We start from the raw sequence: 55,463 nt of genomic DNA on the forward strand, positions 1-55,463 counted from the left end.
AGCAGGAGTACGGACATGGCCGACCCGGTGCCGAAGTTCCAGGTGACGAACGACGCCTGATAGATGTGGACCGAGATGAGGTCCGCGGCCTCGGGAGCCGTCTTGCCGAACAGGACGTACGGCGTGTTGAAGTCGTTGAACGTCCATAGGAACAGCACGAGGATCAGCACCTGGTTGACCGGGCGCAGCGACGGCAGGGTGATTCGGCGGATCCGCTGCCACACGCCGGCCCCGTCGAGGGCGGCCGCCTCGTACAGCTCGCCCGGGATGTTCTGCAGTCCGGCCATGACGATGAGGAAGGCGAACGGCCAGCCCTTCCACACGGAGACCGTGAGCAGCGCGTAGAAGCTGTTGTCGCCGATCAGCCAGAAGGACGGTTTGTCGCTGAGGTGCAGCTGGTCGTGCAGGACATGGTTCACCAGGCCGTTGTCGTGCTGGAACATGAACACCCAGGTGATGACGGCCGCGTACACGGGCAGCGCGTACGGAACCAGGAACAGGGCGCGCAGCAGGCCCCGGCCGCGGAAGGTGTCCTGCATGTAGATCGCGGCCGCCGTGCCGATCAGCCAGCACAGCCCGACCGACAGCAGGGTGAAGCCGACGGTGACGAGGAACGAGTGGAGCAACGCCTCGCCGACGGGCGCGTCGAAGTCCACCGACACCTTGTAGTTGTCGAGCCCGGACCAGGGCGCGGTGCCCCAGTCGCGGATGTAGAACTGCGTGAGCTCCTTGAAGCTCATCACGATGCCGATCACCATCGGCACCAGGTGGACCAGGAGTTCGAGGACCAGAGCGGGCAGAAGCAGCAGGTAGGGCAGTCCGATGCGTTTGATCCGCCCGGTGCGGCGCGGTCCACGCGCCGCACCGGGGGAGTCCTTGCGCACCGTCCGCTCGCCGGATTCGGCGGTGGCGGTCGTGGTGGTCATGTCGGTGCTCGCGCTCACTTCTTCGGCATCTGCTGCTGGGCCTTCTCGAGCTTGGCCTTCACCGACGCCGCGGTCACCGCGCGTCCGGCGGCCGCGTCGGCGAACAGGTCCTTGACTGCCGTACCGACCGCCGTCTCGAACTGGGACTCGTCGGCGACCTGCGGAAGCGCGGCAGCGCTCTGGGCGAGGGTGTCCTTCAGGACCGCGTTCGCCGAGGTGTTGAACGTGGTGTCCGACTGAGCGGCCTTGACCGGCGGGATCGAGCTGTACGCCGTGTTGAGGATCTTCTGCTCGCCGTCGCTGGTCATGAACTTCACGAACTTCGTGGCACCGTCGAGGTTGTCACTGTTCTTGAAGACCGCCAGGTTGATGCCCGCGACCATCGAGTTGACGTTGGTGCCCGTCCCCGGGGTGCCGGACTGCACGGGCACCGGGGCGATGCCGTACGCGTCCTCGCTCATGCCCTGCGACTTGAGGTTGGCGGACGCGGACTGCCACAGCAGCATCGCGTTCTTGCCCTTGGCGAAGTCGCTCACGGACTGGTTCTGCGCGTACTCGGCGTTGCCCGGGGCGATGATCTTGTCCTTCGCCATCAGGTCGACGTACTGCTTGACCGCGGCGACGACGCCGTCATTGGTGAAGTCGGCCTTGCCGTCCGCGGTGAAGAAGTCGGCCCCGTGCTGCTTGGCGAAGACGAAGGCGTGGTGGATGTTCTCGGACGGGTTCGAGCCCTCGGCGCCCAGGCCCCACTTGCCGCCCTTGGAGAGCTTCTTGCCGTCGGCGATCAGTTCGTCCCAGGTGGCCGGCGGCTTTGGGATGCCCGCGTCGGCGAACATCTTCTTGTTGTAGTAGAGCGCGTACGCCATCGAGTACAGCGGCACCGCGGCCGGGTCCTTGCCCTCGGCGCCCGTCGAGCCGAGCGCGGAGTCGACGAAGCGGTCCTTGCCCCCGATCTTGTCGAAGTTCTTCGCGTCCCACGGCAGCAGCGCCCCGGTGGCCTGCAGGGAGGCGCTCCAGGTGTTGCCGATGTTCAGGACGTCGGGGCCCTGGCCCGAGGTGGTGGCCGTGAGGATCCGGTTGAGCAGATCCGACCACGGCACGACCTCCAGCTTCACCTTGATCCCGGTCTGCTTCTCGAACTTGTCGAGTTCGGGCTGGAGGACCTTCTTGTCGACCTCGATACTGGCGCCCTGGTTCGAGGCCCAGTACGTGAGCGTCTTCGGTGAGTCGTTGGACCCGCCCCCCGTCGACGAGCCGCCACCACAGGCGGTCACGGCGGTCAGCATGGAGACAGTGACCGCACCGGCGGCCGCGGCTCGGATTCTGCGCATGGCTCAGGCGTCCCTTTCCAGAGGAGAGCCGCACCGGAGTGTGTTCACTTCCCGAACGACCCTCATGGCTTAATTTAGGACGTGAGTTAAGACCCGGAAGAAAGTCGCGTCAAGGGATCGCGCAGGGGTATCTTGCAGGTCGGGCAGGCCGGAAGGGAATCTCATGGCGGGGCGGAACGGGCGGACAGTGCGTGACCTGCGGCGGGGCAATCGCACCGCCGTACTGCAACGGTTGTATTTCGACGGGCCGATGAGCCGCTACGAACTGGGCCCGGCCACCGGACTGAGTTCCGGTTCCATCAGCAACGTGGTCGCCGAACTCGTCGCCGACGGACTCGTCGAGGAGGCCGGCAGCGTCGACTCCGACGGCGGCCGCCCGCGCACCCTGCTGCGCGTCGCACCCGGCAGCGGCCACATGATCGGCGTCGACGTCGGCGAAACCCGCGTCCGCGTCGAGCTCTTCGACCTCACCCTCACCGAACTCGCCCGCACCGAACGGCCGTTGGCGCGCCAGGGGTTCGAGGCCGACCGACCGCTGAAGCGCCAGGAATACGACGTCGAGGTCATCGTCGGCCACATCCGCGACGGCATCGCGGAGGTCCTCGCCGAGGCGGAGATCGCCCCGGAACAGCTCCTCGGCGTCGGCATCGGCGTCCCCGGCATCGTCGCCCGCACCCCCGAGCGCGGCGCGGTGGTGCACGGCCAGACGATCGGCTGGGACGCGGTCCCGCTCGAATCCCTGCTCCGCTCCACCTGCGAACTGCCCGACACCGTCCCGTACTTCGCGGACAACGGCGCCCGGACCCTCGGCCAGGCCGAGATGTGGTTCGGCGCGGGACGCGGCGCCCGCAACGCGGTCGTCGTCCTCTTCGGCTCCGGCGTCGGCGCCTGCCTCGTCACGGAGGAGGTGGAGAACGGCCGGTCCGTGGAATGGGGGCATCTGACCGTACGGGTCAGGGGGCGCCGCTGCCGCTGCGGCGCCCTGGGCTGCCTGGAGGCATACGCGGGCGCCGAGGCGCTCCTGGACCGCTGGCGCGAGGAGGGCGGACACCCCCCGCAGGGCACCGACGAGGAGACCGCGCTCACCGCGATGCTCGCCGCGGCCTACCCCGCCGGCGACGAGGAGCCCGACCCGGTGGCGCTCGCCGTCCTGGAGGAGACCGCCGAGTACCTGGGCGCGGGCCTGTCCGACCTGATCAACCTCTTCCAGCCCGAGCGGATCCTCATCGGCGGCTGGGCGGGCCTCCAGCTGGGCACCCGCTTCCTGCCCGCGGTACGCCGGTACGCGACCTCGTACGCCCTGCGCTATCCCGCCGAGCGCGTCTCCATCGACCTCGGCAAGCTCGGCCCGGACGCCGTCACGGTCGGCGCCGCGATCCTTCCCCTCGCCGACTTCTTCGCGCGGGGCGGCCGGCGCGCCGAGCCCGTCCAGGAGGGCCGGTCACCCGCCTGGCGTACGGCCCTGGAGGAGCGCGCCCCGCACTGATCCCGGGGCGGGTGGTTTCGCCGGACACCGCTGAGGTACTCGCGCCGGGCCGGAGACGGCCCGGCCATCGTGTGCGGGCCGCGCCCACCTGCTGAAGAATGGAGTGCGCCGTGACCGAACACCGGCAGGAGGGTCCCGGCGAGAACGGTGATCCGATCCCGCGGGACATGCCGGACCAACAGGCGTACGAGGGCGAGGACCCCTGGGACGCGCGCCCCGCACCGGGAGGTGCCGACGAGGGCGAGCCCGCCACGGACGTCCCCGACACGGACGAGGCGGGCACGGGCCGACAGGGCGCCCCGCGCTCGGACACCGTCCACCCCGAGCACCCGGATCCGGAAGAGTCCTCCGCCTGACCCGGGCAAGTCCTCCTCCTGACCGGAGAGGGAGACCCCAGGGAGACCTCATGGGCATGACCGACCGGTTGCGCAGCTGGCCCGTCTACCGTCAGCTCACCGGCGAGGACCGCCTGGGCCGGGGTGCCGCCGCGAAGTCCCGGCACACCGAGCAGCTCCGGCCGCGCATCGACACCGCCGAACGGGTGACGCAGTCCGTCTGCCCGTACTGCGCGGTCGGCTGCGGTCAACAGGTGTACGTCAAGGACGACAAGGTCGTCCAGATCGAGGGCGACCCGGACTCACCGGTCAGCCGGGGCCGCCTCTGTCCGAAGGGATCCGCGACCCTTCAGCTCACCACCGGCCCGGCCCGCCGCCACCAGGTGCTGTACCGGCGCCCCTACGGCACGGACTGGGAGCCCCTCGACCTGGAGACGGCCATGGACATGGTCGCCGACCGGGTGATCCGGACCCGGCGCGAGACCTGGGAGTGGGAGTGCGACGGCGTCCGCACCGCCCGCACGATGGGTATCGCCAGCCTGGGCGGGGCGACCCTCGACAACGAGGAGAACTACCTCATCAAGAAGCTGCTGACCGGCCTCGGCGTGGTCCAGGTGGAGAACCAGGCCCGGGTCTGCCACAGCTCCACCGTCGCCGGACTCGGCACCTCCTTCGGCCGCGGCGGCGCCACCACGTTCATGCAGGACCTGCAGCACTCCGACTGCATCGTCATCCAGGGCTCCAACTACGCGGAGGCCCACCCGGTCGGCTTCCAGTGGGTGATGGAGGCCAAGGCCCGCGGCGCCCGCATCATCCACGTCGACCCGCGCTACACCCGCACCAGCGCGCTGGCCGATCTGTACGTCCCGATCCGCGCCGGCAGCGACATCGCCTTCCTCGGCGGGATCATCAACCACGTCCTCACCGACGAGAAGGACTTTCGCGAATACGTCCTCAACTACACCAACGCCGCCACCCTGGTGAGCGAGGACTTCCGCGACACCGAGGACCTCGACGGTGTCTTCTCGGGATTCGACGAGGACGAACGCCACTACGACCCGCACAGCTGGCAGTACGAGGGCGTGGAGGTGCAGCAGCCGACGGGCGCGGTCGACGAACAGTACGAGGACCGGGTCCGCTCGGCCGCCGGGCCGGAGGCGCACGGCTCGGGCGGTGCCCGCACCGGCCGGCACGCGCCCACCGACCCCACCCTCCAGCACCCGCGCTGCGTCTACCAGGTCCTCAAGCGGCACTTCGCCCGCTACACCCCCGAGATGGTCGAGGAGGTCTGCGGCGTACCCCGCGAGACCTTCCTGCGCGTCTGCGACGAGCTGACGTCCAACTCGGGCCGCGAGCGCACCAGTGCCTTCGCGTACGCGGTCGGCTGGACCCAGCACTCGGTCGGCTCCCAGTACATCCGCGCCGCGAGCATCCTCCAGCTCCTGCTCGGCAACATCGGCCGCCCGGGCGGCGGCATCCAGGCCCTGCGCGGCCACGCCTCCATCCAAGGCTCCAGCGACATCCCGACCCTCTTCAACCTGCTTCCCGGCTATCTGCCCATGCCGCACGCCCACGTGCACATGGACCTCGACGCGTTCGTCTCCGCGAGCCGCACCGAGAAGGGCTTCTGGGCGAACATGCGGGCCTACTTCGTCAGCCTGCTGAAGGCCTACTACGGCGACGCGGCCACCCCCGACAACGACTTCTGCTTCGACCACCTCCCGCGCCTGACCGGCTCCCACTCCACGTACGAGACGGTCATGGCCCAGCTCGACGGCGTCTGCAAGGGCTACTTCCTGATGGGCGAGAACCCGGCTGTCGGGTCCGCGAACACACGCCTGCAGCGCCTCGGCATGGCCAACCTCGACTGGCTGGTCGTGCGCGACTTCTCACTCATCGAGTCCGCGACCTGGTGGCAGGACGGTCCCGAGATCGAGAGCGGCGAGCTGCGCACGCAGGACATCGGCACGGAGGTCTTCTTCTTCCCGGCCGCCGCCCACACCGAGAAGTCCGGCTCCTTCACCAACACCAACCGCTGGGTGCAGTGGCACTACGCGGCCGTCGAGCCCGAGGGCGACGCGCGCAGCGACCTGTGGTTCATGTACCACCTCGGCCGCCGCATCAAGGAGAAGCTGGCCGGTTCGACGGACCCGATGGACCGGCCGATCCTCGACCTGACCTGGAAATATCCGGTGAGCGGACCGCTGCAGGAGCCCGTCGCCGACGCCGTGCTCGCCGAGATCAACGGCCATGGCCCGGACGGGAGTCCGCTGAGCGCCTACACCGAGCTGAAGGACGACGGTTCGACGCGCTGCGGCTGCTGGATCTACTGCGGGGTGTACGCCGACGGCGTCAACCAGGCGGCCCGCAAGAAGCCCGGGTCCGAACAGGACTGGGTGGCCGCGGAATGGGCCTGGGCCTGGCCCGCCAACCGGCGCATCCTCTACAACCGAGCCTCCGCCGCCCCCGACGGCACGCCGTGGAGCGAACGCAAGGCGTACGTCTGGTGGGACCAGGACGCCGGGAAGTGGACCGGCCACGACATCCCCGACTTCGTACCCGACCGCGCCCCCGACTTCGTACCGGACGAGGACGCGAAGGGACCCGACGCGTTGCGCGGCGACGACCCGTTCATCATGCAGGCCGACGGCAAGGGCTGGCTGTACGCGCCCGCGGGCCTGGAGGACGGCCCGATGCCCACCCACTACGAGCCGCAGGACTCGCCGTTCACCAACGCGCTGCACCCCTCGACGCCGCGCTCTCCGGTTCGCGAACTGCTGCCGCGCGAGGGCAACCGCTATCACCCCAGCGGCGACGAACCGGGCGCGGAGGTCTTTCCGTACGTCGTGACGACGCACCGCCTCACCGAGCACTTCACCGCGGGTGGGATGAGCCGCTGGTCGCCCTATCTGTCCGAGCTGCAACCGGAGTTCTTCTGCGAGGTGTCCCCGCAACTGGCCGCCGAGCGAGGGCTGGAGCACGGCGGCTGGGCGACCGTCATCACCGCCCGCAACGCCATCGAGGCGCGCGTCATGGTGACCGAGCGGATCCGGCCCCTGACGGTGCACGGCCGCACCGTCCACCAGATCGGCCTGCCCTTCCACTGGGGCCCCAACGGCGTGTCCACCGGCGACGCGGTCAACGAACTGGTCGCCATCGCGCTCGACCCCGACGCCCACATCCAGGAGGACAAGGCGCTGACCGCCGACATTCGCCCCGGCCGTCGGCCGCGCGGGCCCGATCTGCCGCGCCTGGTGGCCGAGTACCGCCGCCGCGCCGGCATCACCGAAACCACCGGAACGGAGGCCCGCACATGAGCGAGGAACGGGTCGGCTTCTTCACCGACACGTCCGTGTGCATCGGCTGCAAGGCGTGCGAGGTGGCCTGCAAGGAGTGGAACGCGATCCCGGAGGACGGCCTCTCGCTCACGGGCATGTCGTACGACAACACGGAGGCGCTCGGCGCGTCCACCTGGCGGCACGTGGCGTTCATCGAGCAGCCGAGACCGGAGGGACGTACCCAACTCCCGCTGGCGGAGGGGGCTTCCGGGGTGGACGGCGGCATGCGCTGGCTGATGTCCTCCGACGTGTGCAAGCACTGCACGCACGCCGCCTGCCTGGACGTGTGCCCCACCGGTTCGTTGTTCCGCACCGAATTCGGCACCGTCGTCGTCCAGGAGGACATCTGCAACGGCTGCGGCTACTGCGTACCCGCCTGCCCGTACGGCGTCATCGAGCAACGCCCCGCCGACGGACGGGCGTTCAAGTGCACCATGTGCTACGACCGGCTCGGTGTCGGCCAGGAACCGGCCTGCGCCAAGGCGTGCCCGACGGAGTCCATCCAGTTCGGCCCGCTGGACGAGCTGCGCGAACGGGCCGCGCTCCGCGTCGACCAGCTCCACGAGGCCGGAGTCACCGAGGCCCACCTCTACGGGCACGACCCCGAGGACGGGGTGGGCGGCGACGGCGCCTTCTTCCTGCTCCTCGACAAGCCGGAGGTGTACGGGCTGCCCCCGGATCCCGTCGTCACCACCCGTGACCTGCCCACCATGTGGAAGCACGCTGGCGCGGCCGCCCTGTCCCTGCTGGGCGGTGTGGCGCTGTCGTTCGTCCTGGCCGGGAAGGGGCGCCGATGACCAGCTCCAGGAGCGCGAGCCCGCAGGAGCCCCGGCGACGCGGGCGGGGTCGCGGACGTCGCGGAGAACAACTCATGGTCCCGCGGACCGAGTTCGAGTCGTACTACGGCCGGCCCGTCATCAAGGCGCCCGCCTGGGCCGCCCGGGACATCGCCGGATACTTCTTCCTCGGAGGGCTCGCGGGCGCGGGGTCGGTGCTCGCGGCGGGCGCCCACGTGAGCGGTCGTACGACCACCGCGACCGCGATGAAGGTGTCCTCGCTCGCGGCCGTCTCGCTCTCCGCCGCCGCGCTCATCAACGACCTGGGACGGCCGGACCGCTTCGCGAACATGCTGCGGGTCTTCAAGCCCACCTCGCCGATGAGCGTCGGATCCTGGCTGCTGTCCCTGTACGGGCCCGCGGCGGGCGCGGCCGCGGCCACCGCGGTGACGGGCCGGCTGCCGCGCGTCGGGGCCACCGCGACCGGCGCCGCCGCGCTCCTCGGACCGGCCGTCGCGGCCTACACCGGAGTGCTGGCGGCGGACACGGCGGTGCCCGCGTGGCACGGCGCCCACCGTGAACTGCCCCACCTCTTCGCCGCGTCCGCGACGGCCGCCGCCGCGGGGATGGCCCTGGTGGTCGGCCCGACCTCCGAGAACGCCCCCGCCCGCTGGGCCGGCGCTCTGGCCGCGCTCGCCGAGACCGCGGTCACCGAGGCCGCGGAACGGCGCCTCGGGCTCGTTGCGGAGACCTACCGGGAGGGCAGGGCGGGCACGCTGATGCGCGCCGCCCGGGCGCTCACCGTGGCGGGCGCCCTCGGCGGGGCCCTCCTCGGCGGCCGGTGCCGTACCGCCGCGGCCCTGTCCGGCCTCGCCCTGCTCACGGGCTCCGCCTGCACCCGCTTCGGCGTCTTCGCCGCCGGGATCGCCTCGGCCGAGGACCCGAAGTACACGGTGGTTCCCCAGCGTGAGCGGGTGGAACACAGGCAGCAGGGTGCCGGAGCGGGAGGTGCATGACCTGTGAGGTAATCGACGCGGCTACGGCCTCCCGGAACCATGAAGGGCGTACCCGATCGACACGCCCGTCACCGGATTCCGGGAGGTTTCCCATGCCGTACTTCGAGAGCCCCGTCGATGGCGCCCGGCTGCACTTCGTCGACTACGGTCCCGCTGCCGGACAGGTGGTCGTGTTCGTCAACAGCTCCTACTTCGGCACGGAGATGTGGGAGTTCCAGATGCTGCCGCTCGCCGAGGCCGGGTACCGGTGTGTCGGGCTCGACCGGCGCGGGCACGGCCGGTCCGACGACGTGTGGGGCGGGTTCGACCTCGACAGCCTCGCCGACGATCTGGACGGGCTGCTCCGGCACCTCGACCTGCGCGAGGTGACGCTGGTCGGGCACTCCCTGGGCACCGCCGAAGTCGTGCGCTGCCTGACCCGGCACGGTGTCGAGCGGGTGGCCGGGGTGGCGCTGGTCGCGGGCATGGTGCCGGGGCCCGCGCGGTCCGCGGACCACCCCGCAGGCGTCGACCCGGCGCTCATCGAGGCCGGCAACGAGACGTTCCGCCGCGACCGGGCCGCGTTCTTCGCGGACGGCGCCCGCGCGTTCTTCGCCCTCGACCTCCCCGGGAACGACCTCTCCGAGGCGTATGTGCAGTCCATGGTCAACCGCTGCCACGGAGCGACCGCACGGGCCGGGGCAGCCCTGGGCGACCTCGTGGTCACCCTGAACGTCGCCCCCGAGCTGGCCAAGCTCGACCTGCCGGTCCTCGTCGTCCACGGCACGCACGACGCGTCGGCGCCCTTGGACCTGACCGGCCGTCGGGCGGCGGAGCTGCTGCCCGACAGCACGCTCAAGGTCTACGAGAACGCCGGTCACGGCCTGTTCGCCACGCATGCCGAGCAACTCACCGCGGATCTGCGCGAGTTCATGGCCCGCGCCTGAGGCCCCGCGAACGCCAGGCCTGAGGTCGTGTGAACGCCAGGCCTGAGTTCCCGTGAACGCCAGGCCTGAGTTCCCGTGAAGGTCAGGCCTGGCGTCCCGCGAAGGTCACGCGAACGCGTTCACCCCGGTCAGCTCCGCCGACAGCTCCCACAGACGCGCGGCCTGCTCCGGGTCGACCGCGTAGTCCTTTACGCCGAACCGCATCTCTTCGTCCTCGGGAGCGGGCTCGGCGATGTCGCAGTCCTCGCAGTACACCCCGCCCATGCCGGCCAGCTGCGGCGAGGTCGCGGCCCACACCTGGGTGGCCGCGCCCTGCTCGGGTGTCTTGAAGATCTCGGGGTGCAGCAGGTTGCCGTTCTCGTCGATCCAGCCGCGCTCGACCATCTCCTCCTTGGGGAGGTGCCGCTGCAGCGGAGTGAGGATGCCGCCGGGGTGGAGCGAGAAGGCCCGTACGCCGGACTCGCGGCCGAGCTTGTCGAGGTGCACGGCGAACAGCACGTTCGCGGTCTTCGCCTGCCCGTACGCCTCCCACTTGTCGTAGCCGTGCCGCCAGTGCACGTCGTCCCAGCGGATGCCGGAGGCGTGGTGACCGGTGGACGACACGGACACGACCCGAGCTCCGCCCGGCTCGATCGCGGGCCAGAGCCGGTTGACGAGCGCGTAGTGCCCGAGGTGGTTGGTCGCGAACTGGGCCTCCCAGCCGGGCCCGACCCGCGTCTCCGGGCACGCCATGATCCCGGCGTTGTTGATCACGAAGTCGACGACACGGCCCGAGGCGAGGAACCGCTCGGCGAAGGCACGCACGCTCTCCAGGTCGCCGAGGTCGAGCTCGTCGGTCTCGACCCCCTGGATGCCGTCCAGCGCCTCCCGGGCAACGGCCGGGCGCCGTGCGGGGACGACGACTCGGGCGCCCGCCTTGGCGAGCGAGCGCGTGGTCTCCAGGCCGAGGCCCGAGTAGCCGCCCGTGACGATCGCGAGCTTTCCGGAGAGGTCGATTCCCTGAAGGACGTCGTCGGCGGTGCTCCGGGCACCGAAGCCCGAGCCGATCTTGTGCTGTGCAGTGGTCATGCGTCGCACGCTACGAATTGGAGCGGACTCGAAGTCAAGCGGACGCCGCCGTCCCGGTGACCGGCACTTCGGCGGCAGACCCGGTGAGCGGCCTGAGGGCAAGGGAAAGGCCCCGACCGTGACGGGGGAATCTCGGTCGGGGCCGTCTGTGGTGGGCACGGATGGCGGTCGCCTCTCGGCGAAAGGCTCCACAGGGCTTCAGCCGAACGATCGTCCCTGTGGGCAAAAGGTGAGGCCCGGGGACACTGTCCCATCCGCACCCACGGATCGTTCAACGGGTAACTACCGGGGAGTGTTCCTTGGGTGCGGCGGCTTCCGTGGTGATGTGCGTCACGGCCTCGCAGGGACAGGGCGACGCCGGGACTCCGCGCCCCCGACAGACCCCGTCGGTCAGGGTTTCCTGGCCACCGCGCCGAACTGCGGAACGGCGGCGGGGGAGCCGGGCTCGGCACGCCATCGCGAGCACGAGACGATCCCCGGCGCGACCGGCTCCAGGCCGTCGAAGAAGGCCGTGATCTCCGCGCGGCTGCGGGCGGTGATCGGCGGGGTGGCGTTCTCGTTCCAGAACTTCATGGCCTCGATGTTGCCCTCGCCGCCGAGGTCGGGGTCGGTGGTGGGGTGGGTGAGAGCGAGATAGCTGCCGGAGGGCACGGCGGCCATGATCCGGCGCACGATGTCGTGCGCCTGCCCGGTGTCGAGAACGAAGTTGAGGATGCCCAGCATCATGACCGCGACGGGTTGGCCGAGGTCGAGGGTGGCGGTGGCACCCTCGACGATGCCGGCCGGGTGGTGGACATCGGCGTCGATGTAGTCGGTCGTTCCCTCTGGTGTGCTGGTCAGCAGGCTGCGGGCGTGGACGAGCACGATGGGGTCGTTGTCGACGTAGACGATCCTCGACTCGGGCGCGATCCGCTGGGCGATCTCATGGGTGTTGTCCAAGGTCGGCAGACCGGTGCCGATGTCCAGGAACTGCCGCACCCCGCAGTCGGCGGCCAGATACCGGACCGCGCGGCCCAGGAAGTCGCGGTCGGCGCGGGCCACGTCCCGGATCACCGGAAACATCGCCGCGACCTGGTCACCCACGGCCTGGTCGACCTGGTAGTTGTCCTTGCCGCCGATCCAGTAGTTCCAGACCCGGGCGTTGTGCGCCACGCCGGTATTGACCCTCGACGAACTGTCCACCGGGCGCTGGCCCTCACTCACGGCTTCCCCTCTCCACGTACCCACCGGTTGTCCTGGGCCGAATAAATCAGATCCGGCGGGACCACGTCAGGGGGTTGTCACACGTGCCGGAGTCTCCCGGTCCGCGGCCCAGGTCAGGAGCTCCTCCGCGGTCCATGCGGTGATCACGCGCTCGGCGGGCACCCCGCACTCCTCGGCCCGGGCGCAGCCGTGGATCTGCCAGTCGAGCTGGCCGGGGGCGTGCGCGTCGGTGTCGACGGAGAAGAGCACGCCCGCGTCGACCGCCCGGCGCAGCAGCCGGCGCGGCGGGTCGAGGCGCTCGGGACGGCTGTTGATCTCCACGGCCGTGCCGGACTCCGCGCAGGCCGCGAAGACGGCGTCCGCGTCGAACTCCGACTCGGGCCGGCCGCGCTCGCCGACCAGGCGACCGGTGCAGTGCCCGAGGACGTCGGCCAGCGGATTGCGTACGGCGGCGATCATGCGGCGCGTCATCGGCCTCGCGTCCATGCGCAGCTTGGAGTGCACGGACACGACGACGACGTCCAGCCGGTCCAGCAACTCCGGCTCCTGGTCGAGCGATCCGTCGTCGAGGATGTCGCACTCGATGCCGGTGAGCAGGCGGAAGGGCGCCCACTGCTCGTTGAGTTCCGCCACCACGGCCAGTTGCTCGCGCAGGCGCTCGGGGGAGAGCCCGCGCGCCACGGTCAGCCGCGGCGAGTGGTCCGTGAGCACCGCCCACTCGTGGCCGAGCCGCGCCGCGGTGCGGCCCATGTCCTGGATCGGGCTGCCGCCGTCCGACCAGTCGGAGTGCACATGGCAGTCGCCCCGCAGCAGCGCCCGCAGCCGCTCGCCTCCACGGACGAGCGGCGCCGTGTTCTCGCGCTCCAGCTTCTCCAGATACCCGGGCACCCCACCGGCCAGCGCCTCGCGCACGACCTGCGCCGTCTTCGGTCCGATGCCCTTGAGCGACTCCAGTGACCCGCCGGCGGCGCGCTCCGCCATCTCGCCGACGGGCAGCGCGGCCAGTACGGCCTCGGCGGTGCGGAAGGCACGTACGCGATACGTGGGGGCCTGGGCCCGCTCCAGCAGGAACGCGATCCGGTCCAGGGCCTCGACGGGGTCCATCGGCGCCTCCTCGCTCCGGCTGACTCCAGCGTTGCCCAGGCCTCGTGGGCGCGCACGGCGGAGGGACCGCGGGCCCTGCGGCCGGGGCGCCCCCCGGCCGCTCACCCGGCTGGGCGAACAGACCGATTCCGGCCCTCCGGCCGCACGTGGGGCCGCTGGGGCGGGGGTGCCGGAACCGCTCCACGGGCGACCCGGGGTAACCGCTCTACGCTCTATTTATGACCGAAATCGCGAGCCCCCACATCTCCCACCCACGGATCATGGTGCTCGGGGTGCAGCCGGGTACGCCGCCGTTCCGGATCATGGAGATCGACGGCGAAGTGGTCGGTGAGGCCAAGGCCATCACCGATGTCCTGGAGACCGCCGCGGCCTACGGCATCACCGTCCACGACCTCGACGACCCGGAGGTCGTCCGCTGGGTGGGCGGCGACAAGCTCACCTGGACGCCGCACCGACACTGACACCGGGCAGGGCCCGGACAGGCCGGGGAGCGCCGGGCAGGGGCCCAGGACATCCGGCCGTGACGTGACAGCGCACGGCCGTGCCACGCGAGCCTCCAGAGGTGGCTCGGCATCCAGCCGTGGCTCGGGGAGCGCGCGGACCTGCGGGTTACGCGCCGGTGTGAGCCGCGCGGGGACGTGAGCCCCGCACCCCGGCAAAGATCATCAATCGGCGGGAACCGCGCATGCGCCCGCTCCCGCCAGGGCACGGTGATCTCGCCGAGTGATCACGACCGCCCCCGGCGTCCCCTTTCCCACCGGGAGTCGTCATGTTCCGTGGCTTCGTCGTGCCCGCAGCCGCCCGCGCCCTGGCCGCCACCACCCTCCTGGGCGCCGTCCCGGCTACTGCGGCCGGCGCGCCGTCGGCCTGTCGACCGATCAGCACGGAGGGTCCGGCCGGGGCAACCCCGCCGGACCCTCCGCTCGCCCGCCCGAGCGGTCTTTTCAGCCCACGGTCCACTTCTGGTTGGCTGCGCCGGTGCACGTCCAGATCTGCAGCCGTGTGCCGTTGGCCGAGTTGTTGCCCGTGACGTCCAGGCACTTGTTGGCCTGGGGGTTCACGATGTCGTGGGCCGAGCTGACGGCCCACTTCTGGTTGGGTCCGCCCGTGCAGTCCCACAGTTGGACGGTCGAGCCGTCCGCCGTGCCGTTGCCGGTGACGTCCAGGCACTTGCCCAGTGCTCGGATGGTGCCGTCCGAGGACACCGTCCAGTTCTGGGCGGCGGTGCCGTTGCAGTCGTAGAGCTGTACGGGGGTGCCGTTCGCGGAGTTCGCCCCGGCCACGTCCACGCACTTGCCCGCGAGGCCCTTGATCGGGGCGCCGGTGCCGCCCGAGCCGTCGCTCGTCGTCACCGTCACCGAGTCCACGACGAGTTGCTGCGGGAAGGAGGTGGAACTGTCGGGGTCGCCCGGCCAGTAGCCGCCGACCGCGAGGTTGAGGATCAGGAAGAACGGCTTGTTGAACACCCATGTGTTGCCGCCCAGATCGGCGGGCGTGCGCCGCTGGTAGACCGTGCCGTCCACCGACCAGGTGATCGCGTCGGGAGCCCAGTCCACCGCGAAGGTGTGGAAGGCGTCCGCGAAGGCCTGGCCGTTCGGCAGGGAGTACGCGGCACCGATGCCGCCCGAGCCGGAGTACCCGGGACCGTGGATCGTGCCGTGAACGGTCGACGGCTCGTAGCCGACGTTCTCCATGACGTCGATCTCACCGGAGTTCGGCCAGCCGACCTGCCCGATGTCGTTGCCGAGCATCCAGAACGCGGGCCACATGCCCTGCCCGCGCGGAATCTTCATCCGGGCCTCGACATGGCCGTACGTCGTGGTGAACTTCCCGGAGGTGTTCAGCCGGGCCGAGGTGTACTGGCAAGTGCCGTACCAGCACTGGTAGTTGGCCGGGTTCTCCTTGCGGGCGGTGATCACCAGATGGCCCTGGCCGTCCAGGGCCGCGTTCTTGCTGCCGGACGTGTAGTACTGCCGCTCGTGGTTGTTGACGTTGTCGCCGGTCTCGATCTGCCACTTGGACGAGTCGACGGCCGACCCGGCGGCGCCGTCGAAGTTGTCCTGGAACGTCACGGCCGCGGCAGCCGCGGCCGGTGCGGGGCCCGCGTGGACGGGAGCGACGGCGGCGGACGCCACGAGCACGGCGGACAGCGCGGCGAAGAGACATCTTCGGAGCAGGCGTGGGGAGTCCATGACTCTCCCTTCCGTACGGCGACCCTGGGGACGGGTGGGCCGACTGAGGTGGGGGGTGCATGCTTCGCCTCTTGATTTAAGAAGTGAGGTAAGGGGGTGTCAAGAGTTTGGTACGGACCAACTCTGCAGTGTGCTGGGGCGAGTTCGTCGAGAACGCGTGCGAGGGACGGCGACGACGTGCGTCAGGCCTTCGCGTCGCCGCGGCGGGTGCGGCGGGTGCGGCGGGTGCGACGACGGTCGCGCGGGTGTATCGCCCGGCCGAGCCGGCGCCCGAGCAGCAGATAACCCACCAGGGCCCCGGCCGTGTTGAGGATGACGTCGTCGATGTCGAAGGCGCGCCCGGTGATGAGCGCGCCCTGGACCAGCTCGACGAGCAGCATGACCGCGGCGGTGAGCGCGAGAACGCGCAGGATTCCCCGGGCCCTTGGGGCCAGCACGGGCAGCAGCACCCCGAAGGGCACCCCGAGCAGCAGGTTCCCGCCGATCTGCTTGACGGCGTCGCGCAGCTCCGGCTGGGAGAGGTAGGCGTGCAGTGACCGACCCGGGTGGAAATTGCTGTGGACCAGCGCCTGTGACGCCGGGGACGGCTCCAGCGTCAGCCGGGCCAGCGCGGCGGCGAAGGCCACCATGGCCGCGAAGGCGATCAGCATGGCCAACAGCCGTACGGGGAGGGGCAGTGCCCTCGACTCCCGCGGGGACGCCGACGTCCGACGCCCGGATTTCGCGGCACGCGTGCGTAACGCCGTACGGACCATGCGATCCTCCCGGTTTCAACTGCCCTCTGGATAAGGGTGATTACCCCCGATGGAGGCTTCGATGCCGAGCGGCACGGCCGGTGGGGGCGTTGATTCGGGATCGCGGTGGTGGGACGTGGTGGACCGGGGCGGCGGCTGTCGGGTCAGCCGGTGGTGAGCACCATGCGGAAGCGGGCGGCGCCGGACATCATCTTCCGGTACGCCTCATCGGCCTGGTCCAGCGGCACGGTCTCGATCATCGGCCGGATCCCGTGCAGGGCGCTGAACGCCATGGTGTCCTGCACGTCCTGCGCGGTGCCGGACGGGTGCCCGCGGACGACCCTGCCGCTCATGAGCAGCTGGATCGGACTGATACCCAACGGCTCCGCGTCCACGCCGATGGCCACCAGCTCGCCCCGGTGGGACAGCCCGTCCACGGTCGCCGTGATGGCGTCGGAGTTGGCGGCCGTGGCCAGGACGACCTTGGCGCCGCCGAGGGACTGCAACGCGTCCGCGACGCTCGTGCCCGCCGTGCTGTCGATGTAGTGGTGCGCGCCGAGCTGCTTGGCGAAGTCGGCCTTGTCGGCCCCACGGGCGATGGCCACGGTCTCGAAGCCCATCGCGGCCGCGTACTTCACCCCGAGGTGGCCCAGACCGCCGATGCCGAGAATGGCGACCAGATCGCCCGGCCGGGCGGAGCTGCGCCGCAGCCCGTTGAAGGTGGTCACCCCCGCGCAGGCCAGAGGTGCCGCATCAGGCGCCGCCAGCGCGTCGGGGATCCGGGCGAGGGCGTCGGCGGGCGCGATCACGGACTCGGCGAAACCGCCGTCGTACGCCCAGCCGGGGACCTTCAGGTTCTGGCACACGACGAAGTCGCCCTGCCGACATGGCGTGCAGTGGCCGCAGCTGCCGCCGAACCAGCCGACCGCCACCCGGTCGCCCACCTGCCAGCCCCAGTCCTGCATGTCCTCGCCGAGCTCCTCGATGTGCCCGGCGATCTCATGCCCTGGAACCAGCGGGAACCGTACGCCCGGAACCTGGGCGTCGACGAAGACGGAGTCGCTGTGGCAGATGCCGCACGCGTCCACCGCGACTCGTACGTGACGGGGGCCCGGCCGCTGTACCTCGCGCTGGACCATCTCGAACGGACTGCCGGCGGCGGCCACCTGCGCGGCTCGGTAAGTGCTCATCGGGATCTCTCCGGGAACGGGAACGGGAACGAGGACGGGAACGACGGCCCCCCTGTACCAGCACACCAGTTCCCGCCCGATCACGCTCGCCGAAGCAGATCGCGTGAACGGTGGGCACTGCCCGGACGTCCCGCTGCCCCGTGACCGGTTTCCCTCCGCGTCTGCAGGGCACTCCGGGAACCGGCCCCTTCGCGCGCCGCCGCCTCGCCAAGGCGCGGCGATGCTTGGATGGCGCAGCGGATATTTCTGGGCAAAGCGGCGATCGAGGGGTCCCGGAGGTGGCGTATGAACCAGCGTGCGGCGCTCAGGGGCGCGCTCGAAGTCCTCGCGTGGTGGGCCGCCCTCGTGGTGCTGTGGCTGGTTCTCATCAGCACGGTGGACACGCTGGAACTCGTCGTGGGGGCAGCAGCCGCGCTGGTCGGCGCCGTCGCGGCGGGCGGTGCGCGGCGGGCGGTGAGCGGGCGGTGAACGGCTGGACCGTCGCGGCGACGGCCGCGCTCGGCGGGGGAGTCGGCGCCACGGTGTGGGGCGTCGCCACCGGGCCGCTGCGGCGCCGGGTCGTCGCGCAGAACCTGTCCACGTCGCTGGCCTGCCCCAGCCTGCTGCTCCTCGCTCAGGGCTACGACCGGCCGTCGTACCTCGATCTCGCCCTGGTCCTCGCGCTCCTCGGCCCGGTCGGCACCCTCGTCTTCGCCCGGCTGCTCGCCGACGACCTGGAGAAGGACCCGCCGAAATCCCCGTGGCTCACCTACGCGGTCGCCGGGTTCGGTGCCGTCGTCGTGCTCGTCCTGTGCGCGGTCGGCGGACCCGGCCGGGCGATGGTGAAGCTCCTGGTCACCGGCGCCCTGCTGATCGGCGGGAACCTCATCGCGTCACGGGCGCTGGCCGGCGGATTCGCGAGGAGCCGCCATGGATGACCCGCTCATCGTCGTCGCGCTGCTCTTGGTGGCCGCCTGCGCCACCGTGGCCGTCGCGGTGCGCGATCCTGAGCGCCAGGCCCTCGTCCTCGCGGTCCTCGGCACGACGCTGGCCGTCCTGTTCACCGTGCTGCAAGCCCCCGACGTGGGTCTCTCCCAGCTGGCCGTGGGCTCCGCCCTGACCCCGCTCCTATTGCTGCTGTCGGTCCGCAAGGTCCGGCGACGCGGGCGGAAGAAGGACAAGGCCCCGTGACGCGGCGTGTACGGCTGTGGATCCTGGCCGTGGGCGGCGCGGGCCTCGCGACGCTGCTCGTCGCCGCCTGCCTGCGGCTGCCCGGCTTCGGCGGCGCGTCACACCCGTACGGAGACCGGGCGGTCCACGCGTCGCTGTCCCGCCGCACCGCCAACACCATCGCGTCCGTCAACTTCGACCAGCGCGCCTTCGACACGCTCGGCGAGATGAGCATCCTCTTCGCCTCCGTCCTCGGCACGGTCGTGCTGCTGCGCCAGACCCGCGACGAGCGGCGCGCGAAACCGGAACCCGCCTACGTGGCACTCCCCGTGCGCCGCTACGCGCTGATCGTCCTGCCCGTCGCCCTGCTCACCGGCCTGTACGTCATCGCCCACGGACAACTCAGCCCGGGCGGCGGCTTCCAGGGCGGCGTGGTCGCCGCGACGGCCCTGCACCTGCTGTACCTCGGCGCCGACTACCGCGCTCTGGAACGGATCCGGCCGGTCGGCCTGTACGAGGCCGGTGACGCGCTCGCCGCGTCCGCCTATCTCGTCACGGGTCTCGCGGGGCTCATCGGCGGCGCGGCGTTCCTCGCCAACACCCTGCTCCCGTACGGCACGTTCAACACCCTGTCGTCCGGCGGGACCGTCCCCCTGCTGAACGCGGCCATCGGCATGGAGGTCGCCTGCGCGGTCGTCGTACTGCTCGCCCGCTTCCTGGACCAGGCCGTGGAGATCGAACAGGAGGGCGGGAAGTGATGTCCGTACTGCCGTATCTCGTCGCCGTGTGGATCTTCCTCGTCGGCTGCTACGGCATCGCCACCAGCCGCAACCTCATCCACGCCGTGGGCTGCCTCGCGGTCTGCCAGTCCGCCACGTACGTCCTGCTGCTGGCCGTCGGCTACCGCGACGGCGCCACCGCGCCCGTCTTCTCCGACGTCAAGCCCGGCTCACGGCCCGTGGTGGACCAGGTCGTGCAGGCCCTCGCCCTCACCGACGTGGTCGTCGGCGCCACCGTCACCGCGCTGCTGCTCGCCCTCGTCATGCAGATCTCCAAACGGCACGGCACCGTCGACCCCGACGAACTCTCGGAGCTGCGCGGCTGATGGACCACCTGCTGCCGCTGGTCGTCGCGCTTCCGCTGCTCGGGGCCGGACTGCTCGTCGCGAGCGGCCGCGGGCTGCCGCGGGCCGTCGCCGAGGCAGTGGGGTGCCTCGTCTCCGCGGGCACGGCGGGACTCGCCCTCGTCCTGCTGCTCAACTCCTCGCCGCCACTGGTCGAGTGGGTGGGCGGCTGGCAGCCCAAGGAGCGCGAGAGCGTCGGGATCGTCCTCGTGGGGGACGGGCCGGGGCTCGGTATGGCGGCGCTCGCGTCGCTGCTGACCCTGGCGGCACTGGCGTACTCCTGGCACTACTTCGAGGAACCGCCACGCCGCCACGCGGGTTCGTTCCCCGCCCTGATGCTGCTCTTCCAGGGCGGCATGTGCGGCTTCGCGATCGCGGGCGACCTCTTCAACGCCTTCGTGTTCTTCGAGTTGATGAGCGTCGTGGCGTACGCGCTGACCGGCCATCGCGTCGAGGAGGCGAAGGCCGTGCAGGGCGCGCTGACCTTCGGGGTGGTCAACTCCCTCGGCGCGTACGCCATGTTGCTGGGCATCGGGCTGCTGTACGCGCGCACCGGCGAACTCGCCATGGTGAAGATCGGCCGGGGCCTCGACCAGCACGGCGGGCCCGACGCCCTCACCCTTGCGGCCTTCGTGCTCGTCCTGACCGCCCTGCTGGTCAAGGCCGCCGCCGTGCCCTTCCACTTCTGGCTGCCCGACGCGCACGCGGTCGCGCCGACACCGGTGTGCATGCTGCTGTCCGGGGTGATGGTCGAACTCGGTGTGTACGGCGTCTGGCGGGTGTACGGGACGGTCTTCGCCGGGCCCGGCGGGATCCCGGCGGCCGATGTGGAGCGCGCCCTGGTCGTCCTCGGCGTGCTGACGAGCGTGTTGGGCGCAGTCATGTGCTGGTACCAGCGGCATGTGAAACGGCTGCTGGCGTATTCGACGGTCGCCCACATGGGGCTCTTCGTGGTCGGCATCGGATGGCTCACGCCCGAGGCGGACGACGGCGTCGCGCTGTACATCCTGGGGCACGCCGGGGTGAAGGCCGCCCTGTTCGCCTGCACCGGCATCCTGCTCGACCGATACGGCAGCGTGGACGAACACGCGCTGCACGGGCGCGCCCGCCCGCTGCGCGGGGTCGCTGTGATGTACGTCGTCGGGGCGCTGGGCCTGGCCGGGCTGCCGCCTTTCGGCACCGGGCTCGGCAAGGCCGTCACGGAGGAAGCGGTCGGCGAACCGCTCACCGTGCTGTTCGTCGTCGTGTCGGCGGTGACCGCGGCCGCGGTGCTGCGCGTCACCGCGCACGTGTTCTTCGGCCTCGGCCCCAAGCCGAAGGACGAGTTGTCGTACGAGACCACGGGCACCGGCGAGGAACCGGAGACCCGGCACCGGCTGAAGCGCGTACCGGACACGATGACCGCGGTCCCCGCGCTGCTGCTGGCCTCGTCCCTCGCCGTCGGCGTGGCGCCCGGCTTCGCCGAAGTGGTGGGACACGCCGTGAGCGAGGCAGGATCCGGCGGGGCGGTCACCTCGCCCCACTGGACCCTCTCCGGGGTGGTCCTCGGCCTCGCCTCCACGGCCTTGGCCCTCGGCCTGGCCGCACTCGCCGTGACCCGTCCGAGGCTGCTGGGGGAGCAGCCCTGGACGGGTCCGCTGCGGCGCCTGCAGTCCGGCCACATCGGCGACTACGTGGCGTGGATGCTGGCGGGCGCGACGCTGCTGGGGGCGCTGGCGCTGCCGGGGATTCTGAGCGGCTGACAGGGGTGCCCCGCGTACGCTTCTCCGGGCGTGCGGGCGGGAGCCGCCCCGCCCTGAAAGCGTGAGCCGCGGGCGTCGTTCCCCGAGGAACGCACCGACCCTGGACTCGTGTCCGGGCGCGGTCGCAGACGTCCGGAGAATGTGGGCCGCGTCTCAGAGGCTCTCCGTGGTGTCACACTTCCGGCCGCCCCGCCCTCTTGTCCGCAGAAACCGTCGGACTCAGAGGGAGAGACCCCATGAACATCGTCGTCTTCGGGGCGAACGGACCGACCGGGCGCCTGGTCGTCGAGCAGGCGAGCGTGGCAGGCCACGCGGTCGCCGCCGTCACGCGGCAGCCCGAGAGCTTTCCGGTGAGGGGGTCGCGTGTGCGGGTGGTCGGGGCGGACGTGTACGACCCTGACGCGGTCGAACGCGCGGTGGCCGGTCAGGACGCCGTGATCTCGGCGCTCGGCGTCCCCTACAGCCGTGATCCGGTCAGCGTCTACTCCACCGGCATCACGCACGTCACGCAGGCCATGACCAAGCACGGCGTACGACGTCTCGTCACCGTGACCTCCACGGTTCTCTTCGGGACACCGGCGCCGGGCGAGCGGCTGCTGTTCCGGAAGGTGCTCGAGCCGGCTGTCGTGCGGTTCATGGGCCGCACCGTGTACGAGGACATGCGGCGCATGGAGGAGATCGTCTGCTCGACCGACCTCGACTGGACGGTCGTCCGCCCGGGCGGCTTGTTCGACGCGGCGGCGGTGAGCGACTACGAGATCGGTATGTCGCGCCTGGCGGGCCGGTACACCGCACGGGCCGACCTCGCCCACGAGTTGCTGCGGCAGGCGACGGAGGGTCCGAATGTGCACGCCTATGTCGACGTGCGCACGACGCAGGGGACGCCGACCTTCTTCGACCTCATCCGGAAGGAGGCGTTCGCCGGCAAGGCGGCTAAGGCTGGTCGGTGATGGTGGCGTGCAGGGCGTACTGCGCCTCCGCGAGGTCCGCGACTTCGTCGATGAGGGGGGAGCGGCGGGCGCTGCTCCAGGCGAGGCAGACCTGATTCGGGCCGATGTCCTCGATGGGTACGTACGCGATGTCGGGACGTGTGTAGTAGGTGGTGGTCGATTGCGGCAGGACGATGACGCCCTCTCCCGCCGCGACGTGTTCAAGCTTTTCCTCGACGCTGTGGAAGTCGGGGGGCTGCTGCGCTGACTCGTCCGAGGGCCGACCGGGCAGGTCACGCCATTCGGGGACCGCGTCCGGATGCTGCAGAAGCGGTTCGTCCGCCAAGTCGTCGATGCCGACAGAGGACTTGCCGGCCAGTCGGTGACCGGAGGGCAGGACGGCCACGCGGGGCTCGCTGAACAGCGGTCGCAGGGTCAGGCCGCGCCGGTCGACAGGCAGGCGGATGATGCTCACGTCGACCCGACCGTCGTGCACGACCTGGATCTGGTCGTCCCAGGAGGTGCGGACCACGTTGACCACCAATTCGGGGTGGCGGGAGGTCAGCGCACGGACCGTGGCGGTGACGGTGATCCCGGGCATGAACCCGATGGCGAAGCGCGGTCGGCTGTCCGCCGCCTGACGCACCCGCCGACAGGTGGCCTCGGCGGCTGCCAGCAGCCCCACCGCGTCGTCGAGCAACTGCCGTCCGGCCGCGGTCAGTTCGGTGGAGCGATGATCCCGATCGAACAGCTGCACCCGCAGCTCGCCCTCCAGGGCACGGATCTGCCGGGAAAGAACGGGCTGAGCGATGTGCAGCTGCTCGGCCGCCCGCCCGAAGTGCAGCTCCTGTGCCACGGCGACGAAGTACCGAAGCTTCCTCAGATCAAGATCCACCAGATCCACCGCCTCGAACCAGGGGTCATACCCCCAGGGTATGGCAGGGCCGGAAAGAGGTCTTGGACGTGACGGCCGGCGCAGGCGCACCGTCGATGGTGTCCAAGACCTCCCCACGTAACGAAAGAGGCCCGTCATGAATCTCGCAGGTCAGCGCGTTGTGATCCTCGGAGGAACCTCAGGCATCGGCCTTGCCACGGCAGCCGCGGCTGCCCGCGAGGGCGCCGACGTCGTGGTCGTCTCCAGCAAGGACACCAGCGTCGAACGGGCGCTGAGTACTCTCCCGGCCGGGGCCAAGGGAGAAGCGGTCGACCTGACCGACGCGGGACAGATCACCGCGTTCTTCGAGCGCACGGGTGACTTCGACCACCTGGTGTTCACCGCAGGGGAACCGCTGGCCCTGATGACGCTGGACGACCTGGACATCGAAGCGGCCAGGGAGTTTTTCACCCTGCGCTACTTCGGGGCCCTGGCGGCAGTCAGCGCCGCCGCATCGCACATTCGGCCCGGTGGGTCCATCGTGCTCACCACGGGCATTGCCGCCGACCGGCCAGGAGCCGGCTGGTCCGTGGCCGCCAGTATCTGCGGCGCCGTTCGGTCCATGGTGCGAGCCATGGCCGTCGAACTCGCGCCGCTTCGCGTCAACGCGGTCTCGCCAGGCGTCGTGCGCTCCCCGCTGTGGTCGCAGATGACCGATCAAGAGCGCGACGACATGTACGCGCAGATGGCCGAGTCCCTGCCCGTGGGGCGCGTCGGCGAGACGGCAGACATCGCCCAGGCGTATCTCTTCCTCCTGCAGCAGCAGTTCGCCACCGGCACGATCGTGACCGTGGACGGCGGCGCCGTGCTGGTGTGACGACACACCCCTCCCGCCTGCCGACCGCACACCGGTCGGCAGGCGGCCAGGCCCCACGCGGAGCGACAGCGAGGCCGCCCGCCGGCGCGAAGGCTCACGCGGCGGACGGCCACCCGGCTCCGACGAAGACATGATCGACCGGACAGCCCTAGTCGTTCGCCGCCTTCGCGTAGCCCGTTGCCATGCCTCCCGCGAAGTCGTACACGATCACCTGCTCGTCGCCCACGACCCATGCGTCGTGCCCGGGCGGGCACACGAACACATCGCCGGGTCCGACTTCTCCTTCACCGCCGTCGTCCATGCGGAGGTGCATCCGACCCTGGACGACATAACCGTTGTGGTGGATTTCGCAGCTCTTGGTTCCTGCGATGGGGCCCACGGACTCGGACCAGCGCCAACCCGGTTCGAAGGTTCCCACGGCGAAGTCGAGCCCGGTCAGGTGGACCGCTTCGAGGTGGCCGCGGGGGAAATCACGCCGTTCATCCGGCTTCTCGACCGTCTTGACCTCAAGCATGACGGCTCCCTTCACTTGCCCCTTCCATCGTCTGCCTGCCCCCAGTGGACTGCCATCCGGGAAGCCGTGTCGACCTCGGCCGCTCAGGCACCGTAGGTGACCGTCACGTCCGTGAAGCCCAGGGAGCGCAGCAGGCCTTCGAGCATGCTGGTGGTGTTCGTCTCGGCGCGCGAGGTGAGCCGGCTGTCCTTCGCGGCGTCACCGATGTGCTTGACCGCGAGCTTCTGGACAGCCTGCTCGTTGTTGGGGTTGCCGGAGAAGATGTCGCCGATCCGGTCGAGGAGACCGCGCTGTTTGGAGACGGCGTAGGAGTGGTCGGGGTCGAGCGCGGGCTTGCCCAGCGCCGCGTGCGGCAGCCGGAGCGTGGCGGACGTGCGGTCGCCGTTGATCGTCACGTCCTTCTCGCCGAGCGTGCCGAGGTCGACATAAGCGTCGACCGTGCCGGCCCCCACGTACAGCGTGCGGGTGCCGCGGATCGCGTCCGGCAGGTACTTGGCGTCCTTCTCCAGGTCCACGACCACCTGGAAGTTGCCCGAAGCGGCGTCGTAACGGCTGATGTCCTGGATGGACTTGAGGAGGGCGGGGCCCGACCGGTCGTGCGTCTCGGTGCCGAACACATCGCGCAGCCCCGGCAAAAGGGCCAGCCGCAGCCCGGCGAAGAGCACCACGAGTACCAGCACGAAGGCGCTGACCACCTTCGCCCAGCCGGGCATGCGTTTGATGGACGTCGTCATGTCGACGGTCCTCCTTTCAACCGTTCGTGTACCCCTCAAGTCCCTTGACAGGCAGCCCCGTTGGCCGATCGAGGTAGGACGGGTCAAGTCGGGTACCGATGACCCCCGCTCCGACCGCAGTTCGCCGTACGCCGGGGGCGCACGGCGTCTGCTCGCCGTACCGAATCTGCTGGACGATCCACCGGCGTCGGCACAGGGCCGGGTAGTGCTCGTGAGGTGTGCCGATCTTGCCTGGTGGCGGGTATGTCGAAGACACACCAGATCAGCGCTCCGGTGAGCTGAAAGAAACGGCCTAGCCTCGACGGTAGAGGTCTCTCGGAGCCTTGACCCCGGGGGCACCGCGCGTGCCGGGCGTGGCGCGTGCCCATGTCCGGCCGGGCGGACCGGCTCGTTCGCACCACCGGGTCCGCCGTACCTTGAGGAGAGACGGATGGATTACTACGATCTCGGCACCCATCGCCGCCCCGTGACGACGTCCTCTCCCTCTGCACAGACGTGGTTCGATCGCGGACTGGTCTGGACTTACGCCTTCCACCACGAGGAAGCCGTCTCCTGTTTCGAGGCGGCCGCCGCGGCGGATCCCGACTGCGCCATGGCCTACTGGGGCATCGCCTACGCCCTCGGCCCGAACTACAACAAGCCCTGGGAGTTCTTCGACGGCGAGGACCTGGCCCGGACCGTCGACCGCGCCCACGCCGCCGTGGAACGGGCGCAAAGGAAGGCGGGCGGAGCAACCCCCGTCGAACAGGCTTTGATCCGGGCGCTGTGGGCCCGCTACCCGCACGCGGAGGCCGCCGAGGACTGCTCGGTGTGGAACGAGGCGTACGCGGACAGTATGCGCGCCGTGTACGAACTCGCCACCGACGATCTTGATGTCGCCACGCTCTATGCCGACGCCCTGATGAACCTCACGCCCTGGCAGCTGTGGAACCTGCCGACCGGCGAACCGGCCGAGGGCGCTCGCACGCTGGAGGCCAGAGCCGTCCTGGAGCGGGCCATCGCCACTGAGGCCGGGACGGAGCACCCCGGCCTGCTCCACATGTACATCCACCTCATGGAGATGTCGCCCACCCCCGAGACCGCGCTGCCCGTAGCGGACCGGCTGCGTGGCCTGGTGCCGGACGCCGGCCATCTTCGGCACATGCCCACGCATCTGGATGTGCTCTGCGGCGACTACCGACGCGTCGTGTCCGACAACAGCAGTGCGATCGTCGCCGACGAGAAGTTCCACGCGCGGGCCGGCGCGATGAACTTCTACACCCTGTACCGGTCGCACAACTTCCACTTCAAGATCTACGGTGCGATGTTCCTCGGCCAGTCGAAGACCGCGCTGGAGACCGCCGCGCAACTCGAAGCCTCCATCCCCGCAGAACTGCTGCGGGTGGAGAGTCCGCCCATGGCGGACTGGCTGGAGGGCTTCCTCGCCATGCGGGTCCATGTGCTGATCCGCTTCGGCCGTTGGTCCGACATCCTGCAGCTGCCGATGCCTGCCGAACCGCGGCTGTACTGCGTGACGACCGCGATGCTCCACTACGCCCGCGGTGTCGCCTTCTCGGCCACCGGCCGGATCGCTGAGGCAGAGGCCGAGCGTGAACGGTTCCACGAGGCGGTCTCCCGGGTCCCGGAGACACGGATGCTGTTCAACAACACCTGCGCCGACATCCTCGCGATCGCTTCGGCGATGCTCGACGGCGAACTGGCGTACCGCAGGGGCCAATACGATGCGGCGTTCGCCGCGTTGGAGCGGTCGATCGCACTGGACGACAACCTTCCCTACGACGAGCCGTGGGGATGGATGCAGCCCACCAGACACGCATACGGAGCCCTGCTCCTCGAGCAGGGGCGCGTCGCGGAGGCGGCAGCCGTCTACCGTGCCGACCTGGGGCTCGACGACACGCTGCCTCGCACGTTGCAACACCCCGGCAACGTCTGGGCCCTGCATGGATTCCACGAGTGCCTGGTCCGTCTGGGCAAGGTGGGGGAGGCGCGGATCGTGGCCCAGCAACTGAAGATCGCGGTCGCCGTGGCGGACGTACCGATCGAGGCGTCCTGCTTCTGCCGCCTCGACGCCGTCGCCGGCACCGCCGAGCCCCACTGCTGCTGAAGCCCAGTGGCAGGAGGCCCACAGCTTCGCCACCGGGTTCCTGGCTGTCGCGTGCCGCTGGGAATGTCGAATGCGACTCCGAGCTGATGCGCGAGTGGTTCGATGCCACCGGAGCGGTGGTCATGGGTCGGATGATGTACGACACGGGCGAGGAGTTCTGGGGCGACAACCCGCCGTTCCGGTCCCCGGTCTTCGTGCTCACCCACCGCCCCCGGCCGGCCCTGGTCAAGGAGGGCGGCACCACATTCACCTTCGTCACCGACGGCATCCACAGCGCCCTCGACCAGGCGAAGACCGCCGCCGGAGTCAGGAACGTCGACATCGCGGGCGGGGCGAGCACGGTGCAGCAGTTCCTCAGGGAGGGGCTCATCGACGAGCTGCAACTGCACGTGGTGCCCGCGCTCCTCGGAGAGGGACTGAGGCTCTTCGAGGGACTGGGCGCCGGGCGGCACAACCTCGAGCCGGTCAGGGTGGTCGACACGCCCCTCGCCACCCACCTGAAATACCGCTTCGTGAAGTGAACCGGCACGGATAGAGCTCGGCCCCGGCAGCCCGCTACTGCTGCCGGGACCGAAGGCGCCGCGTGATCGGCGGCAGCTTGTCGATGCGTCTCAAACACGTCCTAGCGCAGCGCCCGAAGGGGCCGGTCGCCCGACGCGCGTGACCACCACACCCCCTCTCCGTGTGTCAGTCCCGGCAGCCGCAGCTCGATGTCCCGTACATGCCGGGCCGGCAGCTCACCGGTGACCAGCCATGCGCTGCGCCCTCCGGTCGTCTCCTTGAACTCCGCTCCACAGGCGGCCAGTTGAGCCGTCACCGGGGCCAGCGCGTCGAGCGGGAGCTCCACCTCGAAGGCGTGATACGGCTCGTACACCCGTGTCCCCGCCCGCTCCAGGGCGCGGCGCAGCACCAGCGGGGTGAGTCCGCGGAAGTCGGCGGCCGTGCTGATCGGAGCGGCGAATCCGGAGCGGACGAGGGTGACCCGGTAGTCCGTCACCGGCCATCCCCGCGGACCGGTGAGCAGGGTCGCGTGGACCGTGTCCTCGATCGCCTGGTGGAAAGCCCGGGGCAGGGCGCCGAGTTCGGTCTCGTAGGTGAAGACACCGCCGCAGCCGCGCGGCCCCGGCTCGATACGCAGCCCGACCGTCGCCCAGAATCCGCTGTGCCCGTGGCGCTGGATCTCCTCGTACGCCTCACCCGTGCCCTCCGGCCGCTCCAGGAACCGCACCCGGCTGGGCTCGAAGTCGGCCTCGATGCCGAAGTCCTGGGCGAGCGTGGCCGCGAGGACCTCCTTCTGGACCTCGCCGTAGAGCAGCAGCGCGGTGCTGCCGGACGCGGCGGGCCTGGCGTGCATCAGCGGGTCCTGGTCGGCCAGCGCGAGGAGGGCGGAGCGCAAGCGGGCGGCCTGCGCGGGGTGCTTGGCCCGTACCAGCGTCTCCAGTGTCGGGGTCGCGAACTGCGGTGCGCGATCAGTGACTTCGCCGAGCCGGTCCCCGACGCGGATGCCGCCGACGCCGCGGAGGGCGGCGATGTTCCCGGGAGTGAGGGAGGTGGCCCCGGGCTGCCCGATCACCTCCAGCCCGAGCGCCCGGCCAGGCACCCGCGTGGTCCGGCCGTCGGCCTCGCGGCGCAGGAACGTGAGCCGCTCGCGGCGCTTCACCTCACCCTCGTACAAGCGCACGTACGCCGTTCGCTCGCCGCCGGGTCCGGGCCGTACGGCGAAGACCGTGCCGCGTGGTTCACCGGAGCGGGGGAGCGCCGGGCGGGGAATCAGCCGGACCACCGCCTCGACCAGCTCGGCGACGCCCTGTCCGCCGAGCGCCGAGCCGAAGTAGACCGGATGGACGGAGCCGTCGGCGGTGCGCGCGGTGAGCGATGCCCACAGCTCGTCCGGCGTGGGCGGCGGGCCGTCCACGAGCGCGGCCAGGATGTCGGAGTCCACCTCGGCGAGTGTGCCGGCCGCGAGGTCGTCGAGCGGGCGCGGCAGCGCACGGGCGGACGCGGTGCCGATGTCCGCCACGCGCGCGAGCGGCACGACGTACGGCGTGAGGCGGCGCCGGATGTCGTCGAGGAGCCCCTCCTCCCGCGCGCCCGCCCGGTCGATCTTGTTGACGAAGACGAGGGTGGGCAGGCCGAGCCGCCGCAGGGTCTTCATCAGGACGCGCGTCTGTGCCTGGACGCCCTCGACGGCGGAGAGCACCAGCACCACCCCGTCCAGGACCTCCAGGGCGCGCTCGACCTCGGCGATGAAGTCGGAGTGCCCGGGGGTGTCGATCAGGTTGATCTGTACGCCTGCGACGCCGAAGACGTCACGGACCGTGAAGGCCGCGACGGCTGAGCGGATGGTGATGCCGCGCTGCCGCTCGATCTCCCCGTCGTCGGTGCGGGTGTCCCCGGTGTCGACGCTGCCGAGCCGGTCGATGGCACCGCCATCGAAGAGCAGCCGCTCGGTGAGGCTGGTCTTACCCGCGTCGACGTGGGCCAGAATTCCGATGTTCAGGGTGTGCATGCGTGGTCGAGTCCTCGAGAACAGTCGTCCGGTGGGGGCGCTGGAAAGTTCCGAGGAATCGGCGCATTCCGTTCTCCTGAAATCGAGGGGGCACTGGCACCGTCATGATGGCGTGGCCCCGGTAGCCGTCCGCAACCCAATTTCCCCCCGGTCGAGTGGCCGAAAGGTGCCCAGTAGCATGAAGCACGCACCCCGGGTCGATCATGCCAACCGGCGACGCAACCCGGTTCGATCATGCGAGGAGCGGTCGTGCGTGACATCGCCGTGTTCAGCGGAAGTGCCCATCCCGAGCTGGCGGCCGAGGTCTGCGCGCATCTCGGTGTGCCCCTCAGCCCGACCCGCGTCAGCCGGTTCGCCAACGACTGCCTGGAGGTGCAGCTCCAGGCCAATTGCCGCGAGCGTGATGTCTTCCTGATTCAGCCGCTGGTCACGCCGGTGCAGGAGCATCTCGTCGAGCTGCTGATGATGTGCGACGCGGCGCGGGGCGCGTCCGCCGGGCGGATCACCGTGGTCATGCCGCACTACTCCTACGCCCGCTCGGACAAGAAGGACATGCCGCGGATCTCCATGGGCGGGCGGCTCGTGGCGGACCTGCTGGTGGCGGCCGGGGCCAGCCGTGTCCTCGCGATGACGCTGCACTCGCCGCAGGTTCACGGCTTCTTCTCGGTGCCGGTCGACCATCTGCACGCCCTGCGGGAGCTGGCCGCTCACTTCCGCAGCTACGACCTGTCGCGTACGACGGTGGTGTCGCCGGACCTGGGCAACGCCAAGGAGGCGGCGGCGTTCGCGCGGCTGATCGGGGCCCAGGTGGCCGCCGGTGCCAAGCAGCGCTTCGCCGACGACCGGGTGAGCATCAGTGCCGTCATCGGCGACGTCACCGGGCGCGATGTCATCGTGCTGGACGACGAGATCGCCAAGGGCAGCACGGTACTCGAACTCCTTGAGCGGCTGCGGGAGTTGGGGCCGCGATCGATCCGGGTCGCCTGCACCCACGGCCTGTTCGCCGCCGGCGCGCTCAAGCGGCTCACCGAGCAGCCCGACATCCTGGAGATCGTGTGCACGAACACCGTGCCGGTCCCGGTCGAGGACCACACGGAGAAGCTGCGCATCCTGTCCATCGCCCCGGCGCTCGCCGAGGCCGTGCGGCGCATTCACAACGGCGAGTCCGTCAGCGCCCTGTTCGACGCGCCTCAGAGCGAATAGACAGGATGGAGCGGAACTTCCTGCCCGTTCGCTCGGCCAGGGAGGCGGCGCGGTGCTCACCGGAAAAAGCGGTGCGGCGCTCGGCCGGGAAGCCGCGAAGCAACGCTCGGCGTCACCCAGGTGATCAGGAGGGCTTGCAGTGGCCAAGGCGAAATTCCAGCGGACCAAGCCGCACGTCAACATCGGCACCATCGGTCACATCGACCACGGTAAGACGACGCTGACCGCGGCCATGACCAAGGTGTTGCACGACCAGTTCCCCGACCTGAACCCCTACACGCCGTTCGACCAGATCGACAAGGCTCCCGAGGAACGTCAACGCGGCATCACGATCTCGATCGCCCATGTCGAGTACCAGACGGAGAACCGGCACTACGCCCACGTCGACTGCCCGGGGCACGCGGACTACATCAAGAACATGATCACGGGCGCCGCGCAGATGGACGGAGCGATCCTGGTCGTCGCGGCGACCGACGGACCGATGCCGCAGACCAAGGAGCATGTCCTGCTGGCCCGGCAGGTCGGCGTTCCGTACATCGTCGTCGCGCTCAACAAGACCGACATGGTGGACGACGAGGAGATCCTCGAACTCGTCGAGCTCGAAGTGCGCGAGCTGCTCACCGAGTACGAGTTTCCCGGCGACGACGTCCCGGTCGTACAGGTCTCCGCGCTCAAGGCCCTCGAAGGCGATCCGAAGTGGAGTGCGTCCATCCTCGAACTCCTCGCGGCGATCGATGAGTTCGTGCCCGAGCCGGTACGCGATGTCGACCGGCCGTTCCTGATGCCGATCGAGGACGTCTTCACCATCACGGGCCGCGGCACGGTCGTCACCGGCCGGATCGAGCGCGGTGTGCTGAAGGTCAACAGCGAGGTCGAGATCATCGGCATCCACGAGCAGAAGACGAAGACCACCGTCACGGGTATCGAGATGTTCCGCAAACTCCTCGACGAGGGCCGGGCGGGGGAGAATGTCGGACTGCTGCTGCGGGGCGTGAAGCGCGAGGACGTGGAGCGCGGGCAGGTCGTCATCAAGCCGGGCTCGGTGACCCCGCACACGGAGTTCGAGGCGCGCGCGTACATCCTGTCCAAGGACGAGGGCGGCCGGCACACGCCCTTCTTCGACAACTACCGGCCGCAGTTCTACTTCCGTACGACGGACGTGACCGGAGTGGTGACCCTCCCCAAGGGCACGGAAATGGTCATGCCGGGCGACAACACCACCATGCAGGTGCAGTTGATCCAGCCCATCGCGATGGAGGAGGGGCTGAAGTTCGCCATCCGTGAGGGCGGCAGGACGGTCGGGGCGGGGCAGGTCACAAAGATCCGGAAGTAGTCACCGGGGGGCCGGAAGCGGTCACACGGAATCCGACGTGGCCTCGGGCCGGGCCAGCGCCTCGTCCAGGGACGAGGAAGGCGGCAGCAGGCGCGCGAGGCCGGTCACCCGGAGGATGCGCAGGGTCAGCGGCTGAGTGCAGACGAGATGCAGCCGTCCGCCCCGGGCCAGGACACGCCGCCTGGCCCGGTAGAGCAGGCGCAGGCCCGAGCAGTCGAAGAAGTTGACGGGCCGCAGGTCGATCACGACCTGCGGTGCCGGGTCCCCGGTCGCGGAGTCCAGGATCGGGGTGATCTCCATGGCCGCGAGGATGTCGATCTCCCCGTGGAACTCCAGCACCAGGTGACCGCGGTCCTGGTGGATGCGCAGATGCCGGGTGAGCGGTGCGGGGTCGTGCGCCACGAAGTCATCACCTCCAACCGGCAGCTGACCTGCCTCGCGAGGACAGGGGCCAGGGTCACCGGGGGCCAGGGTGACAACGTCAGGCGAGCGTAGACACGTCGACGGGGCACCCGTGGTTGCAAAACCGTTCCTTGCTCTGCAAGTTACCCTCGATGGAGTGAATTCCAGCATGTTCGATTGACATATGTCTTCGATTTGCGCGGCGAGTCGTCCCGCTGTGCGTGCGCCGTGCTGCCGTGGGGCCGGGGTGCCCGCGTCACGACAGCGCGTGCCACGCCTTGGACAGCGCCCGGCGGAACTGATCGGTCTGGTGCGACGTGAGGTCCCCGACCATGCGCTCCTCTAGCTCCCGTACGGCTCCCGCGAACCGTGCGAGCAGCTCGCGTCCCTCGTCGGTCAGCAGGATCAGCAGCTCGCGCCGGTTGCGCGGATTGCGCTCGCGGCGCACCAGTCCGCGGCTCTCCAGCGAGCGCACCAGATCGGCCATGGACTGCGCCGTCACGAACGAGTCGCGCGCCAGCTGCGCCGCCGACAGGCCGTCGTGCCGCTCCAGGACGGTGAGCGAGGTGTACTGCAATGCCGTGATTCCAGCCGGTTTCACCAGCTCGTCGAGGTGTGAGCGCACGACGAGTTCCACCTGCTTGACCATGTAGAGCAGGGACGGGGGTGCCTTGGTTACCTGGGTGCCGACCATGGGCTCAGCCTAAGGCATTGACAGGAAACCTGTCCGTAACGAGACTGCCAACCAACAGGAATCCTGTTGGTTGAAATCTTGGCGAACAAGGCTGAGGAGTGGGCAATGACGACCACCTTCGAGAGTGGGCCCGGGCAGCTGTTCATCGGTGGACAGTGGCGCGAGGCGGCCGACGGAGCGCGTACGGACGTGATCGATCCGTCCACGGGCCGGGCGGTCACGACCGTCGCGGAGGCGGGCGCGGCCGATGTCGACGCGGCCGTGCGTGCCGCGCGGGAGGCCTTCGACCACGGCCCGTGGGCCGCGATGAGCGGCCGCGAGCGCGGCCGGGTGCTGCACCGCGTCTCCGAGCTGATCCGCGCGAACGCCGACGAGCTCGCGGCCCTGGAGAGCCTCGACGTCGGCAAGCCCCTCTCCCTGTGCCGCCCCGTCGACGTGCTCACCGCCGCCGACGAGTACGAGTACTGCGCCGCCCTCGCCCAGACCCTCGACGGCGCCACCCGCGACACCCCGCTCAACGCCTTCGCGTACACGCGCCGCGGACCACTCGGTGTGGTCGCCGCGATCACCCCCTTCAACTTCCCGCTGATCCTGTCCAGTTCGAAGCTCGCCCCGGCGCTCGCGGCCGGCAACGCCGTGGTGCACAAGCCCGCCGACGAGACCCCGCTCAGCGCCCTGTACATGGCCCACCTGCTCCAGGAGGCCGGCGTCCCGGACGGCGTCGTGAACGTCGTCACCGGCAGCGGCCCGGTCGCGGGCGAGGCGCTGCTGCGCAACCCCGGCATCGACAAGATCGCCTTCACCGGGTCCACCGCCGTTGGCCGGCACGCCGCGAGCGTCGCCGGTGAGGCGCTCAAGCCCGTCACCATGGAGCTGGGCGGCAACGCGGCCCACCTCGTCTTCGCGGACGCCGACCTGGAGAAGGCGGTCGGCGCGGTCATCAAGGGATTCGTCTTCAACACCGGGCAGTTCTGCATGGGCGGGCCGCGCCTGCTGGTGGAGCGCTCCGTGTACAGCACCCTGCTGGGCATCCTCGCCGACGCCGTCCCCGGAGTGCCGGTCGGTGACCCCCGGGACGCGGCCACGGTCGTCGGCCCGATGGCGGGGGACAAGCACCTGAAGAAGGTCGAGGAGTACGTCGCCCTGGCCCGCAAGGAGGGCGGCCGCATCGTCTGCGGCGGTGAGCGGCTCGACCTGAACGGCGGCTACTACTACAGGCCCACGGTGATCGCCGACCTCGCGGCCGACTCCCGCGTCATCCAGGAGGAGATCTTCGGCCCGGTCCTCACCGTGCAGGCCTTCGACTCCGAGGACGAGGCCGTCGAGCTCGCCAACTCCACGCCGTACGGCCTGGCTTCAGGCATCCAGACCACCGACCTGACCCGCGCGCACCGCGTCGCCGACCGGCTCCAGGCGGGCATCGTGTGGATCAACGACTGGGCGATGCTCGACCCCGCGGTTCCCTTCGGCGGGGTCAAGGACTCCGGCTTCGGCCGGGAGTACGGGCCCGAGGCGCTCGCCGCCTACACCAAGGTCAAGTCCGTTGTCGTCTCGCTCGACTGAGCGCCCCCGCAAAGGAGTTCACGCGATGTCCACCACCACCCGCGCCGCCGTGGTCGAGTCCGGGGGAGCACCGTTCACCCTCACCGACGTCGAGCTGGACGAGCCCGGCCCCGGCGAGGCCCTCGTCCGTATGGTGGCGACCGGCCTGTGTCACACCGACCTCGGAGTGGCGAGCGGCGGTCTGCCCTTCCCGCTGCCCGGAGTCCTCGGACACGAGGGAGCGGGAGTCGTCGAGGCCGTCGGCCCGAATGTCACCGGTGTCGCCCCAGGTGACCACGTCGTCCTGTCCTTCACCTCCTGCGGCGGCTGTCACAACTGCCGTGACGGACACCCCGCGTACTGCGCCACCTGGCTGCCGCTGAACCTCATCGGCGGCCGGCGCGCGGACGGCACCAGCACGATCAGCCGCGACGGGGCGCCGCTCGGCGGCCACTTCTTCGGGCAGTCGTCCTTCGCGGAACGCGCGTTGGTGGACGAGCGCAGCCTCGTGAAAGTCGATCCGAACGTCCAGCTGGAGTCCATAGCCCCGCTGGGCTGCGGGGTGCAGACGGGAGTGGGCGCCGTCTGGAACGTACTGAAGCCCGAGGCCGGCAGCAGCCTCGTCGTCCTCGGCGCCGGAGCTGTCGGCCTGTCCGCGGTGATGGCGGCGGCCCTGACCCCCGCGACCACGGTCATCGCCGTGGACAAGGCCGCCGAACGGCTCGAACTGGCCCGGGAATTGGGCGCCACCCACACCGTGAACGCGGCCGAGGCCGATGTCACCGAGGCGGTGCTCGCCCTCACCGACGGCCGGGGCGCCGACGGTGTCGTGGAGGCCACGGGCAGTGTCGCCGTACTGCGCAAGGGTGCCGACGCGCTCGCCCCGCGCGGCACCCTGGTCGTCGTCGGCGCACCGCCCTTCGGCACCGAAGTCGCCCTCGACGTCAACGCGTTGCTGCCCGGCAAGAAGGTCGTGGGCCTCACACTCGGCGACAGTGAGACCCAGACCTCCATCCCCGCGCTGGTCGCGCTCGTCCAGGACGGACGGCTTCCGCTGCACCGCCTGATCACCCACTATCCCTTCGCGGACATCGAGCGGGCGGTGCGGGACATGAGCGCGGGCAAGACGATCAAGCCCGTGCTCACCTTCTAGCCGACGACTTCTGGCCGACGCCCTCTAGCCGACGACGAGGACGAGCTTCCCCGTGGTCCGGCCGGTGTCGCCGAGCGCATGCGCCTCGGCGGCATCGGCCAGCGGGAAGGTATCGGCGATCGTGGGGCGCAACTTCCCCGCCTCGACGAGCTCCGCGATCGCCTTCATACCGGTGTGGGAGGCGTCGACAAGCATCCTGACCGCCCGTACGCCGAGCCGCTCGGCCTCCTCGTAGAAGTCCTCCGACCCGACCGGCAGGATCGAGACCACGATCCCGCCCGGGCGCAGCACGCGCAGCGAGCGCACGGAGTACTCGCCGCCGATCGTGTCCAGGACGACGTCGACGTCCTTCGCGGCCTCGGTGAAGTCGGTCTCCCGGTAGTCGATCGCCTCGTCCACGCCGATCTCCCGCAGGAACTCGTGCTTGCCCGCGCTCGCGGTACCGATGACGTACGCGCCCCGCGCCTTGGCGATCTGCACGGCCACATGTCCGACTCCACCGGCCGCCGCGTGGATCAGTACCCGCTGACCGGGCTGGATGTCCGCCGTCTCCACCAGGGTCTGCCAGGCGGTCAGGGAGACCAGCGGAAGCGCGCCCGCCTGGATGTGGTCGATCCCGGACGGCTTGTGCGCGAAGGCTCGGGCGGGGGCGGTGACGTACTCGGCGTGCGAGCCGTGGCCGAACGGGTAGGGCAGCATGCCGAAGACCTCGTCCCCGGGCTTGAAACGGGCGACGCCGATGCCCGCCGCCTCGACGACGCCGGAGACGTCCCAGCCGAGGACGAAGGGCGGCTCGCCGAGGAAGCCGCCCGTCTCGCGGTGCTTCCAGTCGGTCGGGTTGACGCCGGCCGCGCGCACCCGCACGAGTACTTCGTTGGGGCGCGGCGCGGGGCGCTCCACCTGCACTTCCTTGAGTACCTCGGGACCGCCGAGGACGTCCTGACTGATGGCTCGCATGGTGTTCACAGTGCTCATGGTGAACCAGCCTGCCCGGGCCCGCCCGGCAAGAAAATGGCATGATTGCCAACCTTCGATAAGATCGTGCCATGCATTCCGTGGAGCGAGTGGTCGTCCTGGCGCTGGACGGCGTCTACCCCTTCGAGCTGGGCATCCCCAGCCGGATCTTCGGCGCGGCGGACGGCCGGTACGAGGTGGTGACCTGCACTGTCGACGGCCGCCCCGTCCGCACCAACGCCGACTTCTCGGTCGCCGTCGACCACGGTCCGGAGGCGCTGTCCACGGCGGACACAGTGGTGATCGCGGCGATCGCCCCGGCCAGGCTCGTCGTGGAGCTCTCCGACGAGGTCGCCGCCGCACTCGCGCTGATCCCGCCCGGCGCCCGCCTCGTCTCCATCTGCACGGGAGCGTTCGTCCTGGCCTCGGCCGGTCTGCTCGACGGGCGCCGGGCGACCACGCACTGGCAGGTGGTCGACGAGTTCCGGCGCCTGTTCCCGCGGGTGTCGCTGGACCCGGACGTGCTGTTCGTCGACGACGGCTCGGTCCTCACCTCGGCGGGCGCCGCGTCCGGCATCGACGTCTGCCTGCACATCCTCCGCAAGGACCACGGCAGCGCGCTGGCCAACAAGGTGGCCCGGCGCTGTGTGGTCCCGCCCCTGCGGGAGGGCGGCCAGGCCCAGTACATCGAGCAGCCCGTGCCGGAACCCTCGGCGACGAGCACGGCCGCCACCCGCGCATGGGCCCTGGCCCGCCTCGGCGACCCGTTGACACTGACCGATCTCGCGGGCCACGCCCGGATGAGCCTGCGCACCTTCGCCCGCCGCTTCAACGACGAAGTCGGCATGAGCCCCGGCCGCTGGCTCATCCAGCAGCGGGTCTCCCGGGCCCGCCATCTGCTGGAGTCCAGCGACCTGTCGGTGGACCAGATCGCCGGCGAGGTCGGCTTCGCGACCGGCACCTCACTGCGCCAGCATCTGCACGCGGCGATCGGCGTCTCACCGCAGGCGTACCGGCGTACGTTCCAGGCGGCCCACTAGGCCGTTCCGGGCAGTTGATCTGATCGTTGGCCCGGGTATGCCGTTGCCCGGCGCGCAGCGGACTCTTCTCGGTCTTCTTGTGGCGGGGCCATCCGCCGGCCGTCGAACGATCCGCGTCGCTCGTGCGTCGGAGGAGCGACATGGCGGTGCGGGGAACAGGGGTGGGTATGCGTAAGTGGATCGCGGCGGCGGCTCTCGTCGGCCTGACGGTGGTGGGGTGCGAGGACGGGACGCGCGACGACCTCGTGGTCGAGGGAACGCCCCCGGCCACACCGTACTCCGGAGCGCTGGACGTGCCGATCAAGGAGATCGGCGACGGCAGCGTGCGCGCCAAGGAGAGTTCGGGCGCGGCGGGCCGGGCGCTGGAGTGCGACGGCGAGATCTACATGGGCGGCGGGGGTGACGGGTGGGGTCGGAAGGACGGCGGCTCGACGCCGGAGGAAGGCCTGAACGCCTACTTCGACATGGACCAGCCCGAGCTGCCGGACCGCGGCTATCGCGTGGAGCGCAAGGAAAAGGACCGTGTCCTGTTCTCGTACGACGTCAAGGGCAGGACCAAGGTGGCCGTCGTCGTCGCCAAGGACCAGCCGCACCGCCCTGGCTGGGGTCCCGAGACCAACGCCTCCTGCGACCCGTCCGAACTCCCGGCGAGCTTCACCGACTCGAGGTACGAGATCTGGACGGATCGGGACGGCCGTCGCGTGTCCACCACCGAGGTGAGCAGCTCGGCCGGCGCGGAGCACTGCGACTGGGAAAGCGCGCACTTCCTGTGGCTGGGCCAGGGCAAGGAGCTCAGGCAGTACGCGCGCGATCCGCGTGGGGTGCTCGGGAGCGAGGTGCTCAGCGCCGCGTACGACGGAGATGCCCGTATGCCGGTCGGCGCGCGGGACACCGGCTACCGCTTCCACGACTGGGAACTCTGGCTGACGGCGGGCAAGTCGACGGCGTACGTCCGTACTCCCGACGGCGTGGAGGCGTGGCCGGCGACGAAGCAGCAGGTGGGCTGCAAGTGACCCGTCAGCGGCTCCGGTGCAGGGCGACCAGCAACTGCCAGACCTGATCGGCGACTTCCTGTGGGGTGCCCTCCAGCAGGCCGTGCAGCCAGTCGGCGAGGACTCCCGCGAAGGTGGCGGCGACGGCGGAGGCCACGAGCGGGGCGTCCGGGGCGCCCACGAGGGTGCGCTCGGCCAGGCTGCGGGCGCGCAGATCCCGGTGCAGCACGAGACCGAGCGGGCCCCCACCGCCGGGGCCGAGGAGTGTGCGGTAGAGGGCGGCATGCGGGGCCAGTTCGGCGAAGAACGTGCGGAGGGCGGGCGGCGCGGACACCGGGTCGGGCCGTCCGCGCCACGCGTGCAGGGCCTCCACGGCGTCCCGTACGACATCGGCGCAGGCGTCGACGGCCAACGCCTCCAGGTCGGTGTAGTGCACGTAGAACGTGGCCCGGCCGACCCCGGCCCGCCGCACCAGCGCGGCGACACCGACCTCCTCAAGCGGCCGCTCGGCGCACTCCTCCAGCAGAGCCTGCCGCAGCTTCGCCCGGGTCCGGGCGGCCCGCGGGTCCTCGGGCGTCACCGCGCGACGAGGACGGCGGCCAGGGCGAGCGCGCCGGGAAGGGCCTGCGCGAAGAGGATGCGGCGGTTCGCGGTGACGGATCCGTACACACCCGCGATCACGACGCACACCAGGAAGAAGACCTGCACCCGGAACCCGGTCGGATCCGCCGCGATCAGACCCCACACCAGGCCCGCCGCCAGAAACCCGTTGTAGAGCCCCTGGTTGGCGGCCAGCGGCGCGGTCGCCCGGGCCATCTCCCGGTCGAACCCGTGCAGTTCCCGCCCCGGCTTCTTCTCCCACAGGAACATCTCCAGCACCAGGATGTACGCGTGCAGCGCGGCCACCAGGCCCACCAGCACGTTCGCGACCGTATCCATCGTCAGCAAGCTCCGTCGTACGTAGTTGTCGAGCAGTTATTTCATGGACAGGTGTCCACTATAGCTGGACACCCGTCCAGGAAGTCGCGGGGCGCCTCAGGTTGCCCTGTGCGCCCCCGGGGTAGCGATCACGGGATTTCCGTTGCTGGAGGGGGAGTTGACGTGTCGGGCAGCCTCGCGCCGGGTGGATGGAGCGGGAGTGAACGGGGGATGTGGGCCGCTTTCCGCAGAGGGGAGTGGTTCGCGGACCAGGGCGAGGTCCGGGCGTCCGTCGTACGGAGGCTGTTGCTGGCGCCGCCGCCGGCCGAGGCGGGGCATCTGCCCCGGCTGAGGCTCAGGGATGTGCGGATCACCGGGCGGCTGGACCTGGCCGAGGCCGTTGTCGCGGGGACTTTGCGGTTACGTAACTGCCACTTCGAGCAGGTCCCTTGCCTCGACGGCGCGCGCCTGGGAGCGCTGGAGATGCGGGACTGCGCGCTGCCCGGCCTGTCGGCCGTGGGCGTCACGACCGGCTGGAAATGCGAGATCTCCGGGTGCCGCGTGGAAGGGCCCATCGATCTCTACGGCGCCTCGATCGGCGGCTCGCTGCACCTGGAGAACAGCCGCCTGACCGGGCATGGTGAACGGCGCGGAGAACGGGCGCTGCAGCTGTTGTGCGCCACCATCGGCGGGGACATCCAGGCCGGTACGGGGCTGCGTGTCGACGGCTGCACCGACCTGCGGGACACCTCCGTACGCGGCAGCGTCGTGCTCAAGCGGGCCGAGCTGCTCAATCCGTCGGGGCTCGCGCTCAAGGCCAACAGGCTGCACATAGGAGGGGACTTGGACTGCCGCGGCGGGCTCGTCGCGCAAGGCACCGTCGATCTGTGCGACGCCCGGGTGGGTGGCGGCGCCCTCTTCGAAGGGGCCTCGCTCAGCGCTGAACAAGGGCCCGCGCTGCGTGCCCACGGCATAGACGTGGGTGCCGTGTTCAACTGCTGCGACGGGTTCACGGCGCGCGGCAGGGTCACGCTCAGCAGCATCACCGTGCGCAGCCGGGTCTGTTTCCAGGACGCCGTCATCGACGTGCCGTCCGGAACTCCGGCCCTCACCTGTCGCCGCTCCACCGCGTCCGAACTCCATCTGCGCCCCCGCGAGCCCATGCACGGAACCGTCGACCTCAGCCACACCCGCCTGACCATCCTGCGCGGCACGCCGGACAGCTGGCCGAGCGCGGTGCGCCTGGAAGGGGTCGTGTACGAGAGCCTGCTGCCCCAACTCCCCGCCGTGCAGCGGCTTCCCCTGCTCGCCCGCGACCCCGAGGGCTTCACCCCCCAGCCGTACGAACAACTGGCCGCCGCGTATCGCCAGCACGGCCATGACGGAGACGCGCGCACGGTCCTGCTCGCCAAACAGCGGCGCCTGCGCGCCACGCTGCCGTGGCCTGGGCGGGTGTGGAGCGGCCTGCAGAACATCACCGTGGGATACGGCTACCGGCCGATGCGCGCCGTGTGGTGGCTGTGCGCGATCATGTTCAGCGGGATCCTGCTGTTCACGCGGTGGCCTCCGCAGGCCATCGACCCGGGCAAGCCGCCCCACTTCCAGGCGGCGATCTACACCTTCGACCTGGTGCTGCCGCTCGTCGACTTCGGGCAGGAGCAGGCGTTCAGCCCCCGCGGTGGACTGCAGTGGGCGGCCGTGGTCCTCGTCTGCCTGGGCTGGCTGCTCGCGACGACGGCCGCCGCCGGCGCCAACCGCATGCTCCGCAGGTCGTGAGATCGGCGGGATGCGGTCGACCAGTGTGACGCGCGCACCCGCCAGGCCGCAGCAGGCCACGAGGCTCAGGCCGAGGTCTGACCACAGCACCTGCGCGAGCACCCCGCCGGTGAGGAACCGGTCGCCCGGCAGCCGCAGTTCGCCGAGCGGGCCGTCCGTGCCTGTGCTGTCGCCGGCCCCGGCCTCGGTGTCAGGACGCCGAGCGCCGGGGGAGGCTCCTCTCCGCTAGGCCGTACGCGGGTGCGGCGTCATCGACAGTTTGTCCGGCTTGACCGTCACGATGGCCTGCGGGCGCGGGGGAGCCGAGGTGAGCGTCAGCCGCCAGCGCTGGAGCACAGTGGCGAGGATGATGAGGAGTTCCGTCCAGGCGAACTCCTCGCCGATGCACTTGCGGCGGCCGTCGCCGAAGGCGAGGAACGAGGAGCGGTTGACGCTCTTCGCCCGCTCGGGTTCCCAGCGGTCCGGGTCGAAGGTGCCGGGGGCGCCGTAGACCTCGGGGTCGTGCTGATGGACGTACGGGCTGTAGATGACGTCCGCGCCCTTCGGTATCGGGTGTCCGTCCAGCGTGACCGGGCGCGTGGTGGTGCGCGTGACCAGCCAGGCGGGGCCGTACATGCGCATGGTCTCCTTCAGGACGCTGCGCATGTAAGGGAGGGCGGCCAGATCCTCCTGAGCGAGCGGGCGTTCGCCGCAGGCCGCGTCGAGCTCCTCGTGGAGGCGCTGCTCGATCTTCGGGTTCCTGCTGATCTCGTACAGCGCCCAGGCCAGGGTCGTCCCCGTGGTCTCGATGGCACCCGTCAGGAGGGTGATCGCCTCGTCCTGGAGCTGCTGGCGCGAGAGCGGGCCGGTCTCGGGGTCGTCGGCGGTGAGGAGGGTGGAGAACAGCCCACTCCCGGGGGCCTGTTCGGCACTCTGGTGCGCCGGGCAGCCCGCCGGCGCCTTGGAGGCCGCCGGTGCCGAGGCCGACAACTGCGCGCGGTGGTGGTCGATCGCCTGGTCGATCAGGACCCGCAGACGCGCCACACGCCGCTCGTGCGCACGGTTCGCCGGCAGCGGCAGCTTCGTCACCCAGCCCGGCAGGATGGTCTGCCGAATCGTGCCGCGCATGATCGCCGGCATCAGGCCGGTGAACTCCTCCTCGACTTGGGCGGGCAGACCCGACCCGAAGAGGGCGACCAGGAAGGTCGACAGGGTGAGATCGTTCATGTCGTCGTACGTCTCGCGCGCGACCCCGGCCGTCCAGGCGCCGGCCGCGGCCCGCACATGGTCGATCATGACGTCACCGCGGGTCGCGATGTGCGCCTTGTTGAACATCGGCTGCATCAGGCGTCGGTGCTTCATGTGCAGGTCGCCGTCGGCGATCGTGGCGAGCCCGTCGCCGAAGAAGACCCGCAGCGCGTCGATGATCTTCCCGCCCTTGGCGAAGGCGTCGACCTCCGTCACCAGCACCTTGCGGGTGACGGCGGGATCGGTGACGACGTAGGCCGAGGTGGGTCCGAGCAGGATCCGTACCACGCTGCCCTGCCGACGCAGGGAGTCCATGAAGTCGAGCGGACGACGGGCCAGTTGGTGGGCGTGTCCGATCAGGGGCAGGCGCCCGGGCGCGGTGGGTGCCGCGGTGGGGGAACCCGACAGGGAACTCATCCGTACGTCTCCTCAAGATCATTCCGAGTGGGACCGAGCATGACATGCATGCCCCTGGCGATCGCCGTGTACCCCGACGGCTTGATCACACCCGACCGTTCGGTCGTTGAGCAACCTTCCCAATTGCGGTGTCAGTGAAGGGATTTGTCGACGTGAGCACTCTTGTCGGAGAGTGACCGAACACTCACAGCTGCGAGGAGGGGAGTTGATCCTTTCGATCTCGAACCCGATAAGCTCCCCTGCGGCGCTGCGAGTTGACGCGAACAGATTCGGTCGCCTCGCTCTGGCGTTCCCCGACGCGTACGGCGCCTGCACACCCCCCCCGTTCGATCGTGTTGCTTGCGAAGGATGCAGATGGAACTTGCCACTCCGCCCCCGGCGGCGCGGGCACCCGTCGCCTGGTACAGCTGGTGGCTGATGCCGCTGGCCTTAGGTGCTGGAACCGTTGCCACCGCCGTCGCGGGACCCGACCAGGTCCAGATACCCGCGACGTTCGCCGGTGCCGCGGCCACCGCGGCCGGCGCCGTCTGTGTACGGCTGCTCGTCCGCACCCAGTCCCAACTGCGCCGCACCACCGGCGACTTCCGCACCTCGCAGGCCGAGCACTCGCAGCAGTGGCAGCAGCATGTGGCGGGCCTGGAACGGAAGTTCGCGGCCGAGCGCTCCGGCCTGGACGCCCAACTGGCCGAGCAGGCCCAGGTCTTCGAGGCCCGGCTCGCCGAGGACGCCAAGGCCTTCGAGGCCCGGCTCGTCGGCGAAGCCCAGGGCTATGAGGCGAGACTCGCCGGAGAAGCCGAGGTCTGGCAGGAGCAACTCGCCCGGCAGCAGGCCGTCGTCGCGCGCCTTGCCGACACGTATCTGCCCGAGGCGCTCGAGCGGCTGCGGGCCGGTGACGCCATCGACGACATCCTGCCGGAGGTCGCCGAGGAGCCGGACGCGAGCCCCGAGCTGCGGGCCGAGCTGCGCAAGGTCCTCAGGACCGCGCTGATCGGCGTGGAAGAGGAGTTCAACCGCTCGACCTCCGCCGAGCAGGCCGTGATCAGCATCGGCAGCCGCATCCACGTCCTGACCAGCAAGCTGCGCGGGCGCCTGCACGAGATGCAGGGCGAACACGGGCGGCTGCCCGCGGTCGCCCAGGGCCTCATGGAACTGGACCAGGAGATCGGCCCCGCCGACCGTCTCGCCGCCAGCATCGGCGTGCTCGGCGGCTCGGACCGGCCCGGACGCCAGTGGCAGGAACCGCAGCGGCTGCTCAGCGTGGTCCGCGGCGGTATCGGCCGCATCAAGGACTTCGACCGCGTCCAGGTCCGCCACCTGCCCGAACTCGGCGTCGACGGCGGCCTGGTGGACCACCTCACGCTGATCTTCGCCCACCTCCTCGACAACGCGGCCCGCTACTCGCCGCCCACCGAGCCGGTGGTCGTCTCCGGCAAGGAGGTCCCCAACGGCGTCGGCATCGAGATCCAGGACGCGGGCAAGGGCCTGAGCGAGGAGAAGAAGCGCGAGGCGGAGCAGTCCCTCACGGGCACCGCGGCGGGCCCCGGCCTCGGCGGCATCTCGGAGGACGCGAACCTGGGCCTGCGCGTGGTGGGCGCCCTGGCGCGCCGCTACGGCATCCGGGTCACCTTCGCGGACTCTCCCTGGCTCGGCACCTCGGTGGTCGTCGTGGTCCCCCACAAGTACTTCAGCCCGCTGCCCGCCGTCACCGAGCCGGTCGCCCCGTCCGCCGCGCCGGCGACGAGCGCCGAGCCCGCCCCGGTCGCGTCCGCAAAGACCGCCGAGGCCGTCGACACCACGCCAGGTGGCCTGCCCCGGCGCAGGAGTCGGCGGAGTGATCCGCCGACGCCGTCGGCGCGGCCCAGGCCCGCCGAGCGGACGGAGGAGACCATGGCCGCCGTACCGCCGGACGCGTCCTTCACCGGCCTCGCCGCCTTCGCCACGGCCGGACGCGAGAGCGACCCGTCGCGCGAGACGACCGCGGACCGCGACCCGGCAGGCAGCGGAGAGACGGCCGCCGGACGCGAGTTCAACGAGCACCGCACTGAAGAGAGCGACCAGTCCACATGACGCAACAGGGAACCGACGTGAGCTGGGCGCTCCGCGACCTGACGGAGAGCATCCAGGAGATCCGCTTCGCCCTCGTGGCATCGAGCGACGGCAAGGCCATCACCTCCTACGGCGCCGACGACCCCGACGACGTCGACCGCTTCGCCGCCGTCGTCGCGGGCCTGCAGGCGCTCGCCCAGCCGGTGGCCGAGCAGTTCCCCCAGTACGCCGGGCAGCTGCGGCTCGCGATGATCGAGGTCGACGGCGGTCACCTGTTCGTGGTGCGGGCCGGCGTGGAGACGTACCTCGGAGTGCTTGCCAAGGAAGGCCTCGACCAGGGTCTTCTCGGCCACCAGATGAGGGACCTGGCCCGCAGGATGGGTGAGCTCCTCGGCACCACTCCGCGCCTGGAGGAGCACTCTGGATGAGTGCTCCCCGCCCGCCCACGGACCCGTCCGGTCTCGAGCGCTACTACGTCCTCACCGGTGGCCGCAGCGGACCGGGCGGTTCGGCGTCGAGCCTTGACGTGGCGACCCTGATCGTCTCCCGCGCCGCGGCCGTACCCGGCATGCAGCACGAGCACGAGGACATCGTCCGCCGCTGCCGCGATCCGCTGTCGGTGGCCGAACTCGGCGCCCACCTCGGATTGCCCTTCAACATTCTCGCGGTGCTCCTGGCCGATCTGCTGGACGCAGGCCGCGTCGAAGCCCGTAATCCCATCCCGGCGTCAGGCGCCGGCAGCGGGCCCGACCTCGCGCTCCTTGAGGAGGTACTCAGTGGACTTCAAAGGCTTTGACCATCCCGACCGGCGGACGGCCGGGGGCACCCGCTCGGTGAAGGTGATGATCGCCGGCGGCTTCGGCACCGGCAAGACCACCATGGTGCGTTCGGTCAGCGACATCAAGCCGCTGACCACCGAGGAGACGCTGACCCAGGCCAGTGCCGACGTCGACAACCTGATCGGTGTGGCGGACAAGGCGGAGACCACCGTCAGCCTGGACTTCGGCAAGATCGGCATCAACGACGAGCTCGTCCTGTATCTGTTCGGGACACCGGGCCAGGAGCGGTTCTGGTTCCTGTGGAACGGTCTGTTCAAGGGCGCCCTCGGGGCGGTGGTCCTGGTGGACACCAGGCGGCTGGCCTCCAGCTTCCGGGCCATCGAGGAGATGGAGCGGCAGGACGTCCCCTTCGTCATCGCCCTGAACGTCTTCCCCGACTCCAAGGACCACCCGATCGAAGAGATCCGCGACGCCCTGGACATCTCCCCGCACATCCCGGTCGTGGCCTGCGACGCCCGCGACCGGGCATCCAGCCGTGACGTGCTCATCGCGCTGATACGTCACCTCAAGGAACGCTCTGCCGTCGCTCTGGAGCCCCGATGAACGACCAGCCCTTAAACGGTCCCGACGCCCCTCGCGGATGCCCCGTCGCACACGGCGGCGACGGCGACCTCACCCGGCTGTACGGGCCGGAGGCGGCGCTCGACCCGCTCGGCATCTACGCGCGGCTGCGCAAGGAGTACGGGGCCGTGGCGCCGATCCTCCTGGAGGGCGACATCCCCGCCTGGCTGGTCCTCGGCTACCGGGAGAACCGGCGGGTACTGGACAACCCCCGCCAGTTCAGCCGTGACGCGCGGATCTGGCGGGACTGGAAGGAAGGCCGCGTCGAGGCCACCTCACCGCTGATACCCATGCTCGGCTGGCGCCCCGACTGCGTATCGCAGGACGGCGAGCCGCACCGCAGGCTGCGCGGCGCGGTGACCGACAACCTGCAGACCGTCGCGGGGCGTGGTATCCGGCGGCACGTCACGCACTTCGCCAACAAGCAGATCGACGCGTTCGCCGACGCCGGCAGCGCCGAGCTGGTGGGCGATTACGCCGAGTACCTGCCGATGCTCGTCCTGACCAGGCTGTTCGGGCTCCCGGCGGCCGAGGGGCGCAACCTCGCCGTCTCCTGCGCCCAGGTCATCAAGGGCGGTGAGGACGCCGTCGCCCACAACGACCGCATCATGCGGATCCTCGCGGAACTCGCCGAGCGCAAGCGCGCCGAGCCCGGCGCCGACTTCACCACCGGTCTGCTCGGGCACCACGCGGACCTCGACGAGGACGAGATCCTCAGCCATCTGCGCCTGGTGCTGATCACCGCGCACACCACCACCAGCAATCTGCTGGCCCGGGTGCTGCAGCTGATCCTCACCGACACCTCCCGTCTCGCGGGTCTTGTGAGCGGACAGCTCAACGTGTCCGCGGTCGTCGAGGAGGTCATGTGGAACACCCCGCCGCTGGCCGTCCTGCCGGGGCGGTTCGCCGCCACCGATCTGGAACTCGGCGGCCACCACGTCAAGGAGGGCGACCTCCTGGTGCTCGGGCTCACCGCGGGCAATCTGGACCCGGAGATCCGCCCCGACGCCGGTGTCTCCCTCCAGGGCAACCAGTCGCACCTGGCGTTCAGCGGCGGCGCCCACGAGTGCCCCGGCCAGAACATAGGCCAGGCCATCATCGAGACGGCCGTCGACGTCCTGCTGCACCGGCTGCCCGGCCTGCGCCTGGCCGTACCGGCCGACGAACTCACCTCGACCGCCTCGACCTGGGAGACACGACTCGACGCCCTGCCGGTGGAGTTCGCGGCGCAGACCGCCGGGGTGTGAGCGCAGGGGGAGCCACGACACACGTGGCTCCCCGAGAGGGCTGCGGGCGTCAGAGGACGCTGCCTTCGCCTTGGGTTCCTGCTCCTTGCGTCGGGCCACGCCGTATGCCGACCAAGCTCCCTGGGGCACTGCGCAGCGGGAGGTGCCTGACACCACCCGCTCTGACACGGACCGCCTTTCTCCGGCGGGCCCGGTGGTTTCACCGCGATTCCCCGCCGTTCCCCGTTCGATCTGGTGCGGCTGTGGTGCGGTGTTCGGACGGCGGCTGTGCACGCCACACGTCTACTGCTCGGAGGCACGTATCCTCCGGCGCCATCGGCTGAAATGAGGACCTTGGTGATGCCGAGTGATCAACCGGGTGTCCATCCTCGGCGGGCAGGTCACACACGGGGGGAAGGATGAGCGGATGCACCGCAAGCGATCAGTGGCGCCCCACTCCGTGGATCGCCCCATCCTCTTCCTCGACATCGACGGACCGCTCATCCCGTTCGGGCCGCCGCCCGGTCTGCCTCGGACCCCTGCCTCGGGCTCCGAAGAGTTCCCTGCCCAGGGGAACCCACTGCTCGAGCGGCTCGACCCCACCGTCGGGCAGCGTCTGATGGCGCTGGGGTGCGACCTGGTCTGGGCCTCGACATGGATGGATGAGGCCAACGAGACCGTCGCCCCACGGATCGGGCTGCCCAAGCTGCCTGTGGTGGAGTGGCCGGAAGCCTCCACCGGCGACGGCCCGCGCGGCCTGCACTGGAAGACCCGCCCCCTCGTCGAGTGGGCCGGCCACCGCCCGTTCATCTGGGTAGACGACGAGATCAGCGCGATGGATCGCCTCTGGGTCGCCTCGCACCACCCAGGACCATCGCTGCTTCACCGAGTCGACCCGACCAAGGGCCTCACCGAGGACGACTTCTCCGTGCTAGCCGGTTGGCTCCGCACTGCCGTTCCACGTCTCGCGCCGGGAACAGGCGACTAGGCGGAGCCATCGTGGGATGCCGGGTGCGGCCTGGGAGGGGATCTCGCCTGTCAGGTCGGCTCCGCACGCGCTGAGGCCTCCCTCGACTCCGGCTTCGAAACGGCGCAACACTGCCATGGGCGGAGGGTCCGCTCGAGGAGCGTTTCAGCCTGGGCCACATCGGAGAGGTGAGGACATCGCGCTCGCCGTCCTCCTCCTCGCCGGCGCCGGGGCCGGCCACATCCATGGCGTGATGCTCCCCGCGCACGGCGGCGTCACCGTGTCGAACGCGCGGGCACAGGTCCGACCCGCGTCACCGTCGCTGCGGCAATCGGGCAGTAAGCGCACAGGTCCGTCCTGATTGCCGTACCGGGCAAAGGCGGCGAGATAGGTTCGAACCTGGCGTGCGAACCAACGGAAGGGGACTCGTCATGGGCCTGATCGGATCGATCGGCCTGATCCTGCATCCCAGACGCAACCCGGGACCGGTCATCGAATCGGTCGTTCAATGGGCCCGGAAGAGCCAGACCGAGGTGTTGGGGCTGCCGGACGAGGTGGGCCGGATCGACTGCAGCGCCGTGTCCGTGCCGGCGGCAGCCCTCGTCGCCCGGGCCGGACTTGTCGTCAGCCTCGGCGGGGACGGAACCATGCTCCGCGCCATGCGACTCCTCTTCGGCACCGCCACCCCCGTGCTCGGCGTCAACCTGGGGCGGTTGGGCTTCCTCGCCGAGATCGACGTCGACGACCTGCCCATGGCGCTGGACCGAGTCGACCAGGGCCACTACACCACCGAGCCCCGTATGGCCGTACGAACCCGCCTCCCGGACGGGCGCGAATTCCGTGCGTTCAACGACATCGCCCTCGTACGTGTACCCGGTAGCGGACTCGCCGCCATCGCGATCCGCCTCCAGGGCGACGAGTTCATCCGATACGCGGCCGACGCGGTCGTCGTCGCCACGACGACCGGATCAACGGCGTACAGCTTCGCCGCGGGCGGCCCCATCATGTCGCCCAGAGTCGAAGCCATCCTCGTCGTCCCCGCCAGCGCCCACTCGTCGTTCGACAGGGCGCTCGTCCTGCCGGCGGACGAGGACGTCACGCTCGAACTGCTGCCTACGACAGGGCGTCTTGCCGTCGAGGTCGACGGTGAAGTGGTCGGCTACCTCGACGCGGACGACCGGATCACCGTGACGGCTTCTCCCGCGGCGGCTCGAGTCGTACGCCTCGGCGGTACGACCTTCTACCAGCGGGCGCGCAGAAAACTCGGCATCAAAGGCAGCGTGGAAGCGGGCCGCCAAGCTCCCGAAGGCATGCCTTCGCCGTGAACGTCGCGGGCGGCGATCGAAGCCGACCTGTCCGACGTGCTGCTCACGATGATGGCTGATGCTCCGGGTCAGCCGTTCGTGCGGGCGGCGGCGCGGCGCTGACGTTTGCCGAGGGGCGCCTGGGAGAGGTCCTCGGCCTGGGACCTGAGGTTCTTGTAGCCGTAGCCCCGCTCGGCCAGCCACGCCTGCGCGGCCCCTTCAGCGCGTTCGGTCGCCTCCAGGATGTCCTCCTCGCTCTCTCCCGCGTCCAGGAACCGGAAGGTGAAGGCGGATCGGGCGGCAATGTCGTAGCTGAGGTGCCCCTCGGGGGTGAAGGCGGCGCGCAGTACGTCGTGCTCCGTCGCACGGGCCAGAAGTTCGGCGCGTTGGTCGGTGCTGAGCGCGTCGAAGACGCCGCGGACGGTGATACGGAATGTGCGAGTGGTCATGGCCCGACCCTAGGCAGCGGGGTCGGCCCGGTTCCATCGAGTTTCGCCGGGTGGAGCGCTTCGAGCGTCGCTACGGTCGCGCGGCCGTGGCTCTGCGCTGCCCGTGGGCCGGTGTCCGGCAGGAGGAGAGCAGAACTATGTCGCTCGTCATCACCAGCGGGCGCCAGGCCGGGGCCACGTCGACGCTTCTGCCCGGCAGGAGGATCCGGCCGGGCAGAAACGGCCGGTCACACCGCGAGCAGATCGTCCAGCGACCCCTTGCCCGCCAACTCCGCCGTGGCGGCCGGGCCTTCCTTCGACGCGGCGTAGCGGCCCGAGGTCAGGGCCCACTCGTAATTGCCGTTGATCCAGTGCTGGATGGCCTCCACGCCCATCCGGACCTGGGCGCGCTGCTCGGCGGTCAGGCCGAGTTCGTCGCACATGTCCGCGACACGGGCTTCGAGTTCGAGGTACTCGTCGAGGCATTCGGTGGTCATCCGGTACGCCTCGGCGGCGGCCTCCTCCCAGCTGCGACCGCGTTCGCGGTGCAGCACGGCTATCAGGTTGTGGCCGTCTCCTCGACGCTTCTCGCGTTCGAAGGAGTGGATGTCGTTCATGAACCCGATGGTGTCCGCGGCGAGATCGCGCATCCGGACCATGAGCGGATGGGCCTGCACCTGCGGCGGCACCTCGAAGCCGCGGCTGCGCTCACCGGCGTCGATGCTGTGGTGGATGCCCACCGTACGGCGCCGGAACTCCGCGTACTCCTCGAGGCCGAGAGTGCCCGCCAGACCCCGTGCCGCCAGGTCGACCTCCTCGGTGTGTGCCACCAGGAAGCGTCCCCAGGAGGCGGCGAAGCGGGTCCGCCAGGTCAGGGACATGCCATCCGAGAGCTGGGCCCAGACCTCCGCCCAGGCGATGGTGATCGGGCACACCACGCGGGGAGTGGTCCCGGCGGGGCGCAGCGGAGTGGCGATCAGCTCCCGCGCGACCTCCGCTATGCGGTCCGCGCGGTCGGGACTTCCCGTGTCGAACTGGTCGTCGAACAGGAAGGCCAGTGAGAACCAGTTCATCAGGACGACCATGTCGTCGACCGAGGCGTGGGGGTAGGTTCGTGCCGCCGCCTGGGGGAGGTCCCAGGACTGGTACTCCTCGAACCCCGCCTGGCTGCGCACCAGTCCCATGTCCCACACCCAGCGCAGATGGCGCTCTCGGGCGTACTCCAGGTGCTCGCTGACGGGGGTCTTGAAGGGGAGGTCGAACCTGACGTCCTGCGGCATTCGCGTCCTCTCTTGAGACGATTCACAGGCCCCCGCCCCTGCGAACAGGCGATCGTTATTGTCGCCCGCTGACTCGAACTGCTCTATCTGAGTCGATAGTTGATGACTCAAGTGCGCTTCGAGACTGCCCAGAGCCTAAACGATCTATGGTGTGAGATCTGTAACGCGTGATTGCGGGTGTGATACGTCTCAACTCGCCTCGCCGCAGGTGGAGTCGGGTGTCAGGCGTCCGGCTCCGCGTGGACGCGCTCGCCTCCCACATAGGTCAGCGCCACCCTCGTCTCGGCGATCGCCTCCGGCGGCCCGTCAAACGGGTCGCGGTCCAGAATGACCAGATCCGCCAGGGCTCCCTCCCGGACGCTCCCGGTGTCGTCGAGGTGGTTCGCGTACGCCGATCCCGCGGTGTACGCCGTCAGCGCGGCCGTGAGGTCTATGCGCTCGGCGGGCAGGAACACCGGGCCTGCCTCGTCGGGGCTCACGCGGTTGACCGCGACATGGATGCCCTGGAGCGGATCGGGGCTGCTGACCGGCCAGTCGCTGCCCGCCGCGAGCCGCGCCCCGGAGCGCAGCAGTGCCCCGAACGGGTATTGCCAGGCGGCGCGTTCGGACCCGAGGAAGGGGATCGTCAGCTCGTCCATCTGCGGCTCGTGCGCGGCCCACAGCGGCTGGATGTTGGCCGTGGCGCCTAGGCGCGCGAAACGGGGCACGTCGTCGGGGTGCACGACCTGGAGGTGCGCCAGGTGCGGACGCGTGTCGCTCGGCCCGTTCGCCTTCCGCGCCGCCTCGACGGCGTCCAGGGCGTCGCGTACGGCCCGGTCGCCCAGTGCGTGGAAGTGGCACTGGAATCCCAGTGCGTCCAATTCCGTGACATATGACGGCAATTGGGTCGAGTCGATGAAGCTGGTGCCCCGATTGGCCGTCGCGCAGCCGCATTTGTCGAGATAGGGGTCGAGGAGAGAGGCGGTGCCGTTCTCGGCGACCCCGTCCAGCATGAGCTTGACGCTGGTGGCCCGGAACCGCCCGTGGCTCAACGCGGCCCGCCGTTCGACGAGTTCGGGGATCTGTTCCGCCCCGCGTGCGCGGTCCCACCACAGGGCGCCGACGACACGGGCGGTCAGCGAACCGTCGCGGGCCGCGGCCAGATACGCCTCGGACGGATCGTCCATGCCCAGGAATGTGCCGACGAGTGCGTCCTGCCAGGCGGTGATGCCGAGCGCGTGCAGATGCCGCTGGGCGTGCAGCAGCGCGGCGAGCCGGTCCGCCGCGGTGGCCGGAGGGGTGATCCGGCCGACGTACTGCATGGCCCCTTCCTGGAGCATGCCGGTGGGCTCGCCCGAGGCGTCCCGCTCGAAGCGTCCGTCGGCCGGGTCGGGCGTGTCGCGGGTGACGCCCGCGAGTTCCAGCGCGCGGCTGTTGACCCAGGCGCCGTGGTGGTCCCGGTTGGGCAGGTACACCGGCCGGTCGGGTACGACGGCGTCCAGCAGCTCCTTGGTCGGCGTGCCGCCCTCGAAGGCCTCCATGGACCAGCCGCCGCCCGTGATCCACTCCCGGTCGGGGTGCGCGTCGGCGTAAGCGCGGACGGCGGCGAGCGTGTCCTCGGCCGTCTTCTCCCCGGTCAGGTCGCACTGGGTGAGCTCCAGGCCCGCCGGGACCGGGTGCACGTGCGCGTCCTGGAAGCCGGGCAGCAGCAGCCGTCCGGCGAGGTCGACCACCTCGGTCTTCGGGCCGACGAGGTCGTGGACCTCGGAGTTTCCGACGGCGGTGATCCGGTCGCCGGTGACGGCGACGGCTGTCGCGGTGCGGCCTTCGGGGGTGAGGACCGGGCCGCCGGTGAAGAGGAGATCAGCGTGCATGTTCCGTTTCCTTGCCGGGGTAGGGCGTGCGGGTGCCGTGCGGTGTTCTCAGTGAGGTGTCGCGAGCAGCTGTGGTGCGTCGGCGTCGGTGCCGTGCCCGGTACGGAAGTACGGGGACTTGCGGACCCACTTCGCCCACGCGGCGGCCACGAAACCGGAGACGATCATGGCAGTGGGGGTGAGCAGCAGGAACCACCCGTTGTCGGCGCTGACTTCGAGATGGTCGGTGGAGGTGTAGAAGGACCAGCCGAGATAGCCGCCGAGCCCGAGCAGCGCCGCGGCGCTCAAGGAGGGCAGCACCACTGCCCGTATCCCCTGCCGCCAGTCCTCGCGCAGCAGCCCGCGGAAGCGGACGGCGGCCGCGAGGGCGGTGAGCGCGTAGGACAGGGCGACGACGATCCCGACCGCGTTGACCGTCGCCATGATCATGTCGGCCAGCCGGGGGATCACCAGGGCGAGCGCGGCCACGGCCGTCGCCAGCGCGCCGATCAGCAGCGTCCCGGCCGCGGGAGTCCCGTACCGGGCGCTGACCTTGGACCACACCGGTCCGAGCGTACGGTCCCGGCTCATCGCGAACATTCCGCGAGCCGTCGGGATCACCCCGGCCTGGAGCGAGGCGACGGCCGAGAACATCAGGGCCACCAGCGGCAGCGCGGCCAGCGGCTGTGAGGCCAGCCGGTCGCCGAAGAACGCCAGCCCCTCGGCGCCGTGCCCGGCCAACTCCGGCTCGGACAGCACGCGTTGGAAGGCGACGGAACCGAGCAGGAACAGCCCCAGCATCGTCACCAGCGTGATGGTCCCGGCCCGCGAGGCGTCCCGCGGGTCGCGCACCTCCTCGTTCACGGTGAACGCCGCCTCGAAGCCCCAGTAACAGAACACCGACAGCAGCAGCCCCTGTGCGAGCGCCGACGCCGAGGGGATCTCGAACGGGTCGAACCAGCTCAGGCTGAAGGGGTGCGGCCCGGTGACGATGCCGTATCCGCAAAAGCCCAGCAGGACGACGTACTCGAAGACCAGCAGCCCGCTCTGCAGCCGCGCGGCGGTCTTCACGCCGGTGACCGCGGTGAGCGTGACCGCGACGAGGACCACGATGCCGACCGCGGTCGTCTGCGCGGTGGAGCCCGGGTC

At 70.4% G+C, this 55,463-nt stretch carries 52 protein-coding genes and 1 pseudogene (2 of these 53 cut by a window edge); 31 read left to right on the forward strand and 22 right to left on the reverse strand.

The window, feature by feature from the left end; translation table 11 throughout:
• Positions 1-926: the 5' portion of a carbohydrate ABC transporter permease gene (locus AB5J53_RS45135; protein ID WP_369252873.1), read on the reverse strand. The gene continues 73 nt to the left of window position 1, outside the view; only the first 926 of its 999 coding nucleotides appear in the window; the start codon lies at positions 924-926; its stop codon lies off the left edge, out of view.
• A gap of 14 nt (positions 927-940) precedes the next feature.
• On the reverse strand, positions 941-2,257 hold the full coding sequence (locus AB5J53_RS45140; RefSeq protein ID WP_369251364.1) for a sugar ABC transporter substrate-binding protein: 1,317 nt from the start codon (positions 2,255-2,257) through the stop codon (positions 941-943).
• A gap of 163 nt (positions 2,258-2,420) precedes the next feature.
• Here AB5J53_RS45140 and AB5J53_RS45145 point away from each other — a divergent pair, with 163 nt between their 5' ends.
• The 6 genes from AB5J53_RS45145 (at position 2,421) to AB5J53_RS45170 (ending at position 10,134) form a co-directional block, all read left to right on the forward strand.
• On the forward strand, positions 2,421-3,743 hold the full coding sequence (locus AB5J53_RS45145; protein WP_369251365.1) for an ROK family protein: 1,323 nt from the start codon (positions 2,421-2,423) through the stop codon (positions 3,741-3,743).
• A 110-nt stretch (positions 3,744-3,853) separates the two neighbouring features.
• The gene (locus tag AB5J53_RS45150) at positions 3,854-4,099 is read left to right on the forward strand and encodes a hypothetical protein (protein ID WP_369251366.1); all 246 of its coding nucleotides are present in this window, start codon (positions 3,854-3,856) and stop codon (positions 4,097-4,099) included.
• A 50-nt stretch (positions 4,100-4,149) separates the two neighbouring features.
• Positions 4,150-7,395, forward strand: a complete 3,246-nt coding sequence (gene fdh, locus AB5J53_RS45155) for a formate dehydrogenase (protein ID WP_369251367.1) — start codon at positions 4,150-4,152, stop codon at positions 7,393-7,395.
• The gene (locus AB5J53_RS45160; protein WP_369251368.1) at positions 7,392-8,213 is read left to right on the forward strand and encodes a 4Fe-4S dicluster domain-containing protein; all 822 of its coding nucleotides are present in this window, start codon (positions 7,392-7,394) and stop codon (positions 8,211-8,213) included. The genes fdh and AB5J53_RS45160 overlap by 4 nt, the downstream gene beginning before the upstream one ends.
• Before the next feature lie 74 nt (positions 8,214-8,287).
• On the forward strand, positions 8,288-9,208 hold the full coding sequence (gene nrfD, locus AB5J53_RS45165) for an NrfD/PsrC family molybdoenzyme membrane anchor subunit (RefSeq protein ID WP_369251369.1): 921 nt from the start codon (positions 8,288-8,290) through the stop codon (positions 9,206-9,208).
• A gap of 92 nt (positions 9,209-9,300) precedes the next feature.
• The gene (locus AB5J53_RS45170; RefSeq protein WP_369251370.1) at positions 9,301-10,134 is read left to right on the forward strand and encodes an alpha/beta fold hydrolase; all 834 of its coding nucleotides are present in this window, start codon (positions 9,301-9,303) and stop codon (positions 10,132-10,134) included.
• Between the two features lie 105 nt (positions 10,135-10,239).
• Here AB5J53_RS45170 and AB5J53_RS45175 read toward each other — a convergent pair whose 3' ends face one another.
• The 3 genes from AB5J53_RS45175 to AB5J53_RS45185 form a co-directional block, all read right to left on the reverse strand.
• Positions 10,240-11,202: an SDR family NAD(P)-dependent oxidoreductase gene (locus AB5J53_RS45175; protein WP_369251371.1), complete on the reverse strand. Its 963-nt coding sequence runs from the start codon at positions 11,200-11,202 to the stop codon at positions 10,240-10,242.
• Positions 11,203-11,592: 390 nt separating this feature from the next.
• A complete protein-coding gene (locus AB5J53_RS45180) occupies positions 11,593-12,405 on the reverse strand; it encodes an SAM-dependent methyltransferase (protein WP_369251372.1) in 813 nt (270 codons plus the stop codon).
• Positions 12,406-12,471: 66 nt separating this feature from the next.
• Positions 12,472-13,509 (reverse strand): PHP domain-containing protein, encoded by a 1,038-nt coding sequence (locus tag AB5J53_RS45185; RefSeq protein ID WP_369251373.1) that lies wholly within the window; start codon positions 13,507-13,509, stop codon positions 12,472-12,474.
• A 218-nt stretch (positions 13,510-13,727) separates the two neighbouring features.
• On the opposite strand from AB5J53_RS45185, the gene AB5J53_RS45190 reads away from it, so the two are divergent.
• Positions 13,728-13,970 (forward strand): hypothetical protein, encoded by a 243-nt coding sequence (locus tag AB5J53_RS45190; protein WP_369251374.1) that lies wholly within the window; start codon positions 13,728-13,730, stop codon positions 13,968-13,970.
• 483 nt (positions 13,971-14,453) lie between these two features.
• On the opposite strand, the gene AB5J53_RS45195 is transcribed toward AB5J53_RS45190, so the two are convergent.
• The 3 genes from AB5J53_RS45195 to AB5J53_RS45205 form a co-directional block, all read right to left on the reverse strand.
• Positions 14,454-15,701, reverse strand: coding sequence for a family 16 glycosylhydrolase (locus AB5J53_RS45195; protein WP_369251375.1), 1,248 nt, complete (start codon positions 15,699-15,701; stop codon positions 14,454-14,456).
• Positions 15,702-15,883: 182 nt separating this feature from the next.
• Complete coding sequence (locus tag AB5J53_RS45200; RefSeq protein ID WP_369251376.1) at positions 15,884-16,456, reverse strand: VanZ family protein; 573 nt, start codon at positions 16,454-16,456, stop codon at positions 15,884-15,886.
• 143 nt (positions 16,457-16,599) lie between these two features.
• On the reverse strand, positions 16,600-17,625 hold the full coding sequence (locus tag AB5J53_RS45205) for an alcohol dehydrogenase (protein ID WP_369251377.1): 1,026 nt from the start codon (positions 17,623-17,625) through the stop codon (positions 16,600-16,602).
• A gap of 285 nt (positions 17,626-17,910) precedes the next feature.
• On the opposite strand from AB5J53_RS45205, the gene AB5J53_RS45210 reads away from it, so the two are divergent.
• The 7 genes from AB5J53_RS45210 to AB5J53_RS45240 all read left to right on the forward strand — a co-directional run bounded on the left by AB5J53_RS45210 (position 17,911) and on the right by AB5J53_RS45240 (position 22,589).
• On the forward strand, positions 17,911-18,093 hold the full coding sequence (locus AB5J53_RS45210; RefSeq protein WP_369251378.1) for a hypothetical protein: 183 nt from the start codon (positions 17,911-17,913) through the stop codon (positions 18,091-18,093).
• Positions 18,090-18,542, forward strand: coding sequence for a monovalent cation/H+ antiporter complex subunit F (locus AB5J53_RS45215; RefSeq protein WP_369251379.1), 453 nt, complete (start codon positions 18,090-18,092; stop codon positions 18,540-18,542). The genes AB5J53_RS45210 and AB5J53_RS45215 overlap by 4 nt, the downstream gene beginning before the upstream one ends.
• Positions 18,535-18,795 (forward strand): hydrogenase subunit MbhD domain-containing protein, encoded by a 261-nt coding sequence (locus AB5J53_RS45220; RefSeq protein WP_369251380.1) that lies wholly within the window; start codon positions 18,535-18,537, stop codon positions 18,793-18,795. The genes AB5J53_RS45215 and AB5J53_RS45220 overlap by 8 nt, the downstream gene beginning before the upstream one ends.
• Positions 18,792-19,532, forward strand: coding sequence for an MnhB domain-containing protein (locus tag AB5J53_RS45225; protein WP_369251381.1), 741 nt, complete (start codon positions 18,792-18,794; stop codon positions 19,530-19,532). Before AB5J53_RS45220 ends, AB5J53_RS45225 begins: the two co-directional genes overlap by 4 nt.
• Entirely contained in the window at positions 19,532-19,879 is a 348-nt protein-coding gene (locus tag AB5J53_RS45230) for a cation:proton antiporter subunit C (protein ID WP_369251382.1), read from the forward strand. The genes AB5J53_RS45225 and AB5J53_RS45230 overlap by 1 nt, the downstream gene beginning before the upstream one ends.
• Positions 19,879-21,639, forward strand: a complete 1,761-nt coding sequence (locus AB5J53_RS45235) for a complex I subunit 5 family protein (protein ID WP_369251383.1) — start codon at positions 19,879-19,881, stop codon at positions 21,637-21,639. Before AB5J53_RS45230 ends, AB5J53_RS45235 begins: the two co-directional genes overlap by 1 nt.
• A gap of 236 nt (positions 21,640-21,875) precedes the next feature.
• Positions 21,876-22,589, forward strand: a complete 714-nt coding sequence (locus AB5J53_RS45240; protein WP_369251384.1) for an NAD(P)-dependent oxidoreductase — start codon at positions 21,876-21,878, stop codon at positions 22,587-22,589.
• Here AB5J53_RS45240 and AB5J53_RS45245 read toward each other — a convergent pair.
• Positions 22,573-23,463, reverse strand: coding sequence for a LysR family transcriptional regulator (locus tag AB5J53_RS45245; RefSeq protein WP_369251385.1), 891 nt, complete (start codon positions 23,461-23,463; stop codon positions 22,573-22,575). The genes AB5J53_RS45240 and AB5J53_RS45245 overlap by 17 nt on opposite strands.
• Positions 23,464-23,599: 136 nt before the next feature.
• Between AB5J53_RS45245 and AB5J53_RS45250 the strand changes: the two genes are divergently transcribed.
• Positions 23,600-24,319 carry an SDR family oxidoreductase gene (locus AB5J53_RS45250; RefSeq protein ID WP_369251386.1) on the forward strand — a complete coding sequence of 240 codons (720 nt, stop codon included), beginning with the start codon at positions 23,600-23,602 and terminating at the stop codon, positions 24,317-24,319.
• A 148-nt stretch (positions 24,320-24,467) separates the two neighbouring features.
• Here the strand turns inward: AB5J53_RS45250 and AB5J53_RS45255 are convergent, their stop codons facing one another.
• Positions 24,468-24,833, reverse strand: a complete 366-nt coding sequence (locus AB5J53_RS45255) for a cupin domain-containing protein (RefSeq protein ID WP_369251387.1) — start codon at positions 24,831-24,833, stop codon at positions 24,468-24,470.
• 83 nt (positions 24,834-24,916) lie between these two features.
• Entirely contained in the window at positions 24,917-25,567 is a 651-nt protein-coding gene (locus tag AB5J53_RS45260) for a DUF4230 domain-containing protein (protein WP_369251388.1), read from the reverse strand.
• A gap of 430 nt (positions 25,568-25,997) precedes the next feature.
• On the opposite strand from AB5J53_RS45260, the gene AB5J53_RS45265 reads away from it, so the two are divergent.
• Together AB5J53_RS45265 and AB5J53_RS45270 are read left to right on the forward strand one after the other, a co-directional pair.
• Positions 25,998-27,671, forward strand: coding sequence for a tetratricopeptide repeat protein (locus AB5J53_RS45265; RefSeq protein WP_369251389.1), 1,674 nt, complete (start codon positions 25,998-26,000; stop codon positions 27,669-27,671).
• A gap of 74 nt (positions 27,672-27,745) precedes the next feature.
• Positions 27,746-28,192, forward strand: a pseudogene (locus AB5J53_RS45270) (dihydrofolate reductase family protein); the annotation flags it as partial.
• Between the two features lie 101 nt (positions 28,193-28,293).
• Here AB5J53_RS45270 and otr(A) read toward each other — a convergent pair.
• Positions 28,294-30,180 carry a tetracycline resistance ribosomal protection protein Otr(A) gene (gene otr(A) / locus AB5J53_RS45275; RefSeq protein WP_369251390.1) on the reverse strand — a complete coding sequence of 629 codons (1,887 nt, stop codon included), beginning with the start codon at positions 30,178-30,180 and terminating at the stop codon, positions 28,294-28,296.
• A 249-nt stretch (positions 30,181-30,429) separates the two neighbouring features.
• Between otr(A) and AB5J53_RS45280 the strand changes: the two genes are divergently transcribed.
• Positions 30,430-31,383, forward strand: a complete 954-nt coding sequence (locus AB5J53_RS45280) for a ribose-phosphate diphosphokinase (RefSeq protein ID WP_369251391.1) — start codon at positions 30,430-30,432, stop codon at positions 31,381-31,383.
• Positions 31,384-31,522: 139 nt separating this feature from the next.
• Entirely contained in the window at positions 31,523-32,716 is a 1,194-nt protein-coding gene (tuf, locus tag AB5J53_RS45285; protein ID WP_369251392.1) for an elongation factor Tu, read from the forward strand.
• Positions 32,717-32,737: 21 nt separating this feature from the next.
• On the opposite strand, the gene AB5J53_RS45290 is transcribed toward tuf, so the two are convergent.
• Together AB5J53_RS45290 and AB5J53_RS45295 are read right to left on the reverse strand one after the other, a co-directional pair.
• The gene (locus tag AB5J53_RS45290) at positions 32,738-33,118 is read right to left on the reverse strand and encodes an anti-sigma factor antagonist (protein WP_369251393.1); all 381 of its coding nucleotides are present in this window, start codon (positions 33,116-33,118) and stop codon (positions 32,738-32,740) included.
• Positions 33,119-33,374: 256 nt separating this feature from the next.
• The gene (locus AB5J53_RS45295; RefSeq protein ID WP_369251394.1) at positions 33,375-33,812 is read right to left on the reverse strand and encodes a MarR family winged helix-turn-helix transcriptional regulator; all 438 of its coding nucleotides are present in this window, start codon (positions 33,810-33,812) and stop codon (positions 33,375-33,377) included.
• 105 nt (positions 33,813-33,917) lie between these two features.
• On the opposite strand from AB5J53_RS45295, the gene AB5J53_RS45300 reads away from it, so the two are divergent.
• The gene (locus AB5J53_RS45300; protein ID WP_369251395.1) at positions 33,918-35,375 is read left to right on the forward strand and encodes an aldehyde dehydrogenase; all 1,458 of its coding nucleotides are present in this window, start codon (positions 33,918-33,920) and stop codon (positions 35,373-35,375) included.
• A 25-nt stretch (positions 35,376-35,400) separates the two neighbouring features.
• Positions 35,401-36,507, forward strand: coding sequence for an NAD(P)-dependent alcohol dehydrogenase (locus tag AB5J53_RS45305; protein ID WP_369251396.1), 1,107 nt, complete (start codon positions 35,401-35,403; stop codon positions 36,505-36,507).
• Between the two features lie 24 nt (positions 36,508-36,531).
• On the opposite strand, the gene AB5J53_RS45310 is transcribed toward AB5J53_RS45305, so the two are convergent.
• Positions 36,532-37,482, reverse strand: a complete 951-nt coding sequence (locus AB5J53_RS45310; RefSeq protein ID WP_369251397.1) for an NADP-dependent oxidoreductase — start codon at positions 37,480-37,482, stop codon at positions 36,532-36,534.
• A 71-nt stretch (positions 37,483-37,553) separates the two neighbouring features.
• Here AB5J53_RS45310 and AB5J53_RS45315 point away from each other — a divergent pair, with 71 nt between their 5' ends.
• Positions 37,554-38,501 (forward strand): GlxA family transcriptional regulator, encoded by a 948-nt coding sequence (locus AB5J53_RS45315; RefSeq protein ID WP_369251398.1) that lies wholly within the window; start codon positions 37,554-37,556, stop codon positions 38,499-38,501.
• A 167-nt stretch (positions 38,502-38,668) separates the two neighbouring features.
• The gene (locus AB5J53_RS45320) at positions 38,669-39,514 is read left to right on the forward strand and encodes a hypothetical protein (protein ID WP_369251399.1); all 846 of its coding nucleotides are present in this window, start codon (positions 38,669-38,671) and stop codon (positions 39,512-39,514) included.
• Between the two features lie 4 nt (positions 39,515-39,518).
• On the opposite strand, the gene AB5J53_RS45325 is transcribed toward AB5J53_RS45320, so the two are convergent.
• Positions 39,519-40,073: a TetR/AcrR family transcriptional regulator gene (locus tag AB5J53_RS45325; protein ID WP_369251400.1), complete on the reverse strand. Its 555-nt coding sequence runs from the start codon at positions 40,071-40,073 to the stop codon at positions 39,519-39,521.
• Positions 40,070-40,432, reverse strand: coding sequence for a DUF1304 domain-containing protein (locus AB5J53_RS45330; protein WP_369251401.1), 363 nt, complete (start codon positions 40,430-40,432; stop codon positions 40,070-40,072). The genes AB5J53_RS45325 and AB5J53_RS45330 overlap by 4 nt, the downstream gene beginning before the upstream one ends.
• 162 nt (positions 40,433-40,594) lie before the next feature.
• Here AB5J53_RS45330 and AB5J53_RS45335 point away from each other — a divergent pair, with 162 nt between their 5' ends.
• Positions 40,595-42,187: an oxidoreductase gene (locus AB5J53_RS45335; protein WP_369251402.1), complete on the forward strand. Its 1,593-nt coding sequence runs from the start codon at positions 40,595-40,597 to the stop codon at positions 42,185-42,187.
• A 225-nt stretch (positions 42,188-42,412) separates the two neighbouring features.
• Here the strand turns inward: AB5J53_RS45335 and AB5J53_RS45340 are convergent, their stop codons facing one another.
• Entirely contained in the window at positions 42,413-43,831 is a 1,419-nt protein-coding gene (locus AB5J53_RS45340) for a cytochrome P450 (protein ID WP_369251403.1), read from the reverse strand.
• Between the two features lie 354 nt (positions 43,832-44,185).
• Here AB5J53_RS45340 and AB5J53_RS45345 point away from each other — a divergent pair, with 354 nt between their 5' ends.
• The 7 genes from AB5J53_RS45345 (at position 44,186) to AB5J53_RS45375 (ending at position 50,795) form a co-directional block, all read left to right on the forward strand.
• Positions 44,186-45,898: a sensor histidine kinase gene (locus AB5J53_RS45345; RefSeq protein WP_369251404.1), complete on the forward strand. Its 1,713-nt coding sequence runs from the start codon at positions 44,186-44,188 to the stop codon at positions 45,896-45,898.
• Complete coding sequence (locus AB5J53_RS45350; RefSeq protein ID WP_028798637.1) at positions 45,895-46,305, forward strand: roadblock/LC7 domain-containing protein; 411 nt, start codon at positions 45,895-45,897, stop codon at positions 46,303-46,305. Before AB5J53_RS45345 ends, AB5J53_RS45350 begins: the two co-directional genes overlap by 4 nt.
• The gene (locus AB5J53_RS45355) at positions 46,302-46,673 is read left to right on the forward strand and encodes a DUF742 domain-containing protein (RefSeq protein ID WP_369251405.1); all 372 of its coding nucleotides are present in this window, start codon (positions 46,302-46,304) and stop codon (positions 46,671-46,673) included. Before AB5J53_RS45350 ends, AB5J53_RS45355 begins: the two co-directional genes overlap by 4 nt.
• Positions 46,654-47,259, forward strand: a complete 606-nt coding sequence (locus AB5J53_RS45360; RefSeq protein ID WP_369251406.1) for an ATP/GTP-binding protein — start codon at positions 46,654-46,656, stop codon at positions 47,257-47,259. The genes AB5J53_RS45355 and AB5J53_RS45360 overlap by 20 nt, the downstream gene beginning before the upstream one ends.
• Positions 47,256-48,524: a cytochrome P450 gene (locus AB5J53_RS45365; RefSeq protein WP_369251407.1), complete on the forward strand. Its 1,269-nt coding sequence runs from the start codon at positions 47,256-47,258 to the stop codon at positions 48,522-48,524. The genes AB5J53_RS45360 and AB5J53_RS45365 overlap by 4 nt, the downstream gene beginning before the upstream one ends.
• Positions 48,525-48,930: 406 nt before the next feature.
• Entirely contained in the window at positions 48,931-49,491 is a 561-nt protein-coding gene (locus tag AB5J53_RS45370) for an HAD domain-containing protein (protein ID WP_369251408.1), read from the forward strand.
• Positions 49,492-49,901: 410 nt separating this feature from the next.
• The gene (locus AB5J53_RS45375) at positions 49,902-50,795 is read left to right on the forward strand and encodes an NAD(+)/NADH kinase (protein ID WP_369251409.1); all 894 of its coding nucleotides are present in this window, start codon (positions 49,902-49,904) and stop codon (positions 50,793-50,795) included.
• 68 nt (positions 50,796-50,863) lie between these two features.
• On the opposite strand, the gene AB5J53_RS45380 is transcribed toward AB5J53_RS45375, so the two are convergent.
• The 4 genes from AB5J53_RS45380 to AB5J53_RS45395 form a co-directional block, all read right to left on the reverse strand.
• A complete protein-coding gene (locus AB5J53_RS45380) occupies positions 50,864-51,223 on the reverse strand; it encodes a DUF6204 family protein (RefSeq protein WP_369251410.1) in 360 nt (119 codons plus the stop codon).
• Positions 51,224-51,450: 227 nt separating this feature from the next.
• On the reverse strand, positions 51,451-52,482 hold the full coding sequence (locus AB5J53_RS45385; protein WP_369251411.1) for a 7-epi-alpha-eudesmol synthase: 1,032 nt from the start codon (positions 52,480-52,482) through the stop codon (positions 51,451-51,453).
• A 221-nt stretch (positions 52,483-52,703) separates the two neighbouring features.
• A complete protein-coding gene (locus AB5J53_RS45390) occupies positions 52,704-54,335 on the reverse strand; it encodes an amidohydrolase (RefSeq protein WP_369251412.1) in 1,632 nt (543 codons plus the stop codon).
• Positions 54,336-54,383: 48 nt separating this feature from the next.
• Positions 54,384-55,463, reverse strand: partial view of an APC family permease gene (locus tag AB5J53_RS45395; RefSeq protein ID WP_369251413.1) — the 3' portion only. Its footprint extends 414 nt past the window's final position; the window shows 1,080 of its 1,494 coding nt (coding positions 415-1,494); its start codon lies off the right edge, out of view — the gene reads right to left on this strand; the stop codon is at positions 54,384-54,386.

The organism is Streptomyces sp. R41, from assembly GCF_041053055.1.
Classification (GTDB): Bacteria; Actinomycetota; Actinomycetes; order Streptomycetales; family Streptomycetaceae; genus Streptomyces.

What these genes read in the sequence shown, in the direction of transcription:
- AB5J53_RS45365 (WP_369251407.1), top strand. Translation starts at nt 47,256, where the DNA reads ATGAACGACCAGCCCTTAAACGGTCCCGACGCCCCTCGCGGATGCCCC.
- AB5J53_RS45305 (WP_369251396.1), top strand. Translation starts at nt 35,401, where the DNA reads ATGTCCACCACCACCCGCGCCGCCGTGGTCGAGTCCGGGGGAGCACCG.
- AB5J53_RS45320 (WP_369251399.1), top strand. Translation starts at nt 38,669, where the DNA reads ATGCGTAAGTGGATCGCGGCGGCGGCTCTCGTCGGCCTGACGGTGGTG.
- AB5J53_RS45390 (WP_369251412.1), bottom strand. Translation starts at nt 54,335, where the DNA reads ATGCACGCTGATCTCCTCTTCACCGGCGGCCCGGTCCTCACCCCCGAA.
- AB5J53_RS45140 (WP_369251364.1), bottom strand. Translation starts at nt 2,257, where the DNA reads ATGCGCAGAATCCGAGCCGCGGCCGCCGGTGCGGTCACTGTCTCCATG.
- AB5J53_RS45240 (WP_369251384.1), top strand. Translation starts at nt 21,876, where the DNA reads ATGAACATCGTCGTCTTCGGGGCGAACGGACCGACCGGGCGCCTGGTC.
- AB5J53_RS45380 (WP_369251410.1), bottom strand. Translation starts at nt 51,223, where the DNA reads ATGACCACTCGCACATTCCGTATCACCGTCCGCGGCGTCTTCGACGCG.
- AB5J53_RS45170 (WP_369251370.1), top strand. Translation starts at nt 9,301, where the DNA reads ATGCCGTACTTCGAGAGCCCCGTCGATGGCGCCCGGCTGCACTTCGTC.
- AB5J53_RS45340 (WP_369251403.1), bottom strand. Translation starts at nt 43,831, where the DNA reads ATGAGTTCCCTGTCGGGTTCCCCCACCGCGGCACCCACCGCGCCCGGG.
- AB5J53_RS45370 (WP_369251408.1), top strand. Translation starts at nt 48,931, where the DNA reads ATGCACCGCAAGCGATCAGTGGCGCCCCACTCCGTGGATCGCCCCATC.
- AB5J53_RS45330 (WP_369251401.1), bottom strand. Translation starts at nt 40,432, where the DNA reads ATGGATACGGTCGCGAACGTGCTGGTGGGCCTGGTGGCCGCGCTGCAC.
- AB5J53_RS45300 (WP_369251395.1), top strand. Translation starts at nt 33,918, where the DNA reads ATGACGACCACCTTCGAGAGTGGGCCCGGGCAGCTGTTCATCGGTGGA.
- AB5J53_RS45385 (WP_369251411.1), bottom strand. Translation starts at nt 52,482, where the DNA reads ATGCCGCAGGACGTCAGGTTCGACCTCCCCTTCAAGACCCCCGTCAGC.
- AB5J53_RS45260 (WP_369251388.1), bottom strand. Translation starts at nt 25,567, where the DNA reads ATGACGACGTCCATCAAACGCATGCCCGGCTGGGCGAAGGTGGTCAGC.
- AB5J53_RS45265 (WP_369251389.1), top strand. Translation starts at nt 25,998, where the DNA reads ATGGATTACTACGATCTCGGCACCCATCGCCGCCCCGTGACGACGTCC.
- AB5J53_RS45375 (WP_369251409.1), top strand. Translation starts at nt 49,902, where the DNA reads ATGGGCCTGATCGGATCGATCGGCCTGATCCTGCATCCCAGACGCAAC.
- AB5J53_RS45295 (WP_369251394.1), bottom strand. Translation starts at nt 33,812, where the DNA reads ATGGTCGGCACCCAGGTAACCAAGGCACCCCCGTCCCTGCTCTACATG.
- AB5J53_RS45315 (WP_369251398.1), top strand. Translation starts at nt 37,554, where the DNA reads ATGCATTCCGTGGAGCGAGTGGTCGTCCTGGCGCTGGACGGCGTCTAC.
- AB5J53_RS45205 (WP_369251377.1), bottom strand. Translation starts at nt 17,625, where the DNA reads ATGAGCACTTACCGAGCCGCGCAGGTGGCCGCCGCCGGCAGTCCGTTC.
- AB5J53_RS45250 (WP_369251386.1), top strand. Translation starts at nt 23,600, where the DNA reads ATGAATCTCGCAGGTCAGCGCGTTGTGATCCTCGGAGGAACCTCAGGC.
- AB5J53_RS45175 (WP_369251371.1), bottom strand. Translation starts at nt 11,202, where the DNA reads ATGACCACTGCACAGCACAAGATCGGCTCGGGCTTCGGTGCCCGGAGC.
- AB5J53_RS45195 (WP_369251375.1), bottom strand. Translation starts at nt 15,701, where the DNA reads ATGGACTCCCCACGCCTGCTCCGAAGATGTCTCTTCGCCGCGCTGTCC.
- AB5J53_RS45185 (WP_369251373.1), bottom strand. Translation starts at nt 13,509, where the DNA reads ATGGACCCCGTCGAGGCCCTGGACCGGATCGCGTTCCTGCTGGAGCGG.
- fdh (WP_369251367.1), top strand. Translation starts at nt 4,150, where the DNA reads ATGGGCATGACCGACCGGTTGCGCAGCTGGCCCGTCTACCGTCAGCTC.
- AB5J53_RS45345 (WP_369251404.1), top strand. Translation starts at nt 44,186, where the DNA reads ATGGAACTTGCCACTCCGCCCCCGGCGGCGCGGGCACCCGTCGCCTGG.
- nrfD (WP_369251369.1), top strand. Translation starts at nt 8,288, where the DNA reads ATGGTCCCGCGGACCGAGTTCGAGTCGTACTACGGCCGGCCCGTCATC.
- AB5J53_RS45310 (WP_369251397.1), bottom strand. Translation starts at nt 37,482, where the DNA reads ATGAGCACTGTGAACACCATGCGAGCCATCAGTCAGGACGTCCTCGGC.
- AB5J53_RS45355 (WP_369251405.1), top strand. Translation starts at nt 46,302, where the DNA reads ATGAGTGCTCCCCGCCCGCCCACGGACCCGTCCGGTCTCGAGCGCTAC.
- AB5J53_RS45255 (WP_369251387.1), bottom strand. Translation starts at nt 24,833, where the DNA reads ATGCTTGAGGTCAAGACGGTCGAGAAGCCGGATGAACGGCGTGATTTC.
- AB5J53_RS45145 (WP_369251365.1), top strand. Translation starts at nt 2,421, where the DNA reads ATGGCGGGGCGGAACGGGCGGACAGTGCGTGACCTGCGGCGGGGCAAT.
- AB5J53_RS45350 (WP_028798637.1), top strand. Translation starts at nt 45,895, where the DNA reads ATGACGCAACAGGGAACCGACGTGAGCTGGGCGCTCCGCGACCTGACG.
- AB5J53_RS45220 (WP_369251380.1), top strand. Translation starts at nt 18,535, where the DNA reads ATGGATGACCCGCTCATCGTCGTCGCGCTGCTCTTGGTGGCCGCCTGC.
- AB5J53_RS45235 (WP_369251383.1), top strand. Translation starts at nt 19,879, where the DNA reads ATGGACCACCTGCTGCCGCTGGTCGTCGCGCTTCCGCTGCTCGGGGCC.
- AB5J53_RS45230 (WP_369251382.1), top strand. Translation starts at nt 19,532, where the DNA reads ATGTCCGTACTGCCGTATCTCGTCGCCGTGTGGATCTTCCTCGTCGGC.
- AB5J53_RS45160 (WP_369251368.1), top strand. Translation starts at nt 7,392, where the DNA reads ATGAGCGAGGAACGGGTCGGCTTCTTCACCGACACGTCCGTGTGCATC.
- AB5J53_RS45200 (WP_369251376.1), bottom strand. Translation starts at nt 16,456, where the DNA reads ATGGTCCGTACGGCGTTACGCACGCGTGCCGCGAAATCCGGGCGTCGG.
- AB5J53_RS45210 (WP_369251378.1), top strand. Translation starts at nt 17,911, where the DNA reads ATGAACCAGCGTGCGGCGCTCAGGGGCGCGCTCGAAGTCCTCGCGTGG.
- AB5J53_RS45190 (WP_369251374.1), top strand. Translation starts at nt 13,728, where the DNA reads ATGACCGAAATCGCGAGCCCCCACATCTCCCACCCACGGATCATGGTG.